Source organism: Agathobaculum sp. LCP25S3_E8 (genome assembly GCF_052117165.1).
Taxonomy (GTDB): domain Bacteria; phylum Bacillota; class Clostridia; order Oscillospirales; family Butyricicoccaceae; genus Agathobaculum.
The window spans coordinates 1-57,671 of record NZ_JBQKJR010000003.1; the positions used below are offsets into that span (position 1 = coordinate 1).

At 51.6% G+C, this 57,671-nt stretch carries 49 protein-coding genes and 1 pseudogene (1 of these 50 running past the window's edge); 35 read left to right on the top strand and 15 right to left on the bottom strand.

Annotated elements, in window-relative coordinates; all coding sequences use genetic code 11:
- Positions 1-243, top strand: a pseudogene (locus ACTQ34_RS02040) (IS110 family transposase); the annotation flags it as partial.
- A gap of 211 nt (positions 244-454) precedes the next feature.
- Here ACTQ34_RS02040 and ACTQ34_RS02045 read toward each other — a convergent pair.
- Positions 455-781 carry a helix-turn-helix domain-containing protein gene (locus ACTQ34_RS02045; RefSeq protein ID WP_441146919.1) on the bottom strand — a complete coding sequence of 109 codons (327 nt, stop codon included), beginning with the start codon at positions 779-781 and terminating at the stop codon, positions 455-457.
- 203 nt (positions 782-984) lie between these two features.
- On the opposite strand from ACTQ34_RS02045, the gene ACTQ34_RS02050 reads away from it, so the two are divergent.
- The 20 genes from ACTQ34_RS02050 to ACTQ34_RS02145 all read left to right on the top strand — a co-directional run bounded on the left by ACTQ34_RS02050 (position 985) and on the right by ACTQ34_RS02145 (position 21,224).
- Positions 985-1,434, top strand: coding sequence for an RrF2 family transcriptional regulator (locus tag ACTQ34_RS02050; RefSeq protein WP_441362269.1), 450 nt, complete (start codon positions 985-987; stop codon positions 1,432-1,434).
- A gap of 9 nt (positions 1,435-1,443) precedes the next feature.
- Positions 1,444-4,479 (top strand): cache domain-containing protein, encoded by a 3,036-nt coding sequence (locus ACTQ34_RS02055; protein ID WP_441362270.1) that lies wholly within the window; start codon positions 1,444-1,446, stop codon positions 4,477-4,479.
- Between the two features lie 243 nt (positions 4,480-4,722).
- Positions 4,723-5,163, top strand: coding sequence for an RrF2 family transcriptional regulator (locus ACTQ34_RS02060; RefSeq protein ID WP_441146924.1), 441 nt, complete (start codon positions 4,723-4,725; stop codon positions 5,161-5,163).
- Between the two features lie 74 nt (positions 5,164-5,237).
- Entirely contained in the window at positions 5,238-5,801 is a 564-nt protein-coding gene (locus ACTQ34_RS02065; RefSeq protein WP_441146926.1) for a chemotaxis protein CheW, read from the top strand.
- Positions 5,798-7,423, top strand: a complete 1,626-nt coding sequence (locus ACTQ34_RS02070; RefSeq protein ID WP_441362271.1) for a methyl-accepting chemotaxis protein — start codon at positions 5,798-5,800, stop codon at positions 7,421-7,423. Before ACTQ34_RS02065 ends, ACTQ34_RS02070 begins: the two co-directional genes overlap by 4 nt.
- Before the next feature lie 213 nt (positions 7,424-7,636).
- Positions 7,637-7,996, top strand: coding sequence for a hypothetical protein (locus ACTQ34_RS02075; RefSeq protein WP_441362272.1), 360 nt, complete (start codon positions 7,637-7,639; stop codon positions 7,994-7,996).
- 33 nt (positions 7,997-8,029) lie between these two features.
- The gene (locus ACTQ34_RS02080; protein ID WP_441362273.1) at positions 8,030-8,299 is read left to right on the top strand and encodes an HU family DNA-binding protein; all 270 of its coding nucleotides are present in this window, start codon (positions 8,030-8,032) and stop codon (positions 8,297-8,299) included.
- A gap of 72 nt (positions 8,300-8,371) precedes the next feature.
- Positions 8,372-8,737 (top strand): response regulator, encoded by a 366-nt coding sequence (locus tag ACTQ34_RS02085; RefSeq protein WP_441362274.1) that lies wholly within the window; start codon positions 8,372-8,374, stop codon positions 8,735-8,737.
- A gap of 23 nt (positions 8,738-8,760) precedes the next feature.
- Entirely contained in the window at positions 8,761-10,869 is a 2,109-nt protein-coding gene (locus tag ACTQ34_RS02090) for a sensor domain-containing phosphodiesterase (RefSeq protein WP_441362275.1), read from the top strand.
- 94 nt (positions 10,870-10,963) lie between these two features.
- Positions 10,964-11,362, top strand: coding sequence for a chemotaxis protein CheW (locus ACTQ34_RS02095; protein WP_441362364.1), 399 nt, complete (start codon positions 10,964-10,966; stop codon positions 11,360-11,362).
- A 1-nt stretch (position 11,363) separates the two neighbouring features.
- On the top strand, positions 11,364-12,455 hold the full coding sequence (locus tag ACTQ34_RS02100; RefSeq protein ID WP_441362276.1) for a GGDEF domain-containing protein: 1,092 nt from the start codon (positions 11,364-11,366) through the stop codon (positions 12,453-12,455).
- Positions 12,456-12,498: 43 nt separating this feature from the next.
- A complete protein-coding gene (locus ACTQ34_RS02105) occupies positions 12,499-13,173 on the top strand; it encodes a PilZ domain-containing protein (protein WP_441362277.1) in 675 nt (224 codons plus the stop codon).
- Positions 13,174-13,198: 25 nt separating this feature from the next.
- A complete protein-coding gene (locus ACTQ34_RS02110; protein ID WP_441362278.1) occupies positions 13,199-14,461 on the top strand; it encodes an EAL and HDOD domain-containing protein in 1,263 nt (420 codons plus the stop codon).
- A gap of 171 nt (positions 14,462-14,632) precedes the next feature.
- The gene (locus ACTQ34_RS02115; RefSeq protein ID WP_441362279.1) at positions 14,633-15,112 is read left to right on the top strand and encodes an SLOG family protein; all 480 of its coding nucleotides are present in this window, start codon (positions 14,633-14,635) and stop codon (positions 15,110-15,112) included.
- Positions 15,113-15,343: 231 nt separating this feature from the next.
- Entirely contained in the window at positions 15,344-15,655 is a 312-nt protein-coding gene (locus ACTQ34_RS02120; protein WP_441362280.1) for a hypothetical protein, read from the top strand.
- 550 nt (positions 15,656-16,205) lie between these two features.
- Complete coding sequence (locus ACTQ34_RS02125; RefSeq protein ID WP_441362281.1) at positions 16,206-16,703, top strand: hypothetical protein; 498 nt, start codon at positions 16,206-16,208, stop codon at positions 16,701-16,703.
- 524 nt (positions 16,704-17,227) lie between these two features.
- Entirely contained in the window at positions 17,228-17,404 is a 177-nt protein-coding gene (locus ACTQ34_RS02130) for a hypothetical protein (protein ID WP_441146934.1), read from the top strand.
- Between the two features lie 146 nt (positions 17,405-17,550).
- Positions 17,551-19,215: a recombinase family protein gene (locus ACTQ34_RS02135; RefSeq protein WP_441362282.1), complete on the top strand. Its 1,665-nt coding sequence runs from the start codon at positions 17,551-17,553 to the stop codon at positions 19,213-19,215.
- Positions 19,199-20,833, top strand: a complete 1,635-nt coding sequence (locus tag ACTQ34_RS02140; protein ID WP_441362283.1) for a recombinase family protein — start codon at positions 19,199-19,201, stop codon at positions 20,831-20,833. The genes ACTQ34_RS02135 and ACTQ34_RS02140 overlap by 17 nt, the downstream gene beginning before the upstream one ends.
- 10 nt (positions 20,834-20,843) lie before the next feature.
- The gene (locus tag ACTQ34_RS02145; protein WP_441146940.1) at positions 20,844-21,224 is read left to right on the top strand and encodes a recombinase family protein; all 381 of its coding nucleotides are present in this window, start codon (positions 20,844-20,846) and stop codon (positions 21,222-21,224) included.
- On the opposite strand, the gene ACTQ34_RS02150 is transcribed toward ACTQ34_RS02145, so the two are convergent.
- Positions 21,225-21,743 (bottom strand): recombinase family protein, encoded by a 519-nt coding sequence (locus tag ACTQ34_RS02150; protein WP_441362284.1) that lies wholly within the window; start codon positions 21,741-21,743, stop codon positions 21,225-21,227.
- 80 nt (positions 21,744-21,823) lie between these two features.
- Positions 21,824-22,006, bottom strand: coding sequence for a hypothetical protein (locus ACTQ34_RS02155; RefSeq protein WP_176925380.1), 183 nt, complete (start codon positions 22,004-22,006; stop codon positions 21,824-21,826).
- A 426-nt stretch (positions 22,007-22,432) separates the two neighbouring features.
- On the opposite strand from ACTQ34_RS02155, the gene ACTQ34_RS02160 reads away from it, so the two are divergent.
- From ACTQ34_RS02160 to ACTQ34_RS02170, 3 genes are all read left to right on the top strand, one after another.
- The gene (locus tag ACTQ34_RS02160; RefSeq protein ID WP_441362285.1) at positions 22,433-22,669 is read left to right on the top strand and encodes a hypothetical protein; all 237 of its coding nucleotides are present in this window, start codon (positions 22,433-22,435) and stop codon (positions 22,667-22,669) included.
- Positions 22,670-23,061: 392 nt separating this feature from the next.
- Complete coding sequence (locus ACTQ34_RS02165; RefSeq protein ID WP_441362286.1) at positions 23,062-24,489, top strand: restriction endonuclease subunit S; 1,428 nt, start codon at positions 23,062-23,064, stop codon at positions 24,487-24,489.
- A 41-nt stretch (positions 24,490-24,530) separates the two neighbouring features.
- The gene (locus tag ACTQ34_RS02170) at positions 24,531-25,334 is read left to right on the top strand and encodes a tyrosine-type recombinase/integrase (protein WP_441362287.1); all 804 of its coding nucleotides are present in this window, start codon (positions 24,531-24,533) and stop codon (positions 25,332-25,334) included.
- A gap of 43 nt (positions 25,335-25,377) precedes the next feature.
- Here ACTQ34_RS02170 and ACTQ34_RS02175 read toward each other — a convergent pair whose 3' ends face one another.
- The 5 genes from ACTQ34_RS02175 to ACTQ34_RS02195 all read right to left on the bottom strand — a co-directional run bounded on the left by ACTQ34_RS02175 (position 25,378) and on the right by ACTQ34_RS02195 (position 32,871).
- A complete protein-coding gene (locus tag ACTQ34_RS02175) occupies positions 25,378-25,929 on the bottom strand; it encodes a restriction endonuclease subunit S (protein ID WP_441362288.1) in 552 nt (183 codons plus the stop codon).
- Between the two features lie 27 nt (positions 25,930-25,956).
- On the bottom strand, positions 25,957-27,543 hold the full coding sequence (locus ACTQ34_RS02180) for a restriction endonuclease subunit S (RefSeq protein WP_441362289.1): 1,587 nt from the start codon (positions 27,541-27,543) through the stop codon (positions 25,957-25,959).
- A complete protein-coding gene (locus ACTQ34_RS02185; RefSeq protein WP_441362290.1) occupies positions 27,540-29,030 on the bottom strand; it encodes an N-6 DNA methylase in 1,491 nt (496 codons plus the stop codon). Before ACTQ34_RS02185 ends, ACTQ34_RS02180 begins: the two co-directional genes overlap by 4 nt.
- A gap of 13 nt (positions 29,031-29,043) precedes the next feature.
- A complete protein-coding gene (gene hsdR / locus ACTQ34_RS02190; protein ID WP_138308487.1) occupies positions 29,044-31,365 on the bottom strand; it encodes an EcoAI/FtnUII family type I restriction enzme subunit R in 2,322 nt (773 codons plus the stop codon).
- A gap of 222 nt (positions 31,366-31,587) precedes the next feature.
- Entirely contained in the window at positions 31,588-32,871 is a 1,284-nt protein-coding gene (locus ACTQ34_RS02195) for an adenylosuccinate synthase (protein WP_441362291.1), read from the bottom strand.
- A 166-nt stretch (positions 32,872-33,037) separates the two neighbouring features.
- On the opposite strand from ACTQ34_RS02195, the gene ACTQ34_RS02200 reads away from it, so the two are divergent.
- The 8 genes from ACTQ34_RS02200 (at position 33,038) to ACTQ34_RS02235 (ending at position 45,697) form a co-directional block, all read left to right on the top strand.
- Entirely contained in the window at positions 33,038-34,165 is a 1,128-nt protein-coding gene (locus ACTQ34_RS02200; protein ID WP_441362292.1) for a cysteine desulfurase family protein, read from the top strand.
- 18 nt (positions 34,166-34,183) lie between these two features.
- Complete coding sequence (thiI, locus tag ACTQ34_RS02205) at positions 34,184-35,353, top strand: tRNA uracil 4-sulfurtransferase ThiI (RefSeq protein WP_441362293.1); 1,170 nt, start codon at positions 34,184-34,186, stop codon at positions 35,351-35,353.
- A 193-nt stretch (positions 35,354-35,546) separates the two neighbouring features.
- Complete coding sequence (locus ACTQ34_RS02210) at positions 35,547-36,776, top strand: competence/damage-inducible protein A (RefSeq protein WP_441362294.1); 1,230 nt, start codon at positions 35,547-35,549, stop codon at positions 36,774-36,776.
- Between the two features lie 262 nt (positions 36,777-37,038).
- Positions 37,039-39,189, top strand: coding sequence for a 1,4-alpha-glucan branching protein GlgB (gene glgB, locus ACTQ34_RS02215; protein ID WP_441362295.1), 2,151 nt, complete (start codon positions 37,039-37,041; stop codon positions 39,187-39,189).
- A gap of 60 nt (positions 39,190-39,249) precedes the next feature.
- Complete coding sequence (locus ACTQ34_RS02220) at positions 39,250-40,461, top strand: glucose-1-phosphate adenylyltransferase (protein ID WP_441362296.1); 1,212 nt, start codon at positions 39,250-39,252, stop codon at positions 40,459-40,461.
- 13 nt (positions 40,462-40,474) lie between these two features.
- Positions 40,475-41,602, top strand: a complete 1,128-nt coding sequence (gene glgD / locus ACTQ34_RS02225) for a glucose-1-phosphate adenylyltransferase subunit GlgD (protein WP_441362297.1) — start codon at positions 40,475-40,477, stop codon at positions 41,600-41,602.
- Between the two features lie 171 nt (positions 41,603-41,773).
- Positions 41,774-43,210, top strand: a complete 1,437-nt coding sequence (gene glgA / locus ACTQ34_RS02230; protein ID WP_441362298.1) for a glycogen synthase GlgA — start codon at positions 41,774-41,776, stop codon at positions 43,208-43,210.
- A 39-nt stretch (positions 43,211-43,249) separates the two neighbouring features.
- Positions 43,250-45,697: a glycogen/starch/alpha-glucan phosphorylase gene (locus tag ACTQ34_RS02235; protein ID WP_441362299.1), complete on the top strand. Its 2,448-nt coding sequence runs from the start codon at positions 43,250-43,252 to the stop codon at positions 45,695-45,697.
- A gap of 241 nt (positions 45,698-45,938) precedes the next feature.
- On the opposite strand, the gene ACTQ34_RS02240 is transcribed toward ACTQ34_RS02235, so the two are convergent.
- The 3 genes from ACTQ34_RS02240 to ACTQ34_RS02250 all read right to left on the bottom strand — a co-directional run bounded on the left by ACTQ34_RS02240 (position 45,939) and on the right by ACTQ34_RS02250 (position 48,861).
- Positions 45,939-46,502, bottom strand: coding sequence for a manganese efflux pump MntP (locus ACTQ34_RS02240; RefSeq protein WP_441362300.1), 564 nt, complete (start codon positions 46,500-46,502; stop codon positions 45,939-45,941).
- A gap of 236 nt (positions 46,503-46,738) precedes the next feature.
- On the bottom strand, positions 46,739-47,476 hold the full coding sequence (locus tag ACTQ34_RS02245) for a type 1 glutamine amidotransferase (RefSeq protein ID WP_441362301.1): 738 nt from the start codon (positions 47,474-47,476) through the stop codon (positions 46,739-46,741).
- 14 nt (positions 47,477-47,490) lie between these two features.
- Positions 47,491-48,861 carry a MurT ligase domain-containing protein gene (locus ACTQ34_RS02250; protein WP_441362302.1) on the bottom strand — a complete coding sequence of 457 codons (1,371 nt, stop codon included), beginning with the start codon at positions 48,859-48,861 and terminating at the stop codon, positions 47,491-47,493.
- A gap of 312 nt (positions 48,862-49,173) precedes the next feature.
- Between ACTQ34_RS02250 and ACTQ34_RS02255 the strand changes: the two genes are divergently transcribed.
- Positions 49,174-50,901: a phospho-sugar mutase gene (locus ACTQ34_RS02255; RefSeq protein WP_441362303.1), complete on the top strand. Its 1,728-nt coding sequence runs from the start codon at positions 49,174-49,176 to the stop codon at positions 50,899-50,901.
- A gap of 67 nt (positions 50,902-50,968) precedes the next feature.
- Here the strand turns inward: ACTQ34_RS02255 and ACTQ34_RS02260 are convergent, their stop codons facing one another.
- Complete coding sequence (locus tag ACTQ34_RS02260; RefSeq protein ID WP_441362304.1) at positions 50,969-52,414, bottom strand: TrkH family potassium uptake protein; 1,446 nt, start codon at positions 52,412-52,414, stop codon at positions 50,969-50,971.
- Positions 52,411-53,784 carry a Trk system potassium transporter TrkA gene (gene trkA, locus ACTQ34_RS02265; protein ID WP_441362305.1) on the bottom strand — a complete coding sequence of 458 codons (1,374 nt, stop codon included), beginning with the start codon at positions 53,782-53,784 and terminating at the stop codon, positions 52,411-52,413. Before trkA ends, ACTQ34_RS02260 begins: the two co-directional genes overlap by 4 nt.
- Positions 53,785-54,114: 330 nt before the next feature.
- Here trkA and licT point away from each other — a divergent pair, with 330 nt between their 5' ends.
- On the top strand, positions 54,115-54,945 hold the full coding sequence (licT, locus tag ACTQ34_RS02270; protein WP_441362306.1) for a BglG family transcription antiterminator LicT: 831 nt from the start codon (positions 54,115-54,117) through the stop codon (positions 54,943-54,945).
- A 67-nt stretch (positions 54,946-55,012) separates the two neighbouring features.
- Here the strand turns inward: licT and cysS are convergent, their stop codons facing one another.
- The gene (cysS, locus tag ACTQ34_RS02275; protein ID WP_441362307.1) at positions 55,013-56,428 is read right to left on the bottom strand and encodes a cysteine--tRNA ligase; all 1,416 of its coding nucleotides are present in this window, start codon (positions 56,426-56,428) and stop codon (positions 55,013-55,015) included.
- A gap of 404 nt (positions 56,429-56,832) precedes the next feature.
- Here cysS and ACTQ34_RS02280 point away from each other — a divergent pair, with 404 nt between their 5' ends.
- Positions 56,833-57,408 carry a hypothetical protein gene (locus ACTQ34_RS02280; RefSeq protein ID WP_441362308.1) on the top strand — a complete coding sequence of 192 codons (576 nt, stop codon included), beginning with the start codon at positions 56,833-56,835 and terminating at the stop codon, positions 57,406-57,408.
- A 50-nt stretch (positions 57,409-57,458) separates the two neighbouring features.
- Here the strand turns inward: ACTQ34_RS02280 and mfd are convergent, their stop codons facing one another.
- Positions 57,459-57,671, bottom strand: partial view of a transcription-repair coupling factor gene (gene mfd / locus ACTQ34_RS02285; RefSeq protein ID WP_441362309.1) — the end only. It continues 3,246 nt past the right edge of the window; 213 of the gene's 3,459 nt are visible here — the last part of the coding sequence; the start codon falls outside the window, past its right edge; its stop codon occupies positions 57,459-57,461.

Genomic DNA, 57,671 nt, shown 5'->3' on the forward strand with positions numbered 1-57,671 from the left:
TTCGATGCAAAGAATCGTCATGTTTCAAAGCGCGGTTCACCTCACTTGCGTAAGGTGCTGTTTGAGATCGCCTCCATGATTCTTGTTCACGGAAACCCTGACAATTCTGTATTCTGCTTCATGGATAAGAAACGAGCGGAGGGAAAGCATTTCTATGTCTATACTGTGGCCGGAGCTGCAAAGTTCCTGCGGATTTATTATGCAAGAGTAAAAGAATATCTGAACACTCAAGAAATCGCTTGACTCTGCTGTAAATACGAAACCTCAAAGTCATAAAACCCTCAGGTCTGCAATTTTTACTTTGTTGCAGGTCTGTTTTGTTATGCTCATTTTCAGATATCCGATTTTTCATTTTGGGGCTTGACACCTATTAGCAGGTTTGCCGGTAGTTAAGTCTTTATATCCTCTGCCATACTTGCGTTATTATTGAGAGTGTACTACACTCTAATGGAAGCTACTTTGTTGCATCGCCAATCATGGTTTCAACGACATTCAGTATCCGGCGCTGCTCCCCGACGGGCAGATGCTTAAGCTTCAGAGACAGCTCAGATGCCTTCAATTCGTGAGATACGGTCAGGACATCAGCCAAAAGGTCATCAGATGAAACCCCCAACGTGTTGACAATACGGATATATGTTTCAAACTTGGGCAATTTCTCTCCGCGCTCCAACGCGCTTAGATAACTGACACTGATATCCAGCAGTTCCGCAAAGGATTCTCTGGACATATTGGCAGCTTCCCGAAAATGTCTTATATTACGTCCGATAGATTTATAGTCCAACCAAACACCTCCTCTATTTGTAAGCGATTGCTACAAATAGTATATGAAGAAGCATAAAATCGTAACATCATCTAAAAGAGGGTGAAGCACTCTATCTGAAAGTATTTTTTCGAGAAATTCCCTTGATAGATATTGCAGAACGCAAATAAGCGTGCTACAATTTCAACAGCCACTCGAGCAGGCGCCATTGGGTGCTTCTCGGAATGAAGGGTGTACTGGATATGATCTTATACGCAACAACAAATTATGCTCTCCAAATTATGATCGAGGTAGCGAAGAATGGTGGTGTGATATCCTCTGCGGCGCTTTCGGAGCGCATTGGGATATCGCAAAGGTATTTGAAAAAGATCACCACCCGTTTGAAAGAAGCGGGACTCCTTCGTTCCGTTCCCGGACATTATGGCGGTTATATTCTTCCCGAGGATTCGGAGAATCTGTCTGTATGGGATATTTTTCATGCGATGGAACCCAACAAACCTCTGATCGAATCGCAGACCGATGAACCGGAAACAGGCAGCGGTCTTGCAGTAAAAAATCTGCACAGTGAGATGAATCGTATGCTGCAGCACCACTTCCGTGCTGTCAGTCTTGCTGAGCTGGTGAAGTTAAGTGAGGAAAACGAGTTTTATGGATTTTATAAAGAAGAAAGGTAGCAAAGCGCCATGAAAATTCGAAATAAATTTGGAAGAAAGGACGGCATCGTTATTGCGGTCATTGCCGCGCTGATTTTATGCAGTATAGTTTTTGTGGCACGCGCTCAACTGCTCACAAATCGCAGCGTTGATCTGGATGACCTTGCGTTTTCAGAATTGAACAATGCAAATGAAAATCATCGGGAATATATCAGCAGACTGATCCAGGAAGAATATGGGTCGATCCATTCCTTGGCGCTGTACTTTGAAGAGAAAGAGGACTTTGATTTCCGCAACGAATTGGATCTGATAAGCTCTATTATGCTTGCCGACCATTATGGATTTATTGGCTACGCAAATCTGGACGGGAGCATTATCGCTCACGACGGAACGGTAAGGCCGAATGTCGCGGATAAGCAATGGTTTCAGGACGCGGTAAGCTGGATGGGATACGATTCCATAGAGGTGCTTCCTCCCGACGAAGAACATTCCAGACCTCACATCCATATCGCGTCCCCCGTCCGGAAATGCAACAACTTAACAGGAATTTTATGCGCCTGCATCGATGCGGATGATTTTAATGCGATGCTTACAGCCGGCTATTTTGATCAAAAGGAAGCCGTTTTTATTACCGATTCTGAGGGCAACATCCTTCTCTCCAATAAAAATACAGGAAGCCATATATTTGGAAACAACCTATTCGATTTTGTCGCGGTCGGAACCCTTCTGGATGGCGCGTCCGCTGAACATATCTTAACCAATCTGCAAAAAGGCAACAACGGACAATTCCGCGTGAATCACGGAGAATTGGAATACCTTGTTTACTCTCCCCTCGGCATCAATGACTGGATGCTTTTCAGCATGATCCCATCCAGCGTAGCAAACGCGCAGTTCAGCGCGTATATGGATCAGGCGGAGAATATCACAGGGATTTTCTCGATTGCGTTTTTGACAGCAATCGCTATCGTCTGCATCATGCTTGTGTTTTATATTCGTCAGAACAGGAAGATCCTTTTCATCCATGAGCAGAAGGAGACTGCTCAAAAAAATATTCTTACGGCGCTTGACAGTGTCATGTATGACTATGACGTGATTACGCAGGAGTTCCTTGTTCCGGACGGCTTTGCAGAAATGTTCGGCTGCTCCCTTCCTAAAGATATCTTTCAATCCTCAGAATGGACATCGCAGCATCCGGAGTTTGATGACAAGGCATTGCAGCAATGCTTCATTAGCGTCGGGATGAACAAGCGCAAAGGGGAAATTACGCTGAAACTCCAGTCTGACAGTAAAGGCCTGATATACATGCGGATCACCATGATCCCCCGTATCAACAACGACGGCCGGGTAATCGGTATTCATGGCATGATCGCCGATGTTACGGAAAGCTACACGAAAGATTTGTATCTCAGGCAGAATCATGACAGCGCGGTGGTGATCATTTCCGCGTTGGCTCCCATGGCTTTATCCGCAAACCTTACGCAGAACACCCACCACATTATCAGCTATAATCATTTTGATCTCAGCTGTGTTTTGGAGGAAGGTTCCTATGATGATTTGATCCGGCACGGTGCAGAGCATATCCATGAGGATGACCGGGATGCGTTTCTGTCCGCATTCTCCAGAGAAAACCTGCTGGCCGAGTTCGCAGCCGGACATGAAATTGTAGACTTTCCGCATCGTATGATCAACGACAGCGGCATGCTGCGCTGGTACATAGGCCGATGCGTTATGGTACGCAGCCAAACGGATAACGATATCCACATGGCAATGGTTTTGCTGGACAATACCCAACAGATGGAGCAGCAGCGGAAATTGCAGAAGCAATATGAACTGACGATTGAAAACCTACCCTCCTTTACCGCAAAATGGGTGTTTAAGAATGGGGATGTGTATCTTTTAGACGCAAACCGGCGGTATCTGGATTTCATGGGGGGAAGTGCGGATGAGCTTTTCAATAAGTCGGTCATATACGGGTTTGGGAAGCAGGACAAAGCGGCTTTGCTTTCCAGATTGTATGCGTCGGTCAGAAAGCGCGACAGCATTTCACTTACCCATAGCGTTGTTACATATGACGGCAAGAGCAGGTTTCTGGACATCCAGGCATCCTACTTTGAGGAAGTCGATGGGAATCCTGTCTACTTCGGAGTGCTGACGGATGTTACCGAGCTGGTTATGACGGAGGAACGTTTGAAACAGATTGAAACCAGCCTGCACACGACTGTGGATCACTTCATCCATACGATTTTGGAATACAACATTGAGACGCGGGCCATGCGTCTGGTTTCCGGAGGCGACTCCCGTATCGATATAGAAAGCGCGATCCGCAGCTGCCCGGAAAGCCTGTTTCAAAGCGGGGTCTTTGAAGCAGAAAGTCTGGACGTCATTCATCAGTTCTTTGGAGAACTGGAGGACGGTAGAAACAGCGGCCCCCTGCCGATGACGGTATGCTGTAAGGATGGAACAAGGCTGTTTGTGGAAACCACCGGAACGATCATCCATAATCCCAAGGGCGCACCTACCTCTGCACTCGTTATCCTGACCAAAACAGGTGAAATCGAGGGTGCGGATGAAACCAGTTCGGAGCAGGCTTCGGCCTCCGGAGAAACCGCCGACTCGCATAAGGCATTTGCCAGAACATTCGGCTCCTTTGACCTGTTCCTCCATGATAAGCCGCTGTATTTCACCAGCGCCAAAGCAAAAGAGCTTTTGGCCATACTTGTTGACCGCAGAGGCGGAACGCTTTCAGCTTCTGAAGCGATCAGCCTTTTGTGGGAGAATGAACCGGCCGGTGACAAGCAGCTGAACCGCTACCGCAAGCTGGCAACCAGATTAAAAGAAACGCTGGAATCTGCAGGTTGTGGGGATATTCTGATCAATGACAAAGGGGTACGCAGTATCGATATTACAAAATTGTCCTGTGATTATTTTCTTGCCGTAGACGGTGATGAAGCCGCACAGAAGCTGTACCAGGGCTTTTATATGAGCGGTTATTCCTGGGCTGAGGAACGGAACGCGGCACTGAACCGGATGTTTGGCGTTGACAGCAGCGATGAACAGATAAAATAAAAGTCATAAATCAATTCAGGCCCATAGCAGACCGTTGACCATGAGGTTGACTGTCCGCTATGGGCTTTTTGCTGTTTGAAAAGGAAAGTAGAAAAATAATTTTTTATTTTCCCTCAACTTTCCCTCATCTGTCCCTCTGCGTTCCCGCTGCTTTCCCGATTGTGTCACAGCAATTATTTATAATAGGGCTTATATGCTTTGCAGGTTGGCAAAACGCAGACGCTTTTGAAGGGAGGGCAGCAGATGGTTTTGAATGTCACAACGGATTATGCGGTGCGCATCCTGGTATATCTTGCCGCAGTTCGCCGTCAGGCCCCTGCACAGGAAGTATCCGAGAAGATGAACATTCCCGGAAAATATATTACGTCGATTGCGAAAAAGCTCAAAGATAGCGGACTCATCTCTTCTACGCAGGGAAGCAGCGGAGGCTACTGTCTGGAAAGAGATCCCTCGTCAATCAATCTGGCGGATGTCATTTGGGTTATGGAAAACGGGATCAGGTTAAATCATTGCGACAGCTGCGGCAGAAATTGCTATTTATATGGACAGCATGGCACCTGCCCCATAAGCAACGCATACGGAACTGCTAAGGCTGTTGTTGAAAGTGTTTTTGCCAGAATAACGATTCAAGACCTGGCCGAAAACAGTGTGTCTAAAAACAAATGGGATCATGATGACCCATAGTTAGATGAGGAAACAGCGCCTTTGTCCCATGCGCACAATCAGAAGCTATAGTAAGAAGAGAGGATGGTATTGCAATGCAGAAATGCGAAAATAACACGACTGCTCCGGATGATGCAATGGAAGTTCAGAGCAGCAAAACGAAAAGTAAAAAATTTTTGACGTTCCAGTGTGGTCAGCAGATGTTTGGCGTTGATATTACTGAAGTGCGGCAGATCATTGAGCTGCCGGAGTTTACGCCTCTTCCGGAGTCGCCGGAGTATATCAAGGGGATCGTCTGTATGCACGGCGAGGCCGTTCCTGTCATGGATTTGAACTTACGGCTCAACCAACTGGAAACAATATCCGGAGAACGCACCTGCGTGGTCGTGTTCACTTTAGAGGGACGCAGCTTTGGGGTAATCGTAGATGGCGTGGAAAATGTCGAGGACATTTTGGATGATGCGGTTTTACCGCCTCCGGGTCAGAAGGAAAGTGGGATCGACTATCTGCTGGGTGTTGTGAATCGAAACCCTGTTGTTCTGTTGGTGAACGCGTATTTCTTCATAAGCGCAGATGACATAGAGCGTTTATCGCAAATTACCGACACAGACGGCTGGACACAAAATAAGGATGAACATACAGGAGGGATTGAGAAATGAAAATGAAAAGAACACAAAAAATTGGCAATAAAATCACGGTGCTGTTTTCAGCTTTTTTCATAGTAACGATTATTGCCCTTGTAGTAACAAGCTGGCTTTCCATGACAGCAATCGTCAAAAATGAGTTAGAAAGCCAGTGTGTAACGGCAACGAACATGCTGGAGCGGGAGCTGGCTGCGGACGAAACAGCAGATCGTGATGCTCTTTTGGATGAATTAAAAAGAGAAATGGGTTGTGAATTTACCATTTTTGAAGGCGATGTCCGCACCCATACCACCGTAATAGAAAACGGGAAACGTTCCATTGGCACACGTCTGAATAGCGACCTCGCAAAAATTGTAATTAACCAGGGACAGGCATATGTTGGCGAAGCGGATATATTGGGAACGCCGTATTATTGCTCCTATTCCCCCATCAGGTCAGACGATGGAAAAGTTGACGGTCTGCTGTTTGCAGGGGTGTCAGAAGCAGACGCCGAGGCAATGATGACCAAAGGCACTGTGATTATGTGCATTATTGGTATTCTTTTGGTGCTTTGCGGAATCGTGACAACTCGGGTATTTGTAGTTAAATATGTTTCCAATCCTCTGAAAGAGATACAAAATGCCGCTGGTTCCCTCCTTGTGGGTGATTTTAGTGTTCAGCTCACATGTGACAGCAAGGACGAGTTTGGGGAAACCTGCCGCAAACTGCAAGAGAGTTTTACCGAACTGCGCCGGATCATAACGATTACTTCTAAGGGCATGGAGGCTCTTGCCGACGGCGACTACTCCATCACCACGACCAAGACATTCCTTGGAGAGACAAAAGGCATTGAGGATTCCGTTGACCTGCTTCTCATACGTATGAATCAGGCGATCCATCAGATCCGGTCTGCCGCAGAGCAGATTGACGCCGGGTCAAGGCAGGTTTCCGATGGCGCACAGGCATTGGCACAAAGCTCCACCCAGCAGGCCAGCAGCGTAGAGGAACTGTCCGCAAGACTGCAGGAAGCCTCTGAAACTGTCACTTCCAACGCAAAGGATGCCGGCGACGCGGCCAGGCTTGCGCTGGAGGTTGGACAGGTGACGCAGGAAACTTTGGAAGATATGAAGGAAATGCTGGGGGCAATGGATGAAATTTCGGCCACATCCGAGGAAATCAGCAAGGTTATCAAGACCATTGAGGACATCGCTTTCCAGACCAATATCCTTGCGCTCAACGCTGCTGTAGAAGCGGCACGGGCCGGAACCGCAGGTAAGGGGTTTGCGGTTGTTGCGGACGAAGTGCGCAACCTGGCAGCCAAATCTGCCGAGGCCGCACAACGCACTACCTCTATGATTGAAAACTCCCTGACTGCTGTAAAGCGCGGCGCAGGCGTTGCAGAAAGGACCAACGAATCCTTTGGCGGCCTTGCCGGGAAGGTGCAGGATACCGTAGCGTTGGTGAACCGTATCTCTGAGGCTTCCATGCAGCAATCTGCAAGCATTCAGGAAATAAATGTCGCCGTTGATCAGATTTCCTCTGCGGTGCAGACTAACTCCGCCACAAGCGAAGAAAGCGCGGCTGCCAGCGAAGAGCTTTCTTCTCAGGCAAGTCTCCTGAAAGAGCTTGTATCACGGTTCAAGCTGGCAGGTATGTAATTTCTCCGATATAAAAGCGAATCATCCTGTCTCTGCGCCTTTCTGAATCACATTGCAGAAAGGCGCGGGGATGGGATATTACTACAAAGTCTGCCGAAACGGAGGCAGTATGTTGTTGCCGATGAAGTGCGAAGCCTTGCCGGAAAATCAGCAGATGCCTCCAAGAGCACTTCTGAACTGATAGAAGGCTCCGCCGTTTCCGTACAGGCCGGTATGAAGATACTGAACCATACAGTTGCCTCATTGGGTGATGCAGTGGATTCGTCTCAGCAATCTGCAAAAATGATTTTGGCAATTTCTAATGACGCCAAAGAACAGGCGACTGCTATCAGCCAAATTACAGAAGCAATTGACCAAATTTCCAGCGTTGTTCAAACAACTTCCGCTACTTCGGAAGAAAGTGCCGCTACCAGCGAGGAATTGTCCTCTCAGGCACAGTTGTTGAAAGGATTGGTGGAGCAGTTTGTTCTAAAGGACGCTTCTCTTTCTGGCATTGGTTATATAGATGACGATTGTCTTAATCTTCCTGAAGAGTGCGGATCACAACGCAATTGGCATGCAGACAAGTATTGAGAAACTTGCTATATCAAAGGAGTTTTTGTGCTTATGAATAAAAAAGAACTGATTTGTGCCGTATCGGCTAAAACTGGGAAAACACAAAAAGATTGTGAACTGATTCTCAATGCTGCCTTTGCTACGATTGAGGATACCCTTGCTACAAACGAGACAGTAAGAATTATCGGGTTTGGAAGCTTTGGAGTGCGAGAATGTGCAGCACGAACAGCCAGAAATCCTCGTACAAATGAAATAATTCAAATTCCGCCATCCAGAGTTCCGACATTAAAAGCCGGTAAAGGATTAAAGGGAAAGCTGTAATTTCAAAGTCAGCATTGCAAAAATTAGGGATATTTTGCTTTGAACCGTGATGTATATGTTGGAGAGTGTGCTATGAAAAAATACAATGTTCTTTTGGTGGATGATTCCCGAGTTGTCCACGATGAAATGATGAAAATGCTGGCAGACAGTGAATTTCAGATCCAGACATATTGCCGAAGCGGTGAAAATGCGCTTTCCGTATATGCCGATGCAGCTCCCGATCTTGTTCTGATGGATATTGTCATGGCTGGGATGTGTGGTCTGGAGGCCGGCAGAAAAATCCTGTGCCAGTGGCCGGATGCCCGCATCCTCGTTGTTTCTGCCCTGGTATATGACGATGTGATCGAGGAAATCAACGAATTTGGAGACAAGGGCCTCGTTGCCGAACCGTTCAACCGGGACAATCTTTTAGAGGCCATGCGCAAGGCAGTTGCTTGAAACTTACGGAAAGGGGCGCATATATGGATTATTTTGAATACGGTGCGCTGATCGCGGATTATTCAGGCGCGATTTGCTATGTTAGCGATGCAGAAACCTATGAGCTTCTTTACTTATCAAAGGGCGGATGTGTAGCTTGCGGCATAAAAGACCGCAAAGACTTTCAGGGCCAGAAGTGCCATAAAATCCTTCAAGGCTTGGACAAGCCATGCCACTTTTGCACCAACAGCAAGCTCACTGAGGGAGTGGAATATCGTTGGGAACACTTCAATGAAAAAATGGGAAAATGGTATGACAGTTCCGATAGCCTGATGCGCATTGGTGGCCGTTTGTGCCGTCTGGAGATCGCACGGGATATTACGGCCCGAAAAAAAAACATGCGGCAATTTGACCAGATGACAATGGAAGATATTTTGTTTCGTTGCCTCCATACCCTAACCAGGGAGGATGATCTTAATGTTGCCGTAAATCAATTTTTGGAGGCCGTAGGCGGTCATTACCAGGCAGCAAGAGCCTATATCTTTGAGTTTGATATGGAGCGGAAAAGCCTGAGCAACACATTTGAATGGTGCCAGCCTGGCGTCACTGCCGAGATTGACAATCTGCAAAATCTTCCGCTGGAGGTTGTCTCCGACTGGATCATAAAGTTTGAGTCCAGCGGCGAATTTTCCATAAATTCTCTGGACAGTGATGTAGAGCATGACTCAGAAGGATACCGCATTCTGGAAATGCAGGGTATCCATAGCCTATTGGCAGCTCCACTGCGCCGGGATGGAGAAATCGTTGGTTTCATCGGCGTGGATGACCCGACCCGTGCAAGTGGAAATTTGATGCTGCTACGCTCCGTTTCCGAGTTTGTTCTGGAGGAACTGGAAAAGCGCAGACTGATCGCTGAATTGGAGTATCTGAGCTATATTGACGCGATGACTGGCCTGAAAAACCGCAATCAATATGCCCGTGTGCTGAAAGACTTTGACCGCAAACTGCCAAACACGCTGGGCGTTATTACGCTGGACATCAACGGACTGAAAAAAATCAATGAAATGCACGGGCAGAGCTATGGCGATTATGTAATCAAAGAGACAGGAAAGATCCTGCAAGAAGTTTTGCCCGATGCGGTATTCCGTACCAGTGGGGATGAATTTGTGGCCCTGTGTGTGGATATGGAACGGGATAAGTTTCAGGAGCACGTCATCGCTTTACGGGCAGGCTTTGACGCCAATCGGGATTTTAATGTTTCCATTGGATGTTCCTGGGATGATGGCGAATTTGACGTAAACAGTCTGATCCAGCAGGCGGAGGAGCTGCGGTACGGAGAAAAACAGTCCTATTACCATTCTGTGCTGAGTGAAGGAAGGACAACTGTGCGAAGCGGGTTTGCCGGAGAAGTATTACAGGAGATCGCGGATGATAGATTTTTGGTTTTCTATCAGCCGCAGGTGGATATCAAAACGGGCAAAATCATCGGTGCAGAAGCGTTGGTGCGAAAAAAGGCTGATGACGGAAGCTTAATCCCTCCGGGGAAGTTTATTCCCTTTTATGAAGTGGGCGGCGTAATCGGGCATGTTGACCTGTATGTGCTGCGCACCGCCTGCGCCGCCATACGGAAATGGCTGGAAAAGGGACTCTCCTTTCATCTGTCCGTCAACTTCTCCCGCATCACTTTATTGGAGCCTGATATTGTGGAGAAAATCAGCGCCATATGCGCTGAAAATCATGTGCCGTCCTCCGCTATTACTATTGAGGTGACGGAAAGCATCAGCAAAATGGAGCATGGCCGATTGAGAGAGTTGATAGCAAAACTGACTTCCGCAGGGTTTACCATTTCTCTTGATGACTTCGGATCACAATACTCTAACCTTGCGATTTTGGCAGCAATGGATTTTGACGAGATCAAGTTTGACAGAACACTGGTCAGCACATTGGAAGAAAACCATAAAAGCCGCGTGGTTTTAGAAAACAGCGTACGGTTATGCCACAGCCTGCAAGGGACTTCCTCCCTTGCAGAAGGAATCGAGACAGCGGGACAGCTGGCATTACTTCGTGACTACGGATGTGATTATGGACAAGGCTATTATTTCTCGAAACCAGTGTCATTGGATGAATTTAATGTGCTTCTTCGAAGCATCTGACTGCCTGAATTGACAAAAAACTTATATAACCGATTCTGATCTTCCGACAACGGAAAAACCGGCACAGGAGGACGGAATTCTGTTTTTAAGTTTTATATCCGACAGTCAGCTCTATGGTGTTCCCGTAGAGCATGTTCTGGAAGTGGTTCGCGGCAGGAGTATTACGGGACTTCCCGGTATGCCCGGTTACATAAAAGGGATCATCAATCTGCGCGGAGATGTGATCCCGGTAATCGATCTGCGCAAAAAGCTAGGCAAAGACCCCATTGAGTACACGCTGGAAAGTTGTGTCATCATACTGGAAACGGAGACCTCAAAAGCAGGACTGTTTATGGATTCTGTTCAGACGGTTATTCCGATTGCTTCGGACGCAATCTCTATGCCTTCCTTCCTCACAGACCGTAATCAAAACCTCCTTGCCGGGGTTGGACGAGCAGAAAACAGAACTATTTTGTTGCTGAACACTGAGGTTTTACTATCGGAGGTTGGATAAATTGGCGAAAATTCAAGAAACCATCGCGGCCCAGTTATCGCGTTATTCTATCGCGGGCTATGATAATATAAAGCAGCATGTTATCCTCTCTGTCGCCCTGGCTTTTTGCATCATGGCCCATACATATTTACTGGTGTTTTTCGCTATGGGGAAAATCGAGCCGTTGATTATAGCTAACATCGGCTCGTTGGCAATTTATTATTTCACGGCCGCCTTTCTGATAAAGCGGCGCCGTTATTTGATAATCCGCACGATTATCGTGTGTGAGGTCAGCCTATATGCGACTTTTACAGGGTATATGTTTGGAATAGGCAATTATATTATCGGGAATTTTCTACTAATTCTCGTTTTGCAACTACTTCTACCCTATGGCGATCTATGGTACAGATGGATGTTGTCATTGTTTTCAATATCCCTTATGGTATTCAGCTTCTCATTGGGCTATATCACTGCACCCGTGCTTGTACTGCCGGATTTCGAGAACGGAATCTTCATAGCGGCCAATATCTGCATCATGTTATTCGGCACTTGCATTGAAATTAAGATCGAGCAAATCATTCTGAGTGTTATCGATGAATCTCACAAATATTCGCTGGAAAAAGCGACGCTGGCCGCCAACACAGACGCCCTTACTTCGGCTTATAACAGACGGTATGCCGATGAATATATCGAAAATCTGCAAGCAAGTTCACCCAATGTAAACTTCTGCGTCGCAATGGTGGATGCGGATAAATTCAAAGAAATCAATGATGTGCTTGGGCATGATGTAGGGGATCAGGTTTTGATCCATATTACAAAGTATTTCCAAACCCACTTGAGGCAGAATGACATGCTGTTTCGCTGGGGCGGGGATGAGTTTCTGATTATCCTGAAAGAAATCACGTTGCCACAGGCACACGGCGTTCTTGACCGGGTACGTAAGCAGCTGATAGACACTCCATTTCAGGCAAAGAATCAAGCAGTGAACATCTCAATCTCCGTTGGTGTTGCTGAATTTGATCTCTGCAATCCATATGCCAGCATTGAACGCTGCGACCAAAACCTGCTTGTCAGTAAGCAGCGAGGCCGGAATATGGTGTATTCAGGTTTATAAGCCACATCGAGACAAAAATTTATATGTTTGGGGGTGTTGAACTGTGGCAGAGTCGAAAGAGAAAAATTGGGGACTAAAAGAAGGTATGCGCTTGGAACTGTTCTCGGAGTACCAGGTTTTTCTTTTCAATGGTATTTTAAGCAAGATTGATGAAGATGCCATTTGGGTTGCGAATGCTGCTGGAGGCGATGTCCCGCCTATTATTTATAACACCAATGTGCATCTGAAAGGAAACCGGAAGGACGGCGGCACTGTTATTCTGTTTGGAACGATCCGCGGTAGCTCATCCTTGTTCTGGAAAATCGACCAGCTTTCCCAATATAGCTTTTACAACAAGCGAAGTTACTACCGCCAATCTGTGTCAATAGAAACAACGGTGTATTCGCTTAGAGATGAACCTGATGGTGAAAGTAAAGCATACAATCTGTCTATTCCGGCAGAACACTGCAAAGTTTTGAATATCAGCGGCGGGGGATTGCTGTTTAGCAGTAACAGACATTTCCGCCTTAACACAAGTGTTCAGATGGGGGATATCGTCCTCCGTCCCGCCCAAGCTCCATTTTCACTAAAATGCAGTATTTTACGGGTAACAGACAATGGCGGGAGATTTTTTCATGGCTGCCAGTTCATTGACTTGGATGGCAAAGAACAGGAGCGCCTGATCCGCGATGTTTTTTTGCTTCAAGGCGAGGAAATCCGGAGAAGAAAAAAGCGATAAAACATGTTTTCTGCGAGGTGTTGATATGAGTTTTATGATTGTGCCGGAGCCTTTGTTTAACAAAGATATGGCTGTTCAGGCGTATCGGCTGCGCACTTTTGATTGTGACAAGCTGATGGGCATACAGGATGATTTCCGTAAAATGGACGAGGCGTTTTCCAATCCGGGTCTGAATATGGTGGAGCAGATCGGGATTGCGCCGCTCACAGGAGGAAAAAAGCTTTTTGCGGAAATATCCCATGTGCAGCTTATGACTGGCATCCCCAAAAACTTGAAAATAAGGCCGGAGCAACTTGTTTGTGTCCTTCCTCACGATGCGTTTCACGAACAGTCCACGGTTTCCGCATTGGTTCCCCTGCGTGAGATGGGATATGAGTTTGCACTGAGCGCACATGGCAATTATCAGAAAAAAAGTCTGGAGGAAGCCTCTGACTTAATCCAATATGTTGTTCTGGATTACACGCAATCTTATTTTCCAGATTGGTATAGAGGCGTTAAACAAACACTGCAAAATGTTCGCACCGTAATTTGTGATGTGCCTAATGTAAAGGCGTTAAATGCTTTCGACGCAGACAGTACAGCGTATTTCTCCGGGGAATACTACCAACTGCCCGTTGAGAAATCTAATGCGGCCATGTCTCCGGTAAAAATCAATTCTCTCCAGCTCTTGAAGCAGGTCAACAAGGATGATTTTGAATTGTCGGAGATTTCTAAAATCATAGAACGAGATCCTTATTTGACCGTTTCCCTGCTTCGGTATGTTCGTTCCGAAATTTCAGGAATAAACCGGGAGATCACATCCAGCAAACAGGCTGTTGCCATTTTGGGGCAGAAAGCGATCAAGCGATGGGCCACAATCGCCCTTTCAATGAATCTTGGCGCGGACGGCCCCAGCGAGATTACAAGACTGGCGCTTTTGCGCGCGAGGTTTGCAGAAGAACTTGCACCCATTTTTGAACTTGGGGCTTTTCAAAACAGCCTTTTCCTGATGGGTCTGTTTTCACTGTTGGATGTCATGCTTGATAAGCCTATGAAGCTGGCAATACGGGAGATCGCTGTTGAAGATCGCGTTAAGCAGGCACTTGTAGATCGAAAAGGGCCTTTCGCCCCCGTGCTGGAGGCGATTGCCGCATATGAACGGGCAAACTGGAGCGCCTTGTCGATCATCCTCATACACAATAATGCCGACATGGAAAGAGTAAGTCAGGCGTATATAAGCTCTTTGATGTGGTACAAAAGCATGCTGGACAGCATAAAATCCGATGCTAAAGACAAAAGCCACGCCTAAGCAGAAGGACAGTTTATCAGGGTACATTCCGGCAAAGTGAATTATACCTTTGCAAGAAGTGTCCCAGGGAGGTGGACAAACTTGATTTATTCTCAGAATAATTCAGACAGGTACTCCCCATTATTGGAGACGAAGTTCCATGAATCACATCATAAGAGTTCCTACATCACCATGGATAGCAGATGCGATTCAGAGGAGAAAGCCTGCTGTATCACAGGCCATCGGGATATTCCGCAGGAAAAGCGGCTCAAGATAGAGGCTGCAATCCGCGCAGAAATTCGGGCAGCCATTGCAGATGGGTATTCTCGCTTTATTTCCGGTTTCGCAGATGGTTCCGACCTCATGTTTGCTTCTATCGTGGTAGAACTAAAAAAGAAAATGCCTAATCTTTGGCTGGAGGCAGCTATTCCTTATACTGGCCGAGTTCGCAGCCTGAAACGGGATTTTCTTGACCTGATGGCTGCCTGTGACAGTGTAAAAATCATATCTGCGCAGTATACCCGCGATTGTTTCCACGCCAGAAACAGATATATGGTAGAAAAGTCCAGCCGAGTTATTGCCGTTTATGACGGGCGGGAGCGCGGGGGAACCGTTTACACGATGCACTATGCCAACAAACTGGGAAGAGAGCTGCGAGTGATCCTCGTATAATCGTACTCTACTACGATGCAGTTCTGTGGGCGGTGAAAAAGGTATCACCCAAGTCACCTCCGTGACTATTTTCAGCCCTGATGCGGACTGCACCCGTGCGCAGAACGTTACTTTCCTGTACCGCACGCTGGAAGATACGTAAGAGAGTGTGGGCGAAAAGTGTGTTTTTAGATCTTTTGTCCGCACCTCGTAATACCAATAATATGATTACAGCAAATGAAGGAGGCTCACATGGGTGTTCTGGCTGCTCAGAGCGCACTCTTGGCAATTGGGATTATTTTAGGTCTGATATGTTCCGCAATCGGTCTGTTTTTTGGACATATTATTCTATTTGATAGCATTGCCCTCGGCATAGTGGCCGGTGTATGCTGCCGCCACTTCCTATCTGTACATCCGGCGCTTTGTATCGTGATCGGCATTGGTATTGCTGTTGCTGTTCTGGCTACAAAGCACCTCCGTTGGATTCTGGACCATCGGCGGACTGATGACGCTAATTTACGCAGTGGTATTCGGGCTGCTGGCCTTTCTTATTTCAGAATATGATCCCGTCTGGGGATGGGTTGTTTTTGGGATTGCTTTCCTCATTATCGGTGGTTTGCACTTTTACGCAAAAGACAAGTAAAAAACACAATCAGAGGCTGATAAATTTGGCTGTAAACTACTGTAATATACTCCCCTATAAAAACAATGTTTTATAAATCACCTTTTAGATCACTTTAAGTTAGCTGTAAATTACTTATTGGATATAGTTTGGAGGAGACACGATGAAAAATACATCGAAAGGAAGTTCTTAACCCAAGGGCATCCGTTGGCGACAATGTAAAAACGATTTAGTTAACTCTCTAATGAGCTGTATCTCGACAAGTGAGTCACAGCTCATTTCTTGTCTGTTTCAGCTAATCTTTGCTTGCGTTTTGGCAGGCATACCTCCAAGCCCTTTTCTTTCATCTAAAACTGATCAAAACCCCTGCGCGGATTGTTGTATCCGTGCGGGGGTTTTGATGTTTATTGGCTTTTTCTCTGTTGGCTGCCGTTCGCCACCCCCTCCGTTTTGATTCGCACCAACCCCAAAAACGAAACGGAGGAAAACATCATGTTTAATAAAAAGACAGATTATGCACTGAACAAGATGGACAGCACAGCCATTATATATACCGATGCAGAAGGAAACCTCGTCCGCTTGACTCGAGATAACTTTTCCAGCTTGGACGAGTTCCTTAAATGGAAAACTTGGTCTGATGCCAATTACCATATTACTGAAAAATCCAATCATCTTTATCTTGATCACACTCTCTCCATGACTGGCCTATCTGAAACTGTTGCTATTGTACCCTCACCCGAACTGATAGAGGAAACCAGGCAGACAACCCGCTGCCATCAGCAACTTTGCGCGGAGCTTGTGATGCAACTTCGGGTATGCCTGACGGAGACGCAGTTCCGTAGATTGTGGATGTACTATGCCGACGGAATGAGTGAAAAACAAATTGCAAAACTTGAGGGTGTTGGTCAACAGCGAATTTCCAAATCCATTGTTACCGCCCGGAAAAAAGCAAAAAAATTTCTTTCTTTCCAGAGTAAAAACAGGGGGTAAAACCACCACGAAATCCGCGATAAGTAGAAGGACATTTTTCTTTGCGACTGATCTTTGAAAACTGAATATACGATGATGCAGGCACAAAACCCGCGTGATAGCGGCAAGGGGTGCGACGCCATGACGATTGCTTTCGGAGGTGATGAGGGCAAGCAATCCGAGCGACCACCGCAGCCCTTGACCCGGCATGGCAAACTGGGCGCGATGACAGCGCGGGGGACAATGAAACTTGCTCACGCTCTCCCACGGACTTGGGGGAAGCCCTGCGATATGCGCCAACCTTCGGGCAGCGGTATCGCGGAGCTATGACAGTCTTGCCAGAGACGGCCTGCATCATCCCTATCGCCGGGGGTGCGTGGCAAATACGGCGAAATATTCGGAACAAAAAATTGTGGGACCAGCCGCGCCAGTGTGCGCGGCTGCATCCCCCTTTTATGTGAATGTGGACAATCCGTGTTTTCATACACTGTAAAAATGGCCCTTGTTTTGAAAGGCAGGTGGAGCTATTGGAAAAGCAGGCCACTATGAATGAAGCAATCACTTCTTATAAGGAAGTTAAAATCGGAAAAACACTTTATCGTGTGACCAGCGTGTTCTCCGGCGAGAAGGACTTGGCTCGGACGCTGGAACAGCTTGCGGTACGTCGTGCGATGGCTGAGATTAACCCGCCTCAAACGGCCTGCACCAGTTCTGCAATATAAGAATGATATATACCTCTCAGCTCGGCTTGCCGCATCCTTGCGCGGCGCTGCCCCTTTACGGTATCATGTTCCTGCAAGGTAACACTTGCGGGAGCCAAACCGCCGCACGATGTATGAAGCTGAGATGGTCGGGAGGATAAATAACGATGATCGAAAAAACATACAACGTAGGCATTTACTGCCGCCTTAGTAACGACGATGAACGGGACGGCGAATCCGTCAGCATCGAGAACCAGAAACTCCTGTTGCAAAACCATGTGCGGCAGATGGGCTGGAACGAGATCGACGTATATATCGACGACGGGTACTCTGGCGCGAATTTTGATCGCCCCGGCGTCAGGCGTCTCATCGAGGACGCCAAAGCAAAGCGCATCAATCTGATTCTGGTCAAAGACCTTTCCCGTTTTGGCCGTAACTACATTGAGTTCGGGCAGTACACCGACTACCTGTTTCCCTCCATCGGATGCCGCTTTATTGCCCTTAATAACGGCATTGACACCATGAAGGGCGATGGCAGCAACGATGTGATGTGCTTTTTGAATTTATTTAACGAATTTTATAGCCGCGATACCAGCAAGAAGGTCAAGGCTGTAAAAAAAGCCTGCGCCCAGGACGGAAAATTCATGGGGACATACCCCGCCTATGGGTACAAGCGAGATCCGCAGGATAAGCACCACCTCATCATCGATGAAGAAACAGCACCCATCGTGCGCCGGATCTTCGCAATGCGGGCATCCGGCATCGGGTTCCACTCGATTGCCGTGGCGCTCAACGAGGAGGGCATCCCCTCCCCCGGAACACTCTACTATCAACGCAAGGGAAAGAGCGATCCCCGCAACGTCAACGGCAAGTGGGCCGACCAAACGGTGAAGAAACTCATCCGCAGCGAGGTCTACATTGGAAACATGGTGCAGGGCAAGACCGGCACCATGTCCTACAAAAACCGCAGATTGGTGGAAAAACCGGAGGAAGAATGGATCAGAGTAGAGGGTACGCATGAGCCGATCATCACCCGCGAGATGTGGGATACGGTGGTCAGCATCGACCAGAAGAAGGTGCGCAAGTCACCAACGGCAGACAACATCAAAAGCATTTTCACCGGTCTTGTCTACTGCGCCGACTGCGGCTTTAAGATGCGCAACCACACCGAGAAATTCACCTATAAGGACGGCACACCGGGCAGATACAGTTCCTTTATCTGCGGCAACTATGCCCGCAGCGGCAGGGGCGCATGTACCATCCATACCGTTTATGAGAATGTTCTGACACAGCTCGTCCTCATGGACATCCGGGAAAAGGCGAGGTATGCCGACTGTGACCCGGAGCGTGTGGCTCAGCAGATCGTCCGGATCAAGGACAGAGAGGCACACAGCCTGCTGGCCTCCTGTGAAAAGGAGTTGCGCTTATCCATCGCCCGCCTCGCAGAGTTGGAAAAGCTGATGCAAAATCTCTATGAGGACAAATATAACGGCACCATCCCACAGACTGTGTTCCAAACCCTCATGCGCAAGTATGAGGCGGAACGGGTGGAAAAGGCCGAGGCTATTCCGGAGCTGGAACACAAGGTCAAATCCAACCGGGAGAATCGGCAGGACGCAACCCGCTGGACGCATATCATACGACGCTACACTGAGATCACCGAACTGGATGAGACCATCCTGTTCGAGCTGGTAGACCGCATCGAGGTTGGCGACACACAGGTTATCAACGGACAGCGCATCTGTGACATCAAGGTATATTACCGCTATGTTGGTAACGTGGACGAAGCACTGGCGGAGGAAAGGCAGATGCGGTATGACGAAGCTGTATAAAGTGGGTATCTACTGCCGCCTGAGTGTGGATGATGCCAGCAACTCCGCAAAGGCAAACTACATCCCCTCCGACGAGTCAGTGAGCATTGAGAACCAGTACGAAATCCTCTCCAAGTTCACCATGCTCAATGGATGGACAGAGGTAAAGACCTACCGTGACGACGGGTACAGCGGGGGTAACTTTCAGCGCCCCGGATTTTTGGAGATGCTGGAGGACGCAAGGAATGGGCTTATCAATCTGATCCTCGTCAAAGACCTTTCCCGACTGGGGAGAGATTTTGTGGAGGTAGGGCGCTATACCGATGTAGTATTCCCATCCCTCGGCTGCCGCTTCGTCTCCGTCCTGGACTGTCTGGACACGGACGGCGACAATACAGATATGCTGCACTTCCGCAGTCTGATGAACGACTACCACCTGAAAGACCTGAGCGGCAAGATCAAATCCGTACTTCATGCCAAAATGCGCAGCGGACAGTATATCGCCGCCTATGCCCCCTACGGATATCGCAAGAGTGATGAGGATAAGCACAGGCTGGTCATCGACGAGGAGGCCGCCACTGTAGTACGCCAGATGTTTGAGATGCGGGCAGGCGGCATGGCCTATGGCAAGATTGCCGCCGCCCTGAACAATAAGGGTATCCTTACCCCGCGCTGGCATTGGGCCGTCCACTACGGCGACGGAGGCTGCAAGTATTCCAAGCTCTGGATGTATGCCACTGTAAAGAATATTCTAAACAGCGAGGTCTACCTCGGTAGCCTGATCCAAAACCGCACTGGCTCCCGTTCCTACAAGGACAGTACCATGATCTATAAGCCGGAGAGCGAATGGATATGCCATGAAGTCAGCCACGAGGCCATCATCACAAAGGAACTGTGGGAGGCGGCGCAGGAAGTCAACCGCAGGGCCAGCCGGATCGCGGAGGGAAACACCCCTCCGACGCCCTGCCTGTTCACCGGCAAGCTGGTGTGTGCTGATTGTAAAGCCCCTCTTGTGGCAAACCGGGAAAGGCACCAACGTAAAAACGGTACGGTCAAGACCTATACATCCTACTACTGTTCCCGCCATGCCAACTCAGGGCGTAGCTCATGCACTCGCCATGTCATCTATGAGGGAACGCTGAAGGAACTGCTGCTGGGAGAAATCCAGGCGCAGGCCGAGGCACTGGAGCTGGATGAGGCCGCCGTATTGGACAAGCTGCAAAGGCAGTATATCTCTATGGACTTAGGCCGCTGCGAGGATGCCCGTAAGGAGATCACCAAACTGCGCCGCCGCGTAGACGAGCTGGAACACATAACCGCAAAACTCTATGAGGATAAAGTCTGCGGCACTATTTCTGAAGCGACCTTTACGGCGCTGATGCAAAAGAGTGAGCTGGAAAGACTGGAGAAAGCGGAGCGACTGCAAACGCTACTTGCAGAAGTCAGACAAAGCGAACAGGAGGCCGCCAGTATCCAGAACTGGGCAGATATCGTCCGAAAGCACCTGCACACGCATGAGCTTGACCGCATGATGGTAGATGAGCTGATCGACCACATCGAAGTCGGTGAGCGTTTTGTCACAGATGGACATACGCACCGGGACATCAAAATCTTCTACCGCTTTGTCGGGCAGATTTAAGGAGGACAGCATGGACAACAATCGAAACACAAGAAAGCGTGTAGTGCTCTACTGCCGCGTCGCCACACAGACGCAGAGCGACGATTTTGCTCTGGGCGCACAAAGCGCCCGGCTGCATCAGCAAGCCGAGCGCAACGGACTGGAGGTCGTCGGTGAAATCCGGGCTTATGAAAAGGGCATCACCCTTGACCGTCCGGGCTGGCACAAAGTCCTGTGCCTTGCCGCCGAACAGAAGGCCGATGCCATCATGGTAACGGAGCTTGACCGTGTGGCGCGAGGGATGCTCCTGCTGACCGAAGCGTTTACTGAGCTGGACAAGCGTGACCTCCAGCTCCATGCCTCTGCTACAGACTTGCTCTTTACTCCGAGCTTCAAACAGTATATCCTTTAGTCAGGCAACACAACTTTCCCATACAGGGACGCACAAACGATGCGGTTGACCCGCGCTGATATGCCGAAAAAGAGAGAAACAGCAGATTACCTTTCCCGAACACCCCTTGTTCTTGAACAAATTCTTGAACGGCATGAGGTCGTTGCTCTCGCTGCTGTCGGTGTCCACATTGTCATTGATGGCAATGTAGCGGACGCCGAACATGGGGAAGCGTTCTTCGATGTAGAGTCCCGTGTGAAGCTGATTTCTACCGAGGCGACTGAGATCCTTGGTCACAATGATCCCGATCTCGCCGTTTTCCATGTCTGAGATCATCTGCTGGAACGCCGGTCTTTGGAAGGTTCCTCCCGAAAAACCGTCATCCACATAGAAGCAGGGGCTGGGGAAATGGTGATCTTCCGCGAACTTCTGTAAAATGGCTTTTTGATTCTGGATCGAGTTCGAATCGCCCTCTATCCCATCGTCCTGGCTGAGACGGCAGTAAAGAGCGGTTTTCCTGATTTGGTTTGACTGATTCATACAGTCCTCCTTTTCTTTGTCAAACCGTTCAGAGCATTGCGACACCACAATACCCCGAACGGTCTGGAATGTCCAGTACTTTACGCGCACAGCTTTCCCTGCCGGAAGTCCATTTCCGCAAGGGCTTTCAGCTTATCCTCCACGGTTTCACTGCCGTGCCGGGGGAACACGGAGATGACTCGAATCTCCCGCCCGCAGGCTGTCTGCATCCGCTCCACGGTGATATGATCCTTATCAATGGTGATGTTGGCTTTTTGCTCCATAGGCTCTCCTCTTACTCTTGTTTACTGAGTTCGCCCACACGCCGCCTGTGGGGTCTCTGCCGGTGGGGATGGGCAGGGACGCTGCCCATTGCGGAAGAACGCCGCACAGGGCGGCACGGGGCGAACGGGCGGGTGTTTACCAACGGCTTTGAACTTCTAAACCGCTTCCGGCAATGTTGCCGAAAGCGGTTTTCTGTTTTTTCAGATACCCCCTCACTACCCCTCCCGAAAAAACAGCGTGGTGAATACCCCGGAATCAAAAGCTCCTGTAAAAGATATAAGGTCAAGGGTGTGCAATAGACACCCTCGCCGTCTAATCAAGGGTGTCTTATTGACACCCAAAGCGAAAAGAATCGGCAGACAGGCTCTTGTAAAGTCTGTCTGCCGATGGTAACATACCGCAAATCGAAGAAGGAGGCTCGGAACATGATGTATGCTGTTTTATCATTGGGGCTGGCGCTGTTGGGAGGGGTTATCCGTCTGGCGCAGGTGCTACGGCTGTCCGTACCGCTGCTGTACGGTGCACTGGTAATCACGGTATTCCGCCCGTGGTATCTGGCCCATACCGCTCTGGCGGACGGCATTTTCCTTGTGCTGGTGGGTCTTGCGGCGCTGTCATGGGTGGTGACGCTGATTCGAGCGGTGCGGGAGACGATCTGGTAAAGTAAGGGTTGGCAAGATTGCCAACCCTTACTTTCAGACAACCTTGTCAAAAGGTCTGACCGGGTTCGGTGAATTCACCGAACCCGGTTTTCAGCGTCTATCGCTTATGACAACATTGTCCAAAGCGCTTTTGAGCGATAGAAACAGGTAAGGAAGGAATGACAATTCTGTCAATCCTTCCTCATATCGACTTTGTCTTTGCGAGCAGATTTCCAGTCATATTGCAGGAAATTCAATCTCTATAGACCTCGTTGCAATCGGGTTTGGCAATATGGCCGAACCCGATTTTATATGCTACTTTCCGGCAATGCTGCCGAAAGGTTTCCGCCCGCAGGCGGCATGGGGGACTGGGGTTTACCCCAGCAAGCGCGTTTGTCATACAAACGCTATGCTTGCGTCAATGCCGCCACAGGCGGCGTTGGTATCTCAAAGGTGCCGATAATACTCCTTATGAGAAAATCGATGGTGAAGTACGGTCGCTTGCGGATGAAGTGCCGTTCGACATCCCCGATTCATGGGAGTGGGTAACGCTCCAAACCATCGCAACAAGTTCGTTAGGCAAAACACTGGATAAGGCAAAAAACAAAGGCAACCTCAAACCATATCTCTGCAGCATAAATGTTTATTGGGACGGAATTGACCTTACGACGGTAAAAGAAGCGCGGCTTGAAGAGAACGAGCTACCAAAATATCTCTTAAGACCTGGTGACCTCCTAATCTGTGAGGGTGGCGATGTTGGGCGTTCTGCAGTTTGGGAATCCACACAAGAGATGTACTACCAGAACGCTCTGCACCGTGTGAGGTTCTATGGCGGGATAAATCCTCATTATTTTCAGCTTCTGTTAGAGTGCTATAAGGGAAATCAAATTCTTGATGCCTATAGTAAGGGAATGACGATTAAGCACCTGGTGCAAACGGCGCTGAATACAATCGTTTTCCCACTTCCGCCATTATCGGAACAAAACCGTATTGTGAATGCTGTGAAAAGGCTACTACCATACCTCCATAGCTACGACAAAGCTGAACAGAAATTAACAGCGCTGAACACAGGCTTCCCAGAAGCCCTCAAGAAGTCGATACTGCAAGAAGCAGTCCAGGGCAAGCTGGTACCGCAAGACCCATCTGACGAGCCTGCAGAGGCTCTGCTGGAGCGTATCCGGGTGGAGAAGCAGCGGCTCATCAAGGAAGGCAAAATCAAAAAGAACAAGCACGAATCTGTCATTTTCAGACGGGATAATTCTCATTATGAGAAGTTGGACGGCGTGGAGCGCTGTATCGACGACGAACTGCCCTTTGAGATACCGGAATCGTGGGCATGGGTGCGTCTCGGGTCTGTTTTGGAAATAGCACGAGGAGGTTCGCCTCGGCCTATTCAGCAATATCTTACAACCGAACCAGACGGAATAAACTGGATCAAAATCGGCGATACGGATAAAGGCGGAAAGTACATTTACAAAACGAAGGAAAAAATCCGCCCGGAAGGGGTTACAAAAAGTCGCATGGTCCATAGTGGCGATTTTTTACTCACAAATTCAATGAGCTTCGGACGCCCCTATATTCTCAAGACTGATGGCTGTATCCACGACGGGTGGCTCGTATTGTCGAATAGATTTGATTGTTACTCTGTGGATTTCCTTTACTACATTCTTTCATCGCCGTTTGCATACTACCAGTTTTGCGATAGCGTTAGTGGTGCTGTGGTAAAAAACTTGAACAGCGATAAAGTGTCAAATGCGCTCTTTCCACTTCCTCCGCTCAACGAACAGCGCCGCATTGTCCAGCGTATTGAAGAGTTGTTCCCGTTGGTTAAGGGACTGTAAAAAGAATACGGTATAATCATAGTGAAAGGAGGTCTTTCACTATGATAGAAGAATTCGAAAGACACTTGAGAGGCACAAACCTCTCGGAAAACACGATATCCTCGTACCTTTTTGCCATTCGGCAATATAACTCGCAGTACGACGGTATCACGAAAAAGAACCTGCGGGCGTATAAGGTGTGGTTGATAGAGAACTACAAACCAAAGACTGTCAATCTGCGTCTGAGGGCAATCAACTGCTACTTGGAGAGCATCGGCAAAGAAAGCTGGAAAATGCCGTTTGTGCGAGTGCAGCAGAAAGCCTTTCTGGAAAATGTTATCAGCGAGGCCGACTATGAATATTTTAAAACCTGCCTCAAACGAGATGATGAGCTGTTCTGGTATTTTGTAATACGCTTTCTGGCCGCAACTGGCGCACGGGTCAGTGAGCTCATACAGATCAAGGTGGAACACATCAAGCTGGGGCATTTGGATTTATGCTCGAAGGGTGGTAAGCTCCGACGAATATACATACCAAAAGCTCTGCAAAATGAAGCCCTTTCTTGGCTGAACGATAAGCACCAAGAAAGCGGCTTCATTTTTTTGAACAAATACGGGGACAGAATCACCACAAGAGGCATCTCCGGGCAGTTAAAAAAGCTGGCAGTCCGGTACGGTATCGATCCGGTGGTAGTATACCCACACTCCTTCCGTCACCGCTTCGCAAAGAGCTTCTTGGAGCGCTGCAACGACATCGCATTCCTCGCTGACCTTATGGGGCATGAAAGTATTGAAACCACCCGCATTTATCTCCGCAAAACATCAACCGAGCAACGGGCTATCGTCGATGAGGTCATAGACTGGTAAAAAGAAACCAGGCATACGCACGGCTATGGCGTATGCCTGGTTGTTACATTTTATCTATTATGGCAAATGCACGGACAAGATTTGCAACAATCCGTAATTGCTCATTCGCCGGAGGAAGTGGAAGTAGCATCTTTGCGAGTGTCTGCCCATTACAGTTCGGCTGTGCAGTTGCGGTCGTCCCGCTCTTTAACTGTTGCCAATATAGCGGAGACTCCATAAAAAACTTCAAGTATTGCGGGCAAAGAAGCGAACTATAGCGAGTACGAATCAAGTATCCAGCATAAATGGATTCACACGGTACTTCGCTAACAAGAAACGATTTTCCTACCGTTCCGCCGGTTCGTGCAAACAGAATATCATTGGGTTGAAGCAGATATGTAGGAATATCAGAATCTTCGATATCACAAAACGGGACAGAACTCCATGCAACAGTATTTTCGTGGATATCGCTTATACGAACCATTCTGATGCGCCCTTCCTGCTTTGCTGGTGCATTGTACCCGTATTGGATGGATTCTGCGATTGATCCCCACCGCACCCATGCCCACGATTCCGGTATCTCAAAGGGCAGTTCGTCGTCGATACAGCGCTCCACGCCGTCCAACTTCTCATAATGAGAACTTTACAAAGTAGCCAGAGCAAGAAGCGTATTCAGTTTTTGGACAATTCTCTTCTGCTCATTTAGTGGCGGAATTGGAATAAGCAAACCTTTCAGGGATGCCAAACCGACAGTTTTTTGTGCTGTACCAGTTGCGGCCCTTCTGCACTGCTCGTAAACGAGCGGTGATGACAGCCAGAGCTTCATAAAGTCAGGAGATAGACAACTGAACTTTATTAGGGCTATATGTCGTTGAAAACAGAACTTTCTCTCAGTTTGTACTGGAATAACTATGCCGTAAGAACCTGTCACAGTAAACAGAAGGTCGCCGCATTGGGGAATGCGAATTTCTGCCAAAGAATCAAAATATTCTTTTGGGACATAACGGGTATCTGAGAAATCGACTCTCCCATCAGATACATTTGAAATTACCAAGAAAGGAATTCCGTCCTGCACCTGCGGTGGAGGCTGGTGATCTCCATCGGCAATGCTTACGCATGCGGAGGAAAGTCTCGCCCAAGTCCAGTTCTCCGGTATCTCAAACGGCAGTGCATCATCGATGCAGACCTCATCTGGATCACGCTTTTCATAATGAGAATTATCCCGTCTGAAAATGACGGATTCGTGCTTGTCCTTTTTGATTTTGCCCTCTTTGATGAGCCGCTGCTTTTCCACCCGGATACGCTCCAGCAGAGCCTCTGCTGGTTCGTCAGACGGGTCTTGCGGTACCAGCTTACCCTGAACTGCCTCTTGTAAAATGGACTTCTTGAGGGACTCAGGGAAGGCTTCCTGCATTGCTGTGGTTTCATCGTATACTACGCCATAGTTCTTCACTACTGGTAGGACTTCCGACAGTTTCGCCAAAATACGGCGTTGCTCATCAAGGGGAGGAATTGGTGTTAGATACGCTTTGATGGTCGCTGTGGCAAGTTCCTTCTGCTTCGTAGTACCGTCTGCCTGATCTTCTATAACGCTTTGTACGCTTGGATTGGCAAAGTAGTAGTACAAGTATTCCGGGAGAACAAACTGTTTCAGAGGGCGTATAACGGTGACATGGCTATCAGCAACAGCCAGCTCATACGGATTAGCTGCGGTTTTGTAAATAGCCATTCGTCCAAGTGTGCCAAGGCCAGTAGAGTTCCACATTAGGTCGTTGTCCTGCAAAAGACGCTCAGGCCCATAGGAGGACAGAGAATTCGGCTCAATAAACTGTGCCTTTTCAATCGAAAAACCGCTCCATTGATTGCACTTTTGGGCGACAACGGGGTACTTTTTGATTGGAGAATACTTCGGTGACTTTCCACGCTGGATGTACTCACAGACATCAATGAGCCGCACCCACTCCCACGAATCGGGGATGTCAAACGGTACCTCATCCGCCAGCGACCGCACTTCATCGCCGATTTTCTCATAAGGAGTATTATCGGCACCTCTGAAAATGACGGACGGGTTCTTTTCCTTTTTGATTTTTTTCTCTTTGATTAGTTTTTCTTTCTCTGCACGGATGCGCTCCAGCAAGACGCTGGCGGGTTCATCATTCGGGTCTTGGGGTACAAGTTTGCCCTGCACAGCCATTTGCAGAATAGAATTTTTCAATTGCTGTGCGGTCATCCTTTCTCCTCCTCTGCTGTAATATCGATGCCGAGAATTTCAGTAATCTGAGCCAGGATGCGATCGATGTCAGCATTCAGGCTTGCCCGCTTTTCCTGGTACTGCTGGATGAGTTCCTTGGGAGGCAGAATTTCCTCCTCTTCATGGGGATAGCCACAAAGGTCAATGTTATAGCTACGAGCGGCGATTTCCTCAACTGTGTATTTTTTTGCCTTATCAAAACCGTCCACGGTGATTTCCTGCCGATTATCCCACCACTCCACAGCGGTGGCAAAATGCTCCAGCTTCATGGGCTTGGTCTTGGAGAAGTTTTTATAACCCTCCGGCATATCCAAACGGTAGAACCAGGTTTCCTTTGTCGGCCCAGTATGGTCGAAGAAGAGAATGTTGGTCGTAATTGATGTGTAAGGAGCAAAAACGCTGTGCGGCATACGGATTACGGTATGCAGATTGAACTCGGACATCAATTTCTGCTTGATTGCCATTTTGGCATTATCGGTGCCGAACAGGAAGCCGTCCGGGAGGATGATTGCACACCGCCCACCCTTTTTCAGACGGTACATAATGACATCCATGAAAAGGTCAGCGGTTTCACTGCTACGGAGATCTGCCGGGAAATTCTGCTTTACGCCTTCCTTTTCGTTGCCGCCATAAGGAGGATTCATCAGAATGACATCAAAACGGTCGGACTCCTTGTAGTCACGGACATTTTTCTCCAGGGAGTTGCCGTGAATAATCTGGGGATTATCGATATCGTGTAGGAGCATATTGGTGGCACAAAGTAAAAACGGAAGTGCCTTCTTTTCAATGCCATAAATGGAATTGCTATAAACCGTTCTATCCTCAACGCTCTGCACCTGGGCGTCCAGCACCTTCAGCGCAGAGGTGAGGAATCCGCCAGTACCGCAGGCAAAGTCTGCAATGGACTCACCCAGCTTCGGCTTAATCATCTGCACCATAAAGTCGGTAACAGCACGGGGCGTATAGAATTCGCCAGAGTTACCAGCACTTTGCAGGCTGCGGAGGATAGTCTCATAAATCTCGCCAAAGGCATGGCGGTCCTCATACTCCTCAAAATCAATCTCATCAATGACATTGATGACCTGGCGGAGCAGGATACCATCCTTCATGTAGTTGTTATTATCCTCGAAAGCCGTTCTGACAATAATCTGGCTCATGGGGGTATTTTCATCAATTTCGATGATCTTCAGGGTCGGGAACAGCTTCAGGTTCACAAACTCAAGCAGGGCATCGCCAGTCAGCGCCTTGCCATCTTTGTTGTCCACCGCCCAGTTACGCCAGCGCAGTTCCTCCGGGATTATAGACTTGTAGTCATCATTGTAAAATTCCCAGATTTCTTCCTTGGCATCATACACCTTGAGAAACAGAATCCAGACCATCTGCTCGATACGCTGGGCATCGCCGTTGATGCCTGCGTCATTGCGCATGATGTCCTGCAGTCGTTTTACCAGGTTATTTAAACTCATAGCTTATATCTCCTTACGCAGCGTAGATTTCCTTCTGCAAATCACGGATGGCTTGAATGTATCCGTTTTTGCCGCCGAACAGCTTTGCAATCTTCATGGGGGTGCCGAATTTGCGGAACGGGTCATTGGACAGGATTTCGAGGTTCTCGATGTCCTGAATGCCCTCGTTCATGTATTTGTCCAACAGCGCACTCAGAACTTCCTGTGCCAAGCCGGAATACTTGTAGAGGTATCCACGCTTGCGGACATTGTTTGCCCGCTCTGCCTTCGTCAGCGGTGCCTTGTCGTAGGCAATGTGGCAGATTAGGTCAAAATCGTCGATGTCCTTATTGCCTGATGCCTCGCGCAGCGCCTCTAGCAGAACGCCACGCTCCTGGAGTTCATCAATAATTGCCTGTTTCTTCTCCTCGGAGTTCCAGGCACGGAGGAACGAATCCAGGGTGGCATACTCACCGAGAATGTTCTTCTTGGAGTAATCCGTCACGCTTTCCGTGATGAGCTTACCGTCCTTGTCGTAGTATTGGACTCGCTCGTTCAAAATCGTGACCTCGACACCACGCACCCGGTATTTATGCTTCTTTTCAGGCGGATCGTCGGTGTCCCCGCAGGGACCGGGAGTCGGGGCGGGCGGCTTCGGCGGATCGATGGTCGGCTCTTCGCCGGGATCATCGTCATCATCAATGATAGAGATCGGGTCTCCATCGAATTCCGGGTCTGCGAAAAGTCGGCAGGCGTTGCGGAAATCCATAATGGTGAAATACTCTTTGCCATAATCGGGCTTGAGTCGTGTACCACGACCGATGATCTGTTTGAACTCGGTCATGGAGTTTATGTTGTTGTCCAAAACGATGAGCCGGCATGTTTTGCAGTCCACGCCAGTTGTCATCAGTTTGGAAGTCGTAACGATCACGGGATATTTGCTATCCTCTGCGATGAAGTAGTCGAGCTGCGCCTTGCCCTCGGCGTTGTCGCCGGTAATGCGCATGACATACTTGGCGTTCTCCGCCACAAGGTCGCTGTTCTCATTCACGAGCGCCTGCCGCATACGCTCTGCATGGTCTATATCCACACAGAATACGATGGTCTTGGCAAAGCGGTCGTTCTCCTTCAAAAAGCGAGTAATACGTTTTGCAACGGCATTGGTACGCTCATCAATGATGAGGTTCTTGTCGTAGTCCTTGGTATTGTACTCACGGTCATCAATCTCATAGCCGTAGATATCCCGCTGTCCCGCTGTGGGACGCCAGCCTTCCAGATCTTTGTCCAGACCGACACGGAGAACTTTGTACGGCGCAAGGAAACCGTCGTCGATACCTTGCTTCAGACTGTATGTATAGATGGGTTCGCCGAAGTAAGAGATATTGGATACCTCTTTCGTTTCCTTCGGCGTAGCCGTCATGCCGATCTGGGTGGCGCTGTGGAAGTATTCGAGTATTCTGCGCCAGCGGGAATCCTCCTTGGCACTGCCACGGTGACACTCATCGATGACAATAAGGTCGAAGAAATCCGGCTGGAATGCACGGAACGGCTCTTCATTCTCATCACCGGCCAACTGCTGATAAAGGGACAGATACAACTCATAGGAGCTGTCCAGCTTTTTGCCCTCGATTTTCGTCATGACCTTTGCAAAAGGCTTGAAGTCCTGTTGCATGGTCTGGTCGACAAGAATGTTGCGGTCAGCAAGGAACAGGATCTTTTTCTTTCGGCCGGATTTCCAAAGGCGATGAATAATCTGGAACGCAGTATAAGTCTTGCCAGTGCCGGTCGCCATAACGAGGAGAATGCGGTCTTGCCCACGGGCAACCGCATCAACGGTGCGGTTGATGGCGATGCGCTGATAGTAGCGAGGGGTCTTATCACCCAGCTGGAAATAGTACGGCTCGGTAATAAGTTGTTCCTGCTCCGGCGTGAAATGCTCGTCGCCGATGTGCCGCTGCCAGAGATCATGCGGCGAGGGAAACTGCTCCAACATCAATTCACGCTCTTTGCCGGATTTCATATCGTGTTCCAAGAAACCGTCGCCATTTGAGCTGTACACAAACGGGATGTCCAGCACCTCGGCATATTCGATGGCCTGTTGCATTCCGGCTCCGACACTGTGTCTGTTATCCTTTGCCTCGACGATAGCCAAAGGAATATTGGGCTTGTAGTAAAGCAGATAGTCTGTGCGCTTTCTCTTTCCCCTGGCTGTGACATTTCCGCGGACGATGACACGACCGTCCGTGAAGTTGTACTCCATTTTAATTTGCTTAAGTTTATCCCAGCCTGCGCTCTCAATCGCTGGAGTAATATACTGTAACTTGATATCTTCCTCAGTCATCTCGTGTTTCGTCATAAGTTCGCTCACAGTGCCCCTCCTTTCAACTTCCGATAAGGTGCAATTATGAGAAGTTCCTTTTATACACATAGATTGTACCAGAATGCAGCCTCGTTTTCAACGAAAAGCCACTGACCCTGAATAATTCAGAGTCAGTGGCTTTTTCAATGCTACTTGAACGGTAATTTGAAATGTTGTCCTTATGCGTAGGTAACTTTCGCTTTGCGCCTTTTTTCTGTATTACTTAATGGTCATCACCTGATCGCGCGCCGGACCGACACCCAACATCGTGATCGGGCAGTCGATGATGCGCTCCAGTTCGCGGATATAGTTCTGCACCGTCTGCGGCAGCTCGCCAAACGAGCGGCAGCCCGTGATATCCTCGTCAAAGCCGGGGAACTCTTCGTAAACCGGCTCGCAGTCCACCAGATCCATGAAGTTTGCCGGGAACTCGGTGACGGTCTGGCCGTTTTTCAGCTTGTAAGCCACACAGACCTTGAGTTTGGGCAGACCGCGCAGCGGGTCGATCTTGTTGATGACAACCTCGGTCAGACCGTTGACGCGCACGGCATAGCGCGCCACCACCGCATCGAACCAGCCGGTGCGGCGCGGACGTCCGGTGACCGTGCCGAACTCGCCGCCGGCGTTGCGGATATAGTCGCCCGTGTCATCAAACAGCTCGGTCGGGAACGGGCCTTCGCCCACGCGTGTGGTGTACGACTTGAAAATGCCCATGATGCTGTCAATCGCCGTCGGGCCGACGCCCGAGCCGATGCAGCAGCCGCCTGCCACCGGATGCGAGGAGGTAACAAACGGATAAGTACCCATATCCAGGTCAAGCAGCGTGCCCTGCGCGCCCTCGAACAGCACTTCCTTGCCCTCCTTGACCGCGTTCCAGGTCAGGATGGAGGTGTCGCACACATAAGGGCGCAGCCGGTCGGCATACGTGCGGTACTCCGCGATGACCGCGTCCGCGTCGATGGCCTCACCGCCGTACACGCCCGTGATGACGCGGTTCTTGTGCGCGCATGCCTCGCGGATAACAGTTTCAAAGCGCTCTGCGTCAACAAAATCGTGCATACGCACGCCGCTGCGCTCGGATTTGTCCATATAGGTAGGTCCAATGCCTTTCTTGGTTGTGCCGATGGCAGTGCCTTCCTTGGCCTTTTCCGCCTCGCTCAGCGCGTCCAGCTCCAGATGCCACGGCAGGATGCAGTGGCAGCGTGCGTCAATGTGCAGCTTATCGGTCGAAACGCCCTTTTCGTGCAGGTCGTCGATTTCGCCCAGAACCGCCTTGGGGTTGACCACCACGCCCGGACCAATCACATTCGTGCAGTCCGGATACAAAATACCCGAGGGGATGAGCTGCAGCTTGTATTTGACACCGTTGGCCACAACCGTATGTCCGGCATTATTGCCGCCCTGACTGCGGACAACCAAGTCGGCTTTGCCCGCGAAAATATCAATAAACTTGCCCTTGCCTTCGTCGCCCCACTGGGCGCCGAGAATTACCTTACCTGGCATAGGATTTCCTTCCTTTCTGCTCTCGGACATGTTTTCAACATGTCATACAGCTAAAGTATAGCATAGCAGTCCGCGCTTTTCAATCCTGATTTCCGCCTTTTGACTTGTAAAAGCCCCCCGGCCGTTGTAAAATATCCGTGTAACGCATTGAAGGAGACGGAAAAGAATGCACTATCTGGACAATGCGGCGACGACGGCAGTGCTGCCCGAAGCAGCTGAGGCGGCCATGCATACCATGTGTACCTGCTTCGGCAACCCGTCGAGCCTGCATAAAATGGGAATAGAAGCCTCACATCTGCTGGAGAACAGCCGAAAAGCGGTCGCTTCCGCGCTCGGCTGCCTGCCGGAGGAGACCTATTTCACCTCCTGCGGCACGGAAAGCACGAACATCAGCCTGCACGGAGCCGCGCACTTAAACCGCCATCAGAAGGGGCGAATCATCACGACCGAAATCGAGCACGCGGCAACGCTCAATACCTGCAAGCAGCTCGCCGCCGAAGGGTTTGATGTGGTGTTTCTTGCACCGGATGAGACCGGCCACATCACGCCCGCGGCACTCGAGGCCGCACTGACCGAGGACACGGTGCTGCTGTCCTGCCAGCTGGTCAACAACGAAATCGGCACGGTGCAGCCGGTCGCCGAGCTCGGCGCACTGCTCAAAGCAAAAGCGCCGCGCGCGCTGTTCCACATTGACGCAGTACAGGGGCTTGCGCGTGTCAGACTGACGCCCAAGAAGTGGAACTGCGATCTGATGAGCGTGTCCGGTCACAAAATCGGCGCCCCCAAGGGCATCGGCGCGCTCTATGTCAAAAAAGGGCTGCGCCTGCCGCCCCTCATGTTCGGCGGCGGGCAGGAAAAGAGCATGCGTCCGGGCACTGAGCCGCTGCCGAACATCGCAGCCTTTGCCAAAGCATGCGAGATTCGCATGGCGCATTTTGACGAGGATTTTCAGCATGTGCAAAGCCTTGCCGACTACCTGCATCAGCAGGTGGCGGCGCTTTTGCCGGATGCAGCGTTCAACGGCGTGGGCGACATCCCGCATGTGGTCAATCTGTCCCTCCCCGGCTGCAAGAGCGAAGTCATGCTGCGCGTACTGGAGAGCGACGAGGTGTATGTTTCGAGTGGATCGGCCTGCTCCAAGGGCAAACAGAGCGGTGTTTTGAAAGCGCTCGGTCTGCCCAAAGTGCGCACAGACAGCGCGCTGCGCGTGTCCTTCTGCCCGTCCAATACCACGGAAGATGTAGACGCTTTTATCGCAGCCGCGCAAAAAGGCCGAAAAATGTTGGTTCGATAACCTTATAAAGGAGACGCTATGAAAGAAGTATTGCTGCTCAAGTGCGGAGAGATTGTCCTAAAGGGACTCAACCGCAAAACCTTTGAAGACCGCCTGCTCAAAAATCTGTCCCGCCGCATGAAGCACGTGGCGGACTGCAATATCACGATGCGCCAGTCGGTCGTATACGTCGAAGTGCCCGAGGACGCGGACGCAGATGCAGTCATGGACTGCGCGCGCCATGTGTTCGGCTTTGCCACCATTTCACGCGCCGCGGTCTGCCCGGAAAAAACGCTCGAAAGCGTCATTGACACCGCGCAGAGCTATCTTGCGCCGCGCTTTGCACAGGCCAAGACCTTCAAGGTCGAGACCAAGCGCGGCGACAAGAAGTTCCCGATGACCTCGACCGAAATCAGCCAGCATGTCGGCGGCGAGCTGGCCGACCGTTTCCCGAAGGTGCGCCCCTACATGCACGGCCCCGACCTGACGGTCCATGTCGAAATCCGCGAAAAGTACGCCTTTGTGCACGCGGGTCCTGAACCGGGCGCGGGCGGTATGCCGATTGGCTCGAACGGGCGCGCGGCGCTCCTGCTTTCGGGCGGCATCGACAGTCCGGTTGCGGGATGGATGATGGCAAAACGCGGTTTGGAGCTGGTCGGCGTGCACTTTTTCAGCTATCCCTACACCTCGGAGCGCGCCAAGGAAAAGGTGCTCGAACTGGGCCGCAAACTGACCGCGTGGTGCGGCCGTATGAGCGTCATGGTCGTGCCGTTCACCAAGATTCAGGAGGAAATCCGTGAAAAGTGCCACGAGGAGCTGTTCACGCTCATCATGCGGCGCTTTATGATGCGCATTGCCGAGCGGGTCGCGGTCGAATACGGCTGCGGCGCGCTGATTACCGGTGAGTCGCTCGGTCAGGTCGCCAGTCAGACCATGCCCGCGATGGGCGTCACCGGCGCGGTGTGCGAGCTGCCTATCTTCCGCCCGTGCATCGGCATGGACAAGGAGGAAATTGTCACCATCGCGCGCAAAATCGACACCTTCGAAACCTCCATCCTGCCTTATGAGGACTGCTGCACGGTGTTTACCCCCAAGCATCCGAACACCAAACCCAAGATGCCCAAGATTCTGGAGGCCGAGAGCCATCTGGATGTGGATGCGCTGGTCGATGAGGCTGTCGCAGGTGTAGAAATTATTCACTTACCATGAGTATGGGGGGTTCAAAAGCCCCCTATATACGGAAGGCGGTTCCGTAGCAACCGCCTTCCGATACCCGAACGGCACTGCCCAAGGCAGCTGGGTCGTGGTATCAAAACCCACGCACATGTCGCGGGTTTTGATGGTTTGCGCGCAGCGCAAACCGAATTTCTATGCGCGCTTTGGTGCGAAAGGAGACGCAATTATGAACGCAGAACTCATTGCCGTCGGCACGGAAATCCTGCTGGGCGACATTGTCAACACGGATGCACAGGTCATCTCGCAGGGCCTGAGCGAACTCGGCATCAACGTATTTTACCAAACCGTCGTAGGCGACAACCCGGCGCGTCTGCGCCACGTCATAGAGACGGCGCGCGACCGTGCGGATATCATCATCACGACCGGCGGCCTTGGGCCGACGCTCGACGACCTGACCAAGGAGACGCTTGCGACCGTGTTCGGCCGCAAAATGGCGCTGCATCAGCCCTCGCTCGACCGCATCAAGGGTTTTTTCCAGACCATCGGCCGCGAAATGACCCCGAACAACGAAAAGCAGGCGTGGCTGCCCGAAGGCTGCACGGTATTCGTCAACGAGTGGGGCACCGCGCCCGGCTGTGCGTTTGAAGCCTATGGCAAGCATGTCCTCATGCTGCCCGGCCCCCCGCGAGAGTGCAACCCGATGTGGAAGGAATGCGCGATGCCCTATCTTTACAAGCTCGCAGGCGGCTGCATCGTTTCGCGCAACGTTCGCGTATTTGGCTTAGGCGAAAGCAATATGGAAACCATCCTGCATGACATGATGGCGGAAAGCACCAATCCGACGATTGCGCCTTACGCCAAAACCTCGGAGTGCTTTGCACGCGTGACCGCCAAGGCGGACACCCCGGAGGAATGCGAAAAGCTGCTTGAGCCGGTGGTTGAGAAAATCTGCGGCCTGCTGGGCGACGATGTGTACGGCGTGGACGTGGATTCTCTTGAGCAGGTCGTGGGCGACGGACTGCGCGCGTGCGGCATGACCCTTGCTGTGGCGGAAAGCTGCACGGGCGGCCTGCTGAGCAAGCGTATTACCGATGTGCCCGGCTGCTCGGATTACTACCTCGGCGGCGTGTGCTCGTATGCCAACGAGGTGAAAATGAAGGTGCTGGGCGTGAAAAAAGAGACGCTCGACACGGTCGGCGCGGTATCACCTGAGGTAGCCGAGCAGATGGCCGAGGGTGTGGCGAAGGCGCTCGGCGCAGATGTCGGCGTGGGCATCACAGGCGTAGCCGGACCGGGCGGCGGCACGGACGAAAAGCCGGTCGGATTGGTATATATCAGCATCTGGTGTAAGGGCCAGCACTTTACCCGCAAGATGAAGTCCACCAATGGCCGCGACCGCGTGCGCATGCAGGCGGCTTCCACTGCGCTCGATTTGATTCGCCGAAATATTTTCTGAACAAATAGTCTACATTTTGTCTGTTTTCTCGACATTTCCAGCCATTCCCTGTGGAAACCAAACAAAATTTTCATCAAAAAAGTCCAGCAATTGTGTAAAATTGCTGGACTTTTGTTTCCCCATGATGTATACTATATCTAACTAAAGTGAGAGGTATCTGCCTTAATCAGGGCGAAATGTACAAACAGTTGGAAAATTTTCGCAAAGACGCTTTATTTTGGCAGTTCAGAAGTGTAAGAAGTATAAAAGGGAGAGATGCGATATGAAGAAAACACCTGCAGCGCCGGCCTGTGAAAAGCGCAGCCAGCTTTTCTATTCGGGCAGGGACTGCCGCGCCTTTGATTATATGGGCGCCCATCCCTTTGAACAGGACGGCGAACCCGGCTACCTGTTCCGGGTATATGCCCCCGAAGCGGAGAAGGTTTCCGTCATGGGCGAGTTCAACGGCTGGAATCGCGATGTGGACTACATGACACGGGACGAGCAGGGCATCTGGGAAAAATTCATTCCGCATGTTTCCGAATACGCAGCATATAAGTATAGCGTATGGGCAAAATCGGGCGACGTATTCGACAAGTCCGACCCGTACGGCTTCCACAGTGAAACCCGTCCCGGCAACGCCTCTAAGGTATATGACATCGAGGGATATGAATGGAACGATGCGTCGTGGCTGGACTGGCGCAAGAATCATCTGCCCTATTCCAACCCAGTCAACATCTATGAATGCCATCTCGGTTCGTGGAAAATCCACGAGGACGGCAACTTCTATTCCTACCGTCAGCTCGCGGACGAGCTGGTGCCCTATGTCAAGGAAATGGGCTACACGCACATCGAGGTCATGCCGCTGACCGAGTATCCGTTCGACGGCTCGTGGGGCTATCAGGTCATCGGCTACTTTGCCGCAACCAGCCGCTACGGTACCCCCAAGGACCTGATGTACTTCATCGACAAGGCGCATCAGGCCGGCCTGGGCGTCATCATGGACTGGGTGCCCGCACACTTCCCCAAGGACGGCTGCGGTCTGGTCGAGTTTGACGGCTCTTACCTCTACGAATATGCCGACCCGCTCAAGATGGAGCATAAGGAATGGGGCACGCGCGTATTCGACTACGGCAAAACCTCAACCCGTAACCTGCTGTTCTCCTCAGCCATGTTCTGGATTGAGAAGTTTCATATGGACGGTCTGCGCGTAGACGCAGTCGCCTCCATGCTCTATCTCGACTACAACCGCCAGAACGAATGGCGGCCCAATATCCACGGCGGACGCGAAAACCTCGAGGCAATCGACTTTCTGCGTCTGCTCAACGAGTATATCCTGACCGACCATCCGGACGTCATGATGATAGCAGAAGAATCCACCGCATGGCCGATGGTGACCAAGCCCGGCTACGACGGCGGTCTCGGCTTCAACTTCAAGTGGAATATGGGCTGGATGAACGATATGCTGTGCTACTGCTCGGCCGACCCGTTCTTCCGCAAGGACATGCATGACAAAATCACCTTCTCGTTCATGTATGCATTCTCGGAAAATTACATTCTTCCGCTTTCGCACGACGAGGTCGTGCATGGCAAGTGCTCGCTGATCGCCAAGATGCCGCCTCCGTACGAAAATCAGTTCGGCGGCCTGCGCGCACTGTACGGTTACATGACCGCCCATCCAGGCAAAAAGATGCTGTTCATGGGCGGCGAGTTCGCCCAGTTCTCCGAATGGGCCTACCAGCGCGGACTGGACTGGATGCTGCTCGACTATCCCGCACATAAGCAAATGCAGACCTATGTCAAGGCGCTCAACCATTTTTATCTGGAAACTCCGCAGCTGTGGGAGCAGGACACCGACTGGCGCGGCTTCGAGTGGATCAGCCACGAGGATAACCGAAATAACATCATTGCCTTCCGCCGCATCGCCAAGGACGGCAGCGATATCGTAGTCGTTGTCAACTTCTCTCCGGAGATACAGGAAAATTACCGCATCGGCGTACCGCTCGCAGGAACCTATGAAGAGATCTTCTCCTCGGATAAGACGGAATTTGGCGGCAGCGGCATTGCAAACGGCAAGGTAAGAACCGACAGCAAAAAGCCCATGCACGGGCAGGAACAATCCATCAGCATTCACATTCCGCGCTTCGGCGTATTGTTCTTCAAAGGCAAACCGCGCGCCAAGCGCCGCACCAAGGCCGAAATCGAAGCCGCGAAAAAGGCAGCGGCAGCCAAAGCCGCCAAGTCTGCCAAGGGGACTCGCGCATCCTCCAAGGCCGTTTCCAAAACAGGAACCCGCGCAGTAGCCAAGACCGGCTCAAAGGCCGTGGCCAAAACCGGGGAAAAAGCGGTCGCAAAAACCGGCACAAAAGCAGTCACCAAGACCGGAGAAAAGGCGGTGGTCAAGGCAAGCGATGCCGGCAAGCAGGATTCTTAAAAGGGGACACGCCGAAAACGGCGTAAAAAATACGTAAACGGCAAAAAGGAGAGTTCATCAATGTATCGGAAAAAAGAATGCGTAGCCATGCTGCTCGCAGGCGGTCAGGGCAGCCGCCTTTATGTACTGACCAAAAAGGTCGCCAAGCCCGCGGTGCCGTTCGGCGGCAAGTACCGCATCATCGACTTCCCGCTTTCCAATTGCGTCAACTCCGGCATCGACACGGTCGGCGTACTGACCCAGTACGAGCCGCATGTGCTCAACGCTTACATCGGCTCCGGCCAGACCTGGGACCTCGACCGCCTGCGCGGCGGCGTATACGTCCTGCCGCCGTACCAGAAGGGCAAAACCTCCGAGTGGTACAAGGGAACCGCCAACGCCATCTATCAGAACATCCAGTTTATCGACGATTATGACCCCGAATATGTTCTGATTCTGTCGGGCGACCATATCTACAAGATGAACTATAATAAAATGCTCCAGCAGCACAAGGAAACCGGTGCAGATGCGACCATCGCCGTGCTGGACGTTCCGCTTACGGAAGCGTCCCGTTTCGGCATCATGAACTGCAAGCCGGACGGCACCATCTACGAATTTGAGGAGAAGCCCAAGAACCCGAAATCCACGCTGGCCTCCATGGGCATCTACATCTTCTCCTGGAAAAAGCTGCGCCAGTACCTGATTGATGATGAAGATAACTCCAAGTCCTCCAATGACTTCGGCAAGGATATCATTCCGGCGATGCTGAGCAACGGCGAAAAGCTGGTTTCTTATCGCTTCGAAGGCTATTGGAAGGATGTCGGCACGATCGAAAGCCTGTGGGAGGCCAATATGGATCTGCTCAGCCCGAACTCCGGCCTGAACCTGTCGGATGACAGCTGGAAGATCTACGGCCGCACCACCGGTTCTCCCCCGCATTTCACCGCCAAGAATGCATCCGTCAAGCACACCCTGCTCTCCGAGGGCTGCGAAATCGCAGGCGAGGTTTCCGAATCCGTCCTGTTCTCGGACGTCAAGATCGGAAAGGGCGCCAAGGTGGAATACTCCATCCTGATGCCGGGCGCGGTCATCGAGGAAGGCGCTACCGTGCGCTACTCTATTATCGCAGAAAACGCTGTCATCGCCAAGGATGCGGTCGTCGGCGGCAGCCCGTCGGACGGCGACGTGGATAAATGGGGCGTGGCCGTTGTCGCAGAAGGCGTGCGCATCGGCCGCGGCGCAAAGCTGGCCGCAAAAGAAATGGCAGACGAAGACCTGCCGGACGTAAAGTAAGGGGGCGGAAATGATGAACAGTGTTTTAGGCATCATCATCGCATTTGATAACGACAACGATCTCCGTGAGATCACCGAACACCGCACAGTCGGTGCGGTGCAGTGGGGCGGACGCTACCGCATCATCGACTTCATGCTGTCGAACATGGTAAACAGCGGCATTTACCGTGTGGGCGTTCTGATGAAGGACAAATACCAGTCCCTTATCGACCACATCGGCAACGCCAAGGATTGGGATCTGTCCCGCAAGAACTCGGGCGTGACACTGCTGCCGCCGTACTCCTATTCGAAGAAGGCGTCTCCGCTGGTGACCGGCGAATACCGCGGCAAGATTGACGCGCTGGCCGGTGCGGTCGACTTTTTGCAGAAGAACAAGGCGGATTATGTGGTCGTTGCAGACGGCGACATCGTCGGCAACATCCCGCTGGACGATGTCATCGATCGCCACATCAAGTCGGGCGCCGACCTGACCATGGTCTGCACCAAGAAACAAAAGGACTCTCCGTTCACCACTTATGTGGAGCTCAACCGCAAAAAGGAAGCGGTCGACATCCGTGTCGGCGACTCGAACGAGGGAAAATGCAAACACATCGCGCTGGGCGTGTATGTCATGAGCCGTCAGTACCTCATCCATATGCTGTCCGACTGCGTCACACATAACTGCATTCATTTCGAACGCGAGTTCCTGTCCCGTGCACTGATTGACGGTACCGTTGCCGGCTATCTGTTCAACGAATATGCCATCAAAATCGAGGATACGTTCGATTACTTCCGCTCCAACATGGATATGCTGGACAAGGATGTGCGTGACGAAGTATTCCTGCGCACCCGTCCGATTCTGACCCGCATCAAGGACGAAGCGCCCGCCTACTATGGCGACAAGGCCGTTGTGGAGGACAGCCTTATCGCAGACGGCTGCCGCATCGAGGGCACGGTGAAAAACTGCGTGCTGTTCCGCGATGTCGTCGTCGAAAAGGGCGCAGAAATCTGTGACTGCATCATCATGGAAGGCGGCCGCATCCTGTCGGATGCATCGCTGCGCCATGTCATTACCGACCGCAACGTCGTTATCCGCGACGGACGCACTATGATGGGCCACGAGAACTACCCCATTACAATCGCCAAAAACGCAACCGTTTGATAAAAACACGTTAAATTCGCTGCAAATGAGCGAAAAACACGGACTAAAAGCATGAGATGTTCGTGGAAATTCCCTATTTTGCAGAAAGGAAGAATCTAGTATAATAAAGATATACAGGTGCGGAAGCGGAGGCTCTGTTTCCGCGCCTCCTACTGGGGAGGCTCGGTTGTTATGAAAATTATGTATGTTACCAGCGAATGTGCCCCGTTCGTCAAAACCGGCGGTCTGGGCGACGTTGCCGGCTCACTGCCCAAGGCCCTTGCTGCAAAGGGACACGACGTGCGCGTATTCTGCCCACTGTATTCCGCTATCGGGCAGGAGTGGCGTGAAAAGTTCTACTACTTAAAGAACGCCTATGTCCGTCTGGGCTGGCGCAACCAGTACTGCGGCATTTTCCGCTATGGAGCGGACGGCGTAACCTATTACTTCATCGACAACGAATATTATTTTTCCCGCGGTCAGGTTTACGGCGAGTATGACGATGCGGAACGCTTTGCCTACTACTCCAAGGCAGTGCTTGAGGTGCTGCCCGATCTGGACTGGCGTCCGGATGTCATCAACTGCAACGACTGGCAGACCGCGCTTGTACCGGTTTACTATAACCTGATGTTCTCCTCCCGCCCGTTCTATGAGAACATCAAGACTGTGTTCACCATCCATAACATCCAGTATCAGGGTCGCTATGGCCGTGAAATCCTCGAATATGTGCTTGGTATCGACGATGCGCATTTCCGTTCTGGCTTCATGGCGATGGACGGCGACGTCAACCTGATGAAGGCCGCCATCGTGGCCTCCACCGCGGTCACTACGGTTTCACCCACCTATGCCAATGAAATCCAGACCGAATACTATGGCTACCGGCTCGATTCCGTGCTGCGCATGAACAGCTATAAACTGCACGGCATCCTAAACGGCATTGATATGGATGCCTTCAACCCGCAGACCGACCCCAAGATCTTCAAGAATTACGGTCCCCAAAACCCGGAGGACAAGAAGGTCAACAAACTTGAACTGCTCAAGCTGTGCGGTATTGAGGGCGACGAAAACACGCCGGTCATCGGCATGGTCACCCGCTTTGTCGACCAGAAGGGCCTGGATTTGATTGAAGCCGTGCTGCATGACATCCTGTCCGATGATCTGCGTCTGATTGTGCTGGGCAAGGGTGACTGGCGCTACGAGCAGATGTTCCTGGAAGCCAAGCGCCGCTATCCGAACAATATTTCGGCATCCATCATGTTCTCGGGTGATCTGGCAAACCGCATTTACGCGGGCGCAGATATGTTCCTGATGCCGTCCAAATTCGAGCCGTGCGGTCTGGCGCAGATGATTGCACTGCGCTACGGCACGATTCCGATTGTGCGCGAAACCGGCGGCCTGAAGGACACCGTACAGGCTTTCGTCGATTATGCGGGCACGGGCAACGGCTTTACTTTTGCCAGCTATAATGCACACGACATGCTGCACGTCATCCGCGAAGCCTGCGGCGTATTCCGCTACAACAAGCCCGCATGGAAGAAACTGATGCTGCAGGGCATGCAAAGTGATTTCAGCTGGGGCAGCTCGGCAGATAAATATATCGAGGTTTATCATTCTGCCCTTGGTTGGTAAGACCAATTCAGCAAATTAAGTGAGGAGACAAGAGAGACCATGTCAAAGAATCAGTACACAAAGACTGCTTTGAAGGAGGCCATTGCAGGTAAGCTGCAACGCCACTTCGGCCGCGAGGTTGCAGATGCCTCGAAGGAACAGGTTTACGAGGCATGCGCGCTCGTCGTGCGCGACGCGCTCACCGAGCATATGATTGAAACTCAGAATGAGGTTGAAAAATACGGAGAGCGACAGGTGCACTATCTGTGCATGGAATTTCTTGTGGGCCGCAGCCTGCGCAACAACGCCTACAATCTGGGCATCCTGCCCGCACTGACCGAGGCGCTGAAGGATATGGGCTATGAAATGGCCGATATTTTCGAAGAAGAAGCCGACCCCGGTCTGGGTAACGGCGGTCTGGGCCGTCTGGCAGCCTGCTATATGGACGGCATGGCGACCATCGGCGTGCGCGGCACCGGCTACTCCATCCGTTATGAACACGGTATCTTCAAGCAGAAGATTGAGGACGGCCAGCAGGTCGAGCTGCCGGACTCCTGGCTTGCGTCCGGCGATGTTTGGCACATTCCTGCCATGGATGATACCCGCGAGGTGAAAATCGGCGGTACGGTCAACACCTATTTTAACGATCAGGGCAAACTGGTTGTTGAATACCACGACTATACGCCGGTTCTGGCTGTCCCGTATGACATGCCGATTTCCGGCTACGATACCAACAACATTGCCTGCCTGCGCTTGTGGGAGGCCAAAAGCCCGATTGCGCTGGACATGAAGCTGTTCTCCTCGGGCGAATACCTCAAGGCGCTTGAAAAACACGCGATGGCGGAAACTATCTCGATGGTGCTGTATCCGGAGGATAACCACCGCGAGGGCCAGTCCCTGCGTCTTAAGCAGCAGTATTTCCTGGTATCCGCAACCCTGCAGGATATCTGCGCCAAGCACAAGGCCAAGTACGGTACGCTGGCAAACTTCGCGCACAAGCACGTGCTGCATATCAATGATACCCACCCGACGCTGGTTATCCCCGAACTCATGCGCATCCTGATGGACGAAAACGACATGAGCTGGGAGAATGCATGGAACATCACCAGCCAGTCGGTTGCGTACACCAACCACACGGTTATGCCCGAAGCACTGGAGTGCTGGCCGGTATCGCTGGTGCAGGAGCTGATGCCCCGCATCATGCAGATCATTTATGAGATCAATGAGCGCTTCTGCAAGGAGCTGTGGAACTACTTCCCGAACGATTTCCAGAAGATTTCCAAGCTGGCCATCGTAGCGGATAATATTGTCCGTATGGCACATCTGGCAATCGCCGGCTCTTTCTCGATTAACGGTGTATCCGCGCTGCACTCTGAAATCCTCAAGGACCGCGTATTCAACGATTTCTATAAGATTTACTCCTCCAAGTTCTGCAATGTCACCAACGGTATTGCGCACCGCCGCTGGCTGTGCGAGGCAAACCCGGAGCTGGCTGAGCTGATTGAGGGCAAGATTGGCAAGGGCTACCGCAAGCATCCGTCCGAGCTGCAGGTGCTCGCCAACTACGGCAACGACAAGGCGCTGCTCCAGCGTTTGGGCGAAATTAAACGCCACAACAAGCAGCGTCTGGCGGACTATATTAAGGCGCACAACGACATTGAAGTCAATATGGACTCGATTTTTGACGTACAGGTCAAACGTCTGCACGAGTACAAGCGTCAGATGCTCAACATCCTGCACATTATCTCGCTGTACCACAAGCTGAAGGATAATCCGGGCATGGAGTTCGTGCCGCGTACCTTTATCTTCGGCTCCAAGGCTGCGCCGGGCTATGCAGTGGCGAAAAAGACCATCCGTCTGATTAACTCCATTGCCAATATGATCAACAACGATCCGGATATCGGCGACAAACTCAAGGTCGTGTTCATCGAGGACTATAAGGTATCTCTGGCCGAAATGATCATGCCGGCAGCCGAGGTTTCCGAGCAGATCTCCATCGCAGGCAAGGAAGCATCCGGTACGGGTAACATGAAGTTCATGATGAACGGCGCGCTCACCATCGGCACGATGGATGGCGCAAATGTTGAAATCTGCGAGGCGGTCGGCCGTGAGAACATCTTCATCTTCGGCATGGAGACCCCCGAGGCAGAGGCGCTGGCGGCATCCGGCAACTACGAGCCGATGCTGATTTACCAGAACGATCCGGTTATCAAGCGTGTACTTGACCATATGATTCACGGCTTTGGCGACGGCGTAGACTACACCGATTTGGCCAACCTGTTGCTGCACGGCGGCAACGGTGGTCCGGCTGACCGCTACATGAGCCTGAAGGACTTCTCCTCCTACGCGATCGCGCAGGAGCGCGTCAGCGAGATGTACCGCCACGCGGAGAACTGGAACTATATGTCGCTGATGAACATTGCAAATTCCGGCCGTTTTGCGGCCGACCGCTCGGTTGCCGAGTATGCGCAGAACATCTGGCGCGTCAAGACCAACTTTGCATTTTAAAAACTTCGATGGAAGCATACCGCTTCCATCGAGTTTAGGACGCACCGCGCGCTGCGCGGATGCGTCCCAAGCAAGAAAAGTTCCGATACACGAAACTTTTCTTCACCCTTATATAAAAAGGCAGGCATATGTCCTGTCTTTTTATGATTTTCGGGTGGTTTTGCCCGAAATTCTATTGCATGCGCGCCTTACGACGCGAAAAAAGGACGCTTTTCAGCGTCCTTTTTCATTTTGCATATTTTTAGCCAAGCACGCCCAGATGCTCCAACAGAATTTTCAGACCCATCAAGATGAGCACCACGCCGCCGAACAGCTCAGCACGCGACTTATACTTTGCGCCGAATACATGCCCAACCTTGACGCCGATGCAAGACAGCACAAAAGTCGTGCAGCCAATCAAGCAGACTGCTGGAATAATCTCCACCTGCAAAAACGCAAACGTCACGCCAACGGCCAACGCATCAATGCTGGTCGCCACCGCAAGCGGCAGCATCGTGGCAAAGGAAAACGAATCGCTGAGATTCTCCTCGTCAGTATCGCGCGACTCGCGCACCATATTGCCGCCGATGAGCGCCAGCAGCACAAACGCGATCCAGTGGTCAACACTGGTGATCAGCGCCTGGAAGCGCACGCCCAACACGAACCCAACAAGCGGCATCAGCGCTTGAAATCCACCGAAATACGCGCCCGTAATCAAAGCATGCCGCGGGCGCAGCGTACGCACGCTCAGCCCTTTGCAGATGGAAACCGCAAAGGCATCCATCGACAGACCGACCGCAATGATAAATAACTCCAGTAAACCCATTTTCTTGTCCTCCTTGTCGTTAGCAGCGCCGAACGGGCATAAAAAAAGAGACCCATCCGCCGTAAAAACAGATAAGTCTCGTCATTTCATGCAGAACCAGAGGACATCCTCCTCAGTATGTTGGCCCTACCGCGCGGGGTGGAACAAATCCGCGCCGACTACTCCCTTATTACCGCCTATGATACCATATGCGGCGAATAAAGTCAATATCACCCGAGGAAATCGGCGCGCAGGGCTTATCCCCGGCGCAGCCGTTCCTCCATGTAGTCATGCGCGCGGTTTTCCAGCGTATCGTCGAGCGGCGTGAGCGGTTCGTCGCTACCATATTTGTAACGCAGCGCGGTGTGCAGAATAAAGTCGCACAACACGGGATTTTTGGGCAAAAGCGAACCGTGCGAATAGGTCGCAAACACGTTTTTATAGCGCGCGCCTTCGGTTTGGTCCTCACCATTGTTGCCATAGCCTTTGAGCATCATGCCCAGCGGGGCCACATCCTCACCCAGATAGGTCTTGCCCGAGTGATTCTCAAAGCCAACTACGATAGTACCGCCGCTTTCAGGTGTGGTACGGTACATATAGTTGCCAATCATACGCTCTTTTGCACCAATCGTATGCACATTGATGGCGCCGATAAAGTCCAGCTGATTGCCGTCCCATGTTTTATAATACTGCCCCAGCATCTGGTAGCCGCCGCAGATGGCAAGAAACACTTTTCCCTCTTCAACCGCCGTGCAGATATCGCGGCCCTTGCCCGATGCAAGGTCGCGCAGCAGCACCTCCTGCTCGAAGTCCTGCCCGCCGCCAATGAAGAAGATATCGTGTTTGTCAATATCAATCGGCTGGCCGATGGAGCACTCTTCAACCGCGACCCCAATGCCACGGGCTTCCAGCCGCCGTTTCATGGTGATGATGTTGCCCCGGTCGCCGTACAGGTTCAAAATATCAGGGTACAGGTGGCAGATATTCAGTTGCATGTCGTCCCCTCCCCTTATTCGTAAAACGCTTTCACATCGGTGTGTTTGGCAATCTCGCCGCGCAAATCAAACATTGCCGTATAAGTCGGCATCAGGAATGCAGGCGTTTCATCCGCGCCCACCTGCTCGAGCAACGCGTCATACTCCCGGACCACCTCAATGCGGTCGGTTGTAAAGCCTGCATACTTCAGGCGCAGCGCCATATCGTCCGCACGCACACCCGAGACAAGAATGCGCGTAAAGCGCGCCTCCTGCTCAGCCAGCGCCTCAAAATCCACGTCCCAAATCCAGCTGATGTCCGTGCCGTCCGCAAAGCGGTCATTGAGCAGAAAAGCCAGCTTACAGGTACCCCTGTCGTGTGCAATCAGATTGATGACCTGATTAAAGCCCGCCGGGTTTTTCACCAGCATCATACGCGCCTGCGCCTTACCCAGCGTGAACTGCTCAGCACGGCCAAAGCCGCACTCAAACTGACCCAGCGCGCTGACCGCGGTTTCCTCGTCGATGCCGACGACATGCGATACTGCCGCCGCTGCCGCCGCGTTATAGATGTTGTAGCCGCCCGGCAAATTGACATGCACCTCGTGCACACGGCCGCAGATGGACAGCTCTATATCAGACGAATCCGCGCCCGAGGACAGAATTTTCGTCGCCGCTACATCCGGCTCATGCCGGTGATAGCCGCATTTGGGGCAGCGGAACCCACCCAGATGGCCGTAGGTGATATAGTCGTACTGATATTCGGTCTTGCAGTGAATGCAGTAGGGCGCATCAGACAACTCATGCGCTGCATTTTCATAAATCGGAACGTTGACACCAAACCACAGCACCTTGTTTGGAATTTTCTCCGCAAGCGAGGCGGTCAGCGAACAGTCCGCATTCAGGCACAGCGTCGCGTCCGGCACATGAGTGATACCCTCGCGGATGGCGTTTAACGTATGCGTAATTTCGCCATAGCGGTCGAGCTGGTCACGAAAAATATTGTTGACAACAAGGCACTCGACCGGTAGAAACTCGCTTGTTTTACGGAATGCGGCTTCGTCGCACTCAATCAGCGCGTGCGTATACGGGCATTTGCCCGAAATCGTGCAGTGCTGCGCGAACACCGCAATGATGCCGGTCAGCAGGTTTGCACCCGATTTGTTGGAAAAGTATTTCAGTCCCGCATCGGCAAATGCCTGCTCAATCATGCGCGAGGTGGTGGTTTTGCCGTTGGTGCCGGTCACGACCGTGACCTTCACGCCACGCGACAGCTCCCCGAGGATATTTTTGTCGATTTTAAGCGCCAGCTTGCCGGGCAGATTGGTACCACCGCGCCCGAGTTTGCGCAAAACCGCGCCCGAGGCCTTGCACACCGCAACGGCCAGCCGGGTTTTCAGCTTCATAGAATAACCCCTCTATCTGTCAATTTCATATAAAAGAAGTATACCGCATTTTCCCGCATAGTACAAGCATGGAAATCCATCGCCCATAGCATTCTGCACAAAATCTGAGCAAAAATTTTATCAGTTTGGCAAAGCACCGCTGGAAAACCATCGCAAAATAAAATGCACAAAAAAACAATGTTTTATTTGTGAAAAGATACCGGAGTGCATTGTTATATGTACGAATTCGCGCAAAACCCCTTGCATTGACAGACAGATATTGTATAATTTAGATAGTGGCTTTTGCCAAATAACAGGATGAGGTGAATTCCAATGGATTATATGTCGGAATACAAGCGCTGGCTGGACAGCGAAGCGCTTTCAGAAGAGGAGCGCGCAGAGCTGCGCGCAGTAGAGAATAACAAGGAAGAAATCGAAAGCCGCTTTTTTGCGCCCCTGTCATTTGGCACTGCAGGTCTGCGCGGCGTGCTGGGCATCGGACTGAACCGCATGAACCGCTTCACGGTCGGACAGGCTGCGCAAGGTCTTGCCAAGCTCATTGTTTCGAACGGACAGACTGCGATGGATCGCGGCGTTGCCATCGCCTATGACAGCCGCCACTTCTCGCCTGAGTTTGCCAAGCAGTCTGCCTGCATCCTGGCGGCAAACGGCATCAAGGCGTTGCTGTTCGATGAGCTGCGCCCCACGCCTGAGCTGTCTTTTTCCATTCGCCACTACGGCTGCATTGCCGGTATCAACATCACCGCGTCCCACAACCCCAAGGAGTACAATGGCTATAAGGTCTATTGGGAGGACGGCGCACAGCTGCCGCCCGCTGAAGCCGATGTAGTCGCCAAGGAGATGGCGGCGACCGATATCTTTACCGGCGTCAAGACCATGGACTATGACAAAGCGGTTGCGGACGGCATGATCCGCATTCTGAGCCGGGAAACCGACGAGGCATATCTCGGCGAAGTTATCAAGGTTGCGGTCAATCCGGACTGTGTCAAGCAGGTTGCGGACGAGTTCAAACTTGTCTACACCCCGTTCCACGGTGCGGGCTATCGTTTGGTGCCCGAAATTCTGCGCCGTCTGGGCTACAAGCACATTCTCTGCGAACCTGAGCAAATGAAGATCGACGGCGACTTCCCGACCGTCAAGAACCCGAACCCGGAGTACAAAGAAGGCTTTAACCTCGCCATTGAGCTGGCAAAACAGAATGACGTAGACCTCATCATCGGCACCGACCCGGATGCCGACCGCACCGGCATTGTCCTCAAAGACAAGACCGGCGATTACGTCACCCTGTCGGGCAATCAGGTGGGCGTGCTGCTGACCGACTATATCATCACCGCCAAGAAGCTGACGGGTACCATGCCTGCGCATCCGGCGGTACTCAAGAGCATCGTCACCACCGAAATGGCACGTGCAGCTGCGAACAAAAACGGCGTGGACTGCTTTGATACGTTCACCGGCTTCAAGTTCCTGGCAGAAAAAATCAAGCAGTTTGAAACGACCGGTTCGCACGAATACATCTTCGCCTTTGAGGAATCCTACGGCTACCTGTGCGGCGATTATGCGCGCGACAAGGACGCGGTCACCGCTTCCATGCTGATCGCGGAAATGGCAGCCTACTACCGCACACAGGGAAAGACGCTGTACGATGCAATGGAAGAGATGTACGAGAAGTACGGCTATTATTGTGAGCAGACTGTCTCCATCACCATGCCCGGTGTGTCCGGCCTGCAGCGTATGAAAGAGCTGATGGCTGAACTGCGCGACAAGCCGCTGACGACGATTGGCGCGGATAAGGTCGAGTACACCCGCGACTATATGCCTGGTACACGCACCTGCATGGCGGACGGCAAGGTCGAACAGATGGAGCTCAAGGGCCAGAACGTCATGTACTACGAGCTGGAGGGCGGCACGACGTTCATCATCCGTCCGTCCGGCACCGAACCCAAGGTCAAGGTTTATATCATGGCCAAGGGCGACAGCAAGGCAGATGCCGCCTCCAAGGTGGAGTCACTGGTGGCTGCTGCTAAGGAGATTGTCAAGTAAAAAATGCCATAAAAAGAGGGAAACCAATCGGTTTCCCTCTTTTTGCATGATATTGCAGTTGAATCATTTACTTTTCTCTGCGCCAAGTCGCCGGAGCGAACAGCAGCAGCATCGGGAACACTTCCAGACGGCCCGCAAGCATATCGAACATCAGGACAATCTTGCTGAAGGGCGAGAAAAAGCCGAAGTTTGCCGCCGGACCAACCAGCTCCAGACCCGGGCCGACGTTGTTGAGCGTCGCCGCAACCGCCGTAAAGTTGGTAATCAGTTCTTGGTTGGTAATCGACAGCAGCAGCACCGACAGGATAAACAGCAGCAAATAGGCAATCATGAACACGTTAACCGAACGCATAACCTCATGCTGCACGCGGCGACCGTCCATCTTGTTGACACGCACTGCGCGCGGATGGATGAGAAACTGCATTTCCTTACGAATGCTCTTGCACATCAGCAGAATACGTGAGCATTTCATGCCGCCGCCGGTCGAACCGGCGCACGCACCAATGAACATCAAAAGCACCAGCAAGGCCTTGCTGAATGCCGGCCACTGGTTAAAATCCACCGTGGAAAAGCCGGTGGTGGTGATGATGGACGCCACCTGAAAAGCGGCATGATGGAAACTCTCAAAAAAGCTCGAAAACATCGGCCGGACGTTGATAGCAATCAACACAGACGAGGCAATAATCACGCCCAGATAGACGCGCACCTCTTCAATACGAAAGGCATTTTTCCAGCGCCGCATGAGCAGCAGAAAATAAACGCTGAAGTTGATGCCGAACAAAACCATAAAAATCGTAACAACGCCTTGCAGATAATAGCTGTCGTAGTACGCAATCGAGCTGTTCCAAATGCCGAAGCCGCCCGTACCTGCGGTTGCCATTGAGGTGCAGGCCGCATCAAACAGCGGCATACCGCCTAGCATCAGCAGTACAATCTCCAGCACGGTCATGCCAAAATAGATGCCGTACAGATACATAGCAGTATCTCGGAGATGGGGTGAGAGCTTATTGACCGACGGACCAGGGCTTTCCGCACGCATCAGGTGGATGGTCTGCCCGCCAGCCAGCGGCAGCACAATCAGCATGAACACCAGCACACCCATGCCGCCGACCCAGTGGGTCAGACTGCGCCAAAGCAGCGATGCATGCGAAAGCGCTTCTACGTCGCTCAGAATGGTGGCGCCGGTGGTGGTGAATCCTGAAATTGTTTCAAACAACGCGTCCACCACAAACGGAATTTCTCCGCTGAACATAAACGGCAGTGCGCCAGTCAGCGCCAGCATAATCCAGCACAGCGCCACAGTGACAAAGCCCTCGCGGGCGTAAAAGCGGGTGTTCTCCGGACGCTTATGGCAAAACAAAGCGGAAAATATCAGACAAATCACAGCGGCTGCAAGATAAGCCATCACAACGGGTTCGCGGTACAGGATGGCAGTCAGCATGGGAAGGAGCAGGAACAGGGATTCCACGCCCAGCATCCAGCCGATCAGATAGCGTACCATAGCATGATTCATTGCTCTGTATCCTCCGTCGTCTCCGGCTGGAAAATATCCTGTAAATCATTCATGCCGCGCCGGGTAGATACCACGATCACCGTATCGCCTTCCCGCAGCACATCACGGCCGCGTGGAATGATACGGCGTCCTTTACGGTTGATGCAGCACAGCAGCACATCCGGTCGAATAGGCATATCCTGCAGCGGAACGCCAATCAAATCGTGCGCCGCCACACGGAATTCGAGCGCTTCCGCACCGCCCAGTTGATGCAGCGTTTCCACATTCGATCCCATGGAGTTCTGCATCGCGCGGGTATACTGGCCAATCAGTTCGGCCGTTGTCTGCTTGGGGCGAACAACTGTACCGATGGGCAGGCTTTCAATGACCTCTTCAAAGTTCACACGGTTGACCTTGGTGAATAGCTTGGCCTTGGAATGCCGTCCCGCATGCAGCGCAAGCAGGATATTTTCCTCGTCCATACCGGTCAGTGCCGCAAACGCCTCACAGCTGGCCAATCCTTCTTCATCGAGCAAATCGCGATCCGTGCCGTCACCATGGATAATGGTTGCACCCGGCAACAATTCGGAAAGCGCCTCGCAGCGCTCCAGACGATTTTCGATGATTTTAACCGAAATACCGGTATCAATTAGCATTTTTGCAAGGAAATAAGAGATTTTTCCGCCGCCAATCAGCATTGCCGAGCGAATATGATCGTTCGCCACGCCAATCTGACGGAAAAAGTCCGTCTGCTCGCTCGGCGGAACGATCACCGTGACATCATCGCCCGCGCACAGAATAAAATCCCCCTTTGGAATAAACGTCTGTCCCTCGCGGCGTACCATGCAGAGCAGCGCATTGGTGCGTAGCAGCGGATTAACTTCACAAACCGCCATACCGTTCAAACGGGAACTGTCTGGAATGCGGATATCGAGCAGCTCAATGCGCCCCTTCGCAAAGGTGCTCACGCCGATCGCCGACGGAAAACGAATCAGGCGTGAAACCACACGCGCTGTGGACATTTCCGGGTTGATAACCATGGACAAGCCCAACTCATCCCGAATAAAGCCGACCTCCGACACATATTCCGGGTCGCGCACACGCGCGATGGTGTGACAGCCCGCCGCCTTGCTGGCAATCAGGCAGGAAAGCAGGTTGATCTCATCATGCGTAGTGACCGCGATCAACAGGTCGGTTTCCCGCACGCCCGCCTCCTCCAATACGTGATAACTCGTTCCGCTGCCGGTAACTGAAGTTAAATCCAGCGTGTTGGTCAGCTCGGTGAGCCGACGCTCGGACAGGTCGATGAGGGTCAGGTCGTGTCCTTCTGCGGAAAGCTGTTCCGCCAATGCCGAACCAACCTTACCACAGCCTACAATAATGATGCGCATGGTGCGCCTCCGATCTCTCTTTTTACAGGGTACATAATATACATAGCGATTATAGCGTTTTAACAGCAAAAAAGCAATATCTCTGACAAGCGAAAACGAATCTTTGCGTTTTTTTAGCGCGCTTTTCCGCGTATCGTTGACCGCTGCGTCAAATACATGGTATACTTGTTTCAATATACGGAAAGGAAACAGAACCGGCGGACATAACGCGGATGCTGAAAGCGGGCGTCGATTCGATGGAATCAGTGAAAGCCACCGCGACTACGCTTCGAAAAGTTTCTCTGTTTTCCGACGAAGAATATGGGCTGCGGCTGACAGGGAGGTGAAGGTATGCAAATTGAAAAAGTGCTGAACAATAACGTCGTCATTGCGCTGGATGAAAACGGTGAGGAAACCGTGCTGATGGGGCGCGGACTGGGCTTTGGCCGTCACACTGGCGACAGCGCCCCCGCCGAGCTGATTGAAAAGCGTTTCACACTGCATGCCGGACAGCTTTCCGATCGTTTCCAGCAGCTGCTTACCAGTATTCCCCTGCCGCATTTTTTACTCAGTGAGCGCATTATCGACCATGCCAAGCGCACACTGGACGCAACCTTGTCGGACAGTATTTATGTTACCCTGCCCGACCACATTTCAGCCGCACTTGAGCGGCATAAGCAGGGCATCGAGTTGTCAAACCCGCTTTTGTGGGATATTCGGCAGTTCTATCCGGAGGAATACCGGGCTGGCTGTGCCGCCGTTGACCTGATTCGGGAGGAAACCGGCATCGACTTTGGTGAGGACGAGGCAGGCTTTATCGCCATGCACTTTGTCAACGCGGAGGGCGGCGGTGAATTTCCCGAGGTTTACGATATGACCTGCCTGATGCAGCGGGTATTCGGGCTGGTGCAGGAGCAGTGCGGCGTAGAACCTGACCGCGATTCGCCTGATTTTTACCGATTTGTGACCCATCTGAAGTTTTTGGCGCGCCGTATCGCCGCGGGACAGAGTTACGGCGACTGCGACGCCGACCTTCTTCCTCCGGTACAGGATAAATACCCAGATGCCTTCGCCTGTGCGCAGACGATTTGCAATATCATTTTACAGGAATACGACTTCGATGCCGGCAAAAACGAGCTGCTGTACCTCACGCTTCACATCGCCCGCATCACCGGCGCGTGATCACCCTGGCAAAGCAATACGGCCACCCAGAGAACATTCTTCTCAGGGTGGCCGTTCATTTTTCGTTTTATGCGCGGCTCCACTGGGTACCCTGACGGGTATCCTTGATGGTTACGCCCATCGCAGCCAGCTCATCGCGGATACGGTCGGCTTCCGCAAAGTTTTTCTCCTTCTTGGCCGCTGCGCGCTGCGCAATCAGCGCTTCGATCTTCTCCGCATCCGGATCCACTGCATCGTCGCGCTTCTGCACCAGATTCAGAACGCCGGTCAGCTCCATAAACAGGTCGTGCGCTGCGGTCAGAAACGCCTTGCTTGCGTCCTGATGCGCGCCCATCCACGCATTGATTTCACGCGTCAGCTCAAAGATGGCAGAGAGCGCATCCGCCGTATTGAGGTCATCATCCATCGCGTCGATAAATTTCTGCTTGTATGCCGCAAGCGCTTCCATCTTGGCCGTCTCTTCAGCGGTCATCGTGTCGCCCTCGGCCTTTTCGATGCGGAATTCCATATTGTTCCGCGCCTCGTACAGGCGCGCCAGCGACGCCTTGTTCATCTCAAGCGACTCGGCCGAGTAGTTGAGCGGCGTGCGGTAGTGCGCGGACAGCATAAACATACGGATGGTTTCATAGCCGAACTGCTTTGCTGCGTCGCGCACCATGAAGAAGTTGCCCTTGGATTTAGACATTTTCTCGTTGTCGATGGTCAAAAAGCCGTTGTGCAGCCAGTAATGCGCAAAGGCACAGCCGTTTGCGCACTCGGACTGCGCGATTTCGTTCTCGTGGTGCGGGAAAATCAGGTCGAGACCGCCGGAGTGAATGTCGATGGTCGGGCCGAGGTACTTGTTGACCATCGCGGAGCACTCAATATGCCAGCCCGGACGTCCCTTACTGCCCCACGGCGTATCCCATGCAGGTTCGCCCGGCTTCGCTGCCTTCCAGACCGCAAAGTCCATCGGGTCCTCCTTCTGCTCGCCTACGCTGATACGCGCACCCGCCTGCAGCTCTTCCATCGGCTGATGGCACAGCTTGCCATAATCCGGGTCGGACTTGGTGCGGAAGTATACGTCGCCGTTCGGCGCGAGATAGGCGTGACCGTTGTCGAGCAGCTTCTGTACGATATCGATGATTGCGTCCATCGTCTCGGTCGCACGGGGATGCACGGTCGCCTTGCCGATGCCAAGGCCCTCCGCGTCCGTGTAATACTCTTTGATATAGCGGTCGGCAATGACGTTGAAATCCACGCCCTCTTCGTTGGCCTTGTTAATCACCTTATCGTCAATGTCGGTGAAGTTCTGCACAAACTGCACCTTATAGCCGCGATACTCAAAATAACGGCGCAGCAGGTCGAACACAATAAACGGGCGCGCGTTGCCGACGTGGAAGTAGTTATACACGGTCGGGCCGCAGGAATACATTTTGACCTCGCCCGGCGTAATCGGAACGAATTCCTCCTTCTGGCGGGTCAGGGTATTAAACAGTTTCATATGACACTCTCCTTTATTGGGATGATTTTACAAAAAATACAGCCGCCTCTTTTCTCAAAGAGGCGGCACTCATGTCGCGGTTCCACTCCTGTTTTTCACTCGGATGCAGGATAACGGGTGCGTCCCGCGGGGCGTTTGACCCCGATGCTCGGCGGGCGCACTTCACCGCCCCACGCGCGAAGCCCTTTCAGCCGAGGGGCTTCTCTCTTGAAGCGCGTCTCAAAAACGGTTACTTTTCCCGCGTCTTTGCATACGTTTCTATATTACAGTGCCAGTATAACAACAATCCGTGCAAAAGTCAAGCCGCCGCCCTGCTCCCCTGTTATCTCTGAACACTTTGTGGACGATATGTATAGTATATGACATTTTTTGTTTTACAATCACCAAAGGAAGGAAGAGAGTTTATGACAATCGGAGGTTTCCAAAGCAGCTGGTTCAATGTTACCGAGCATACGCTGGAAAACGGCAACAAACTGCCGATGGCGACGCTCAAAGACGAGTATAAGGATGAATTTGCAGCCTTTACGAAAAATAAGCTCGAGCAGCTGGAGCAGCGCGAGCCGTCCGCAGGTCTGGATGCGCTGACCGACGAACAGCTCAAGGAGCTCAGCGAAAAATACAACACGGATGACATGAGCTATGACGAATACCAGTCCTTTTTAAGCGACCTTGTCGATATGGGTGCGCTGACCGAGACCGACCGCTGGCTGGCGGGCGGTACGGAAGCGAATGGCCTGACCCCTGTCATCCCCGCTATGTCTGCGTCTGTGCGTGACGCTTCCCAAGATACCCTTTCGATGTCACAGTTCACCTATGACTTTCCATTCGGCGCAGATTCGGTGGATGTGACAGAATGGGTCAAGTACCGTGCTTCGCATGACATGGCCTATTACATGTCCGGCAAGCGCTATGACATCGGCACGGACGAAGCAAACCAAACGGTCGCGGACATTCTGAGCGCCATGAAGCGCGTCAGCTGAAAATATACAACACCCGATGGGAACCCTGTCCCATCGGGTGTTTTTTTGTGTTACGCGGTCTGTGCGTACTTGCCGACCAGCGTTTCTGCCATATCGAGCGGCGTTTCGCCCTTATTCAGCCGCAGCGACAGATACGGCGTACTGCCCGCATTGAGCAGCAGCCGCCCGCGGAACGACTCGTCCCCGCAAAGCGCAGACAGACGCGCAAAGTCGGTCTGCGCAAAGGTCAGCAACAGACGACCGTCTTGCTCCTTGATTTCCGA

Bases quoted from the DNA above. Each gene is read 5' to 3' on its own strand.
- cysS (WP_441362307.1), bottom strand. From the start codon at position 56,428: ATGAAACTGTTTAATACCCTGACCCGCCAGAAGGAGGAATTCGTTCCG.
- ACTQ34_RS02125 (WP_441362281.1), top strand. From the start codon at position 16,206: ATGTTTAATAAAAAGACAGATTATGCACTGAACAAGATGGACAGCACA.
- ACTQ34_RS02140 (WP_441362283.1), top strand. From the start codon at position 19,199: ATGACGAAGCTGTATAAAGTGGGTATCTACTGCCGCCTGAGTGTGGAT.
- glgA (WP_441362298.1), top strand. From the start codon at position 41,774: ATGAAAATTATGTATGTTACCAGCGAATGTGCCCCGTTCGTCAAAACC.
- ACTQ34_RS02185 (WP_441362290.1), bottom strand. From the start codon at position 29,030: ATGAGTTTAAATAACCTGGTAAAACGACTGCAGGACATCATGCGCAAT.
- ACTQ34_RS02130 (WP_441146934.1), top strand. From the start codon at position 17,228: ATGAATGAAGCAATCACTTCTTATAAGGAAGTTAAAATCGGAAAAACA.
- ACTQ34_RS02260 (WP_441362304.1), bottom strand. From the start codon at position 52,414: ATGAATCATGCTATGGTACGCTATCTGATCGGCTGGATGCTGGGCGTG.
- ACTQ34_RS02170 (WP_441362287.1), top strand. From the start codon at position 24,531: ATGATAGAAGAATTCGAAAGACACTTGAGAGGCACAAACCTCTCGGAA.
- ACTQ34_RS02235 (WP_441362299.1), top strand. From the start codon at position 43,250: ATGTCAAAGAATCAGTACACAAAGACTGCTTTGAAGGAGGCCATTGCA.
- ACTQ34_RS02090 (WP_441362275.1), top strand. From the start codon at position 8,761: ATGGATTATTTTGAATACGGTGCGCTGATCGCGGATTATTCAGGCGCG.
- ACTQ34_RS02155 (WP_176925380.1), bottom strand. From the start codon at position 22,006: ATGGAGCAAAAAGCCAACATCACCATTGATAAGGATCATATCACCGTG.
- ACTQ34_RS02200 (WP_441362292.1), top strand. From the start codon at position 33,038: ATGCACTATCTGGACAATGCGGCGACGACGGCAGTGCTGCCCGAAGCA.
- ACTQ34_RS02060 (WP_441146924.1), top strand. From the start codon at position 4,723: ATGGTTTTGAATGTCACAACGGATTATGCGGTGCGCATCCTGGTATAT.
- ACTQ34_RS02145 (WP_441146940.1), top strand. From the start codon at position 20,844: ATGGACAACAATCGAAACACAAGAAAGCGTGTAGTGCTCTACTGCCGC.
- ACTQ34_RS02085 (WP_441362274.1), top strand. From the start codon at position 8,372: ATGAAAAAATACAATGTTCTTTTGGTGGATGATTCCCGAGTTGTCCAC.
- ACTQ34_RS02210 (WP_441362294.1), top strand. From the start codon at position 35,547: ATGAACGCAGAACTCATTGCCGTCGGCACGGAAATCCTGCTGGGCGAC.
- ACTQ34_RS02080 (WP_441362273.1), top strand. From the start codon at position 8,030: ATGAATAAAAAAGAACTGATTTGTGCCGTATCGGCTAAAACTGGGAAA.
- ACTQ34_RS02075 (WP_441362272.1), top strand. From the start codon at position 7,637: ATGAAGATACTGAACCATACAGTTGCCTCATTGGGTGATGCAGTGGAT.
- ACTQ34_RS02115 (WP_441362279.1), top strand. From the start codon at position 14,633: ATGGATAGCAGATGCGATTCAGAGGAGAAAGCCTGCTGTATCACAGGC.
- trkA (WP_441362305.1), bottom strand. From the start codon at position 53,784: ATGCGCATCATTATTGTAGGCTGTGGTAAGGTTGGTTCGGCATTGGCG.
- ACTQ34_RS02070 (WP_441362271.1), top strand. From the start codon at position 5,798: ATGAAAATGAAAAGAACACAAAAAATTGGCAATAAAATCACGGTGCTG.
- ACTQ34_RS02150 (WP_441362284.1), bottom strand. From the start codon at position 21,743: ATGAATCAGTCAAACCAAATCAGGAAAACCGCTCTTTACTGCCGTCTC.
- ACTQ34_RS02110 (WP_441362278.1), top strand. From the start codon at position 13,199: ATGAGTTTTATGATTGTGCCGGAGCCTTTGTTTAACAAAGATATGGCT.
- ACTQ34_RS02280 (WP_441362308.1), top strand. From the start codon at position 56,833: ATGACAATCGGAGGTTTCCAAAGCAGCTGGTTCAATGTTACCGAGCAT.
- ACTQ34_RS02120 (WP_441362280.1), top strand. From the start codon at position 15,344: ATGGGTGTTCTGGCTGCTCAGAGCGCACTCTTGGCAATTGGGATTATT.
- ACTQ34_RS02250 (WP_441362302.1), bottom strand. From the start codon at position 48,861: ATGAAGCTGAAAACCCGGCTGGCCGTTGCGGTGTGCAAGGCCTCGGGC.
- ACTQ34_RS02195 (WP_441362291.1), bottom strand. From the start codon at position 32,871: ATGCCAGGTAAGGTAATTCTCGGCGCCCAGTGGGGCGACGAAGGCAAG.
- licT (WP_441362306.1), top strand. From the start codon at position 54,115: ATGCAAATTGAAAAAGTGCTGAACAATAACGTCGTCATTGCGCTGGAT.
- ACTQ34_RS02160 (WP_441362285.1), top strand. From the start codon at position 22,433: ATGATGTATGCTGTTTTATCATTGGGGCTGGCGCTGTTGGGAGGGGTT.
- ACTQ34_RS02065 (WP_441146926.1), top strand. From the start codon at position 5,238: ATGCAGAAATGCGAAAATAACACGACTGCTCCGGATGATGCAATGGAA.
- ACTQ34_RS02240 (WP_441362300.1), bottom strand. From the start codon at position 46,502: ATGGGTTTACTGGAGTTATTTATCATTGCGGTCGGTCTGTCGATGGAT.
- ACTQ34_RS02220 (WP_441362296.1), top strand. From the start codon at position 39,250: ATGTATCGGAAAAAAGAATGCGTAGCCATGCTGCTCGCAGGCGGTCAG.
- glgD (WP_441362297.1), top strand. From the start codon at position 40,475: ATGAACAGTGTTTTAGGCATCATCATCGCATTTGATAACGACAACGAT.
- ACTQ34_RS02180 (WP_441362289.1), bottom strand. From the start codon at position 27,543: ATGACCGCACAGCAATTGAAAAATTCTATTCTGCAAATGGCTGTGCAG.
- ACTQ34_RS02050 (WP_441362269.1), top strand. From the start codon at position 985: ATGAAGGGTGTACTGGATATGATCTTATACGCAACAACAAATTATGCT.
- hsdR (WP_138308487.1), bottom strand. From the start codon at position 31,365: ATGACGAAACACGAGATGACTGAGGAAGATATCAAGTTACAGTATATT.
- glgB (WP_441362295.1), top strand. From the start codon at position 37,039: ATGAAGAAAACACCTGCAGCGCCGGCCTGTGAAAAGCGCAGCCAGCTT.
- thiI (WP_441362293.1), top strand. From the start codon at position 34,184: ATGAAAGAAGTATTGCTGCTCAAGTGCGGAGAGATTGTCCTAAAGGGA.
- ACTQ34_RS02055 (WP_441362270.1), top strand. From the start codon at position 1,444: ATGAAAATTCGAAATAAATTTGGAAGAAAGGACGGCATCGTTATTGCG.
- ACTQ34_RS02255 (WP_441362303.1), top strand. From the start codon at position 49,174: ATGGATTATATGTCGGAATACAAGCGCTGGCTGGACAGCGAAGCGCTT.
- ACTQ34_RS02135 (WP_441362282.1), top strand. From the start codon at position 17,551: ATGATCGAAAAAACATACAACGTAGGCATTTACTGCCGCCTTAGTAAC.
- ACTQ34_RS02245 (WP_441362301.1), bottom strand. From the start codon at position 47,476: ATGCAACTGAATATCTGCCACCTGTACCCTGATATTTTGAACCTGTAC.